Source organism: Enterobacter sp. Cy-643 (genome assembly GCF_011752815.1).
Classification (GTDB): domain Bacteria; phylum Pseudomonadota; class Gammaproteobacteria; order Enterobacterales; family Enterobacteriaceae; genus Cedecea.
In genome coordinates this window covers 114417-169953 of record NZ_VWWV01000005.1, presented here as the reverse complement: position 1 = coordinate 169953, position 55537 = coordinate 114417, and the positions used below count along the sequence as shown (strand labels likewise).

Annotated in this window: 57 protein-coding genes (2 of these 57 only partly in view); 21 read left to right on the top strand and 36 right to left on the bottom strand. The window is 55.4% G+C overall.

Annotation, left to right across the window (positions count from 1 at the left end; genetic code table 11):
- The 4 genes from pncC to F3J29_RS18695 form a co-directional block, all read right to left on the bottom strand.
- Window positions 1-440 carry the 5' portion of a nicotinamide-nucleotide amidase gene (pncC, locus tag F3J29_RS18710; protein ID WP_166868356.1) on the bottom strand. 70 nt of this gene lie to the left of the window's left edge, so 440 of the gene's 510 nt are visible here — the first part of the coding sequence; its start codon is at window positions 438-440; the stop codon falls past the left edge of the window.
- Between the two features lie 131 nt (window positions 441-571).
- Entirely contained in the window at window positions 572-1450 is an 879-nt protein-coding gene (locus tag F3J29_RS18705; RefSeq protein ID WP_166868354.1) for a metal ABC transporter substrate-binding protein, read from the bottom strand.
- On the bottom strand, window positions 1447-2331 hold the full coding sequence (locus F3J29_RS18700) for a metal ABC transporter permease (protein ID WP_008458268.1): 885 nt from the start codon (window positions 2329-2331) through the stop codon (window positions 1447-1449). The genes F3J29_RS18705 and F3J29_RS18700 overlap by 4 nt, the downstream gene beginning before the upstream one ends.
- Window positions 2328-3023: a metal ABC transporter ATP-binding protein gene (locus tag F3J29_RS18695; RefSeq protein ID WP_166868352.1), complete on the bottom strand. Its 696-nt coding sequence runs from the start codon at window positions 3021-3023 to the stop codon at window positions 2328-2330. Before F3J29_RS18695 ends, F3J29_RS18700 begins: the two co-directional genes overlap by 4 nt.
- 401 nt (window positions 3024-3424) lie before the next feature.
- Here F3J29_RS18695 and srlA point away from each other — a divergent pair, with 401 nt between their 5' ends.
- The 7 genes from srlA (at window position 3425) to gutQ (ending at window position 8348) form a co-directional block, all read left to right on the top strand.
- Window positions 3425-3973 (top strand): PTS glucitol/sorbitol transporter subunit IIC, encoded by a 549-nt coding sequence (gene srlA, locus F3J29_RS18690; RefSeq protein ID WP_166868351.1) that lies wholly within the window; start codon window positions 3425-3427, stop codon window positions 3971-3973.
- 9 nt (window positions 3974-3982) lie between these two features.
- Complete coding sequence (gene srlE / locus F3J29_RS18685) at window positions 3983-4951, top strand: PTS glucitol/sorbitol transporter subunit IIB (RefSeq protein ID WP_166868349.1); 969 nt, start codon at window positions 3983-3985, stop codon at window positions 4949-4951.
- An 11-nt stretch (window positions 4952-4962) separates the two neighbouring features.
- The gene (srlB, locus tag F3J29_RS18680; protein ID WP_166868347.1) at window positions 4963-5325 is read left to right on the top strand and encodes a PTS glucitol/sorbitol transporter subunit IIA; all 363 of its coding nucleotides are present in this window, start codon (window positions 4963-4965) and stop codon (window positions 5323-5325) included.
- Between the two features lie 29 nt (window positions 5326-5354).
- Window positions 5355-6134: a sorbitol-6-phosphate dehydrogenase gene (gene srlD, locus F3J29_RS18675; protein ID WP_166868346.1), complete on the top strand. Its 780-nt coding sequence runs from the start codon at window positions 5355-5357 to the stop codon at window positions 6132-6134.
- A gap of 57 nt (window positions 6135-6191) precedes the next feature.
- Window positions 6192-6551: a transcriptional regulator GutM gene (gene gutM, locus F3J29_RS18670; protein WP_166868344.1), complete on the top strand. Its 360-nt coding sequence runs from the start codon at window positions 6192-6194 to the stop codon at window positions 6549-6551.
- A gap of 68 nt (window positions 6552-6619) precedes the next feature.
- Entirely contained in the window at window positions 6620-7405 is a 786-nt protein-coding gene (srlR, locus tag F3J29_RS18665; RefSeq protein ID WP_166868342.1) for a glucitol operon DNA-binding transcriptional repressor SrlR, read from the top strand.
- Complete coding sequence (gene gutQ, locus F3J29_RS18660) at window positions 7386-8348, top strand: arabinose-5-phosphate isomerase GutQ (RefSeq protein ID WP_166868341.1); 963 nt, start codon at window positions 7386-7388, stop codon at window positions 8346-8348. The genes srlR and gutQ overlap by 20 nt, the downstream gene beginning before the upstream one ends.
- A 41-nt stretch (window positions 8349-8389) precedes the next feature.
- Here the strand turns inward: gutQ and mltB are convergent, their stop codons facing one another.
- The gene (mltB, locus tag F3J29_RS18655) at window positions 8390-9466 is read right to left on the bottom strand and encodes a lytic murein transglycosylase B (RefSeq protein ID WP_166868338.1); all 1077 of its coding nucleotides are present in this window, start codon (window positions 9464-9466) and stop codon (window positions 8390-8392) included.
- 258 nt (window positions 9467-9724) lie between these two features.
- On the opposite strand from mltB, the gene F3J29_RS18650 reads away from it, so the two are divergent.
- The 4 genes from F3J29_RS18650 to gloB all read left to right on the top strand — a co-directional run bounded on the left by F3J29_RS18650 (window position 9725) and on the right by gloB (window position 13144).
- Window positions 9725-10663 carry a LysR family transcriptional regulator gene (locus tag F3J29_RS18650; protein WP_166868336.1) on the top strand — a complete coding sequence of 313 codons (939 nt, stop codon included), beginning with the start codon at window positions 9725-9727 and terminating at the stop codon, window positions 10661-10663.
- A gap of 343 nt (window positions 10664-11006) precedes the next feature.
- Window positions 11007-11564, top strand: a complete 558-nt coding sequence (locus F3J29_RS18645; protein WP_286175441.1) for an OsmC family protein — start codon at window positions 11007-11009, stop codon at window positions 11562-11564.
- Window positions 11565-11598: 34 nt separating this feature from the next.
- Window positions 11599-12210 (top strand): glutathione transferase GstA, encoded by a 612-nt coding sequence (gene gstA, locus F3J29_RS18640; protein ID WP_166868335.1) that lies wholly within the window; start codon window positions 11599-11601, stop codon window positions 12208-12210.
- A 136-nt stretch (window positions 12211-12346) separates the two neighbouring features.
- Window positions 12347-13144 carry a hydroxyacylglutathione hydrolase gene (gene gloB, locus F3J29_RS18635; RefSeq protein WP_166868333.1) on the top strand — a complete coding sequence of 266 codons (798 nt, stop codon included), beginning with the start codon at window positions 12347-12349 and terminating at the stop codon, window positions 13142-13144.
- A 197-nt stretch (window positions 13145-13341) separates the two neighbouring features.
- Here the strand turns inward: gloB and F3J29_RS18630 are convergent, their stop codons facing one another.
- A complete protein-coding gene (locus F3J29_RS18630; RefSeq protein ID WP_166868331.1) occupies window positions 13342-13968 on the bottom strand; it encodes a TetR/AcrR family transcriptional regulator in 627 nt (208 codons plus the stop codon).
- Window positions 13969-14027: 59 nt separating this feature from the next.
- On the opposite strand from F3J29_RS18630, the gene F3J29_RS18625 reads away from it, so the two are divergent.
- Window positions 14028-15059, top strand: a complete 1032-nt coding sequence (locus F3J29_RS18625; RefSeq protein WP_166868329.1) for an MDR family NADP-dependent oxidoreductase — start codon at window positions 14028-14030, stop codon at window positions 15057-15059.
- Between the two features lie 214 nt (window positions 15060-15273).
- Here the strand turns inward: F3J29_RS18625 and trpS are convergent, their stop codons facing one another.
- Entirely contained in the window at window positions 15274-16293 is a 1020-nt protein-coding gene (gene trpS / locus F3J29_RS18620) for a tryptophan--tRNA ligase (protein ID WP_166868327.1), read from the bottom strand.
- Between the two features lie 277 nt (window positions 16294-16570).
- Between trpS and F3J29_RS18615 the strand changes: the two genes are divergently transcribed.
- Entirely contained in the window at window positions 16571-17242 is a 672-nt protein-coding gene (locus F3J29_RS18615) for an HAD-IB family hydrolase (RefSeq protein ID WP_166868325.1), read from the top strand.
- Window positions 17243-17288: 46 nt separating this feature from the next.
- Here the strand turns inward: F3J29_RS18615 and F3J29_RS18610 are convergent, their stop codons facing one another.
- The 5 genes from F3J29_RS18610 to F3J29_RS18590 all read right to left on the bottom strand — a co-directional run bounded on the left by F3J29_RS18610 (window position 17289) and on the right by F3J29_RS18590 (window position 21386).
- On the bottom strand, window positions 17289-18329 hold the full coding sequence (locus F3J29_RS18610; RefSeq protein WP_166868322.1) for a TerC/Alx family metal homeostasis membrane protein: 1041 nt from the start codon (window positions 18327-18329) through the stop codon (window positions 17289-17291).
- 128 nt (window positions 18330-18457) lie between these two features.
- Entirely contained in the window at window positions 18458-19228 is a 771-nt protein-coding gene (locus F3J29_RS18605) for an anti-sigma factor family protein (protein ID WP_166868321.1), read from the bottom strand.
- Window positions 19225-19737 (bottom strand): RNA polymerase sigma factor, encoded by a 513-nt coding sequence (locus tag F3J29_RS18600; RefSeq protein ID WP_166868319.1) that lies wholly within the window; start codon window positions 19735-19737, stop codon window positions 19225-19227. Before F3J29_RS18600 ends, F3J29_RS18605 begins: the two co-directional genes overlap by 4 nt.
- Window positions 19738-19758: 21 nt before the next feature.
- Entirely contained in the window at window positions 19759-20301 is a 543-nt protein-coding gene (locus F3J29_RS18595; protein ID WP_166868317.1) for a cytochrome b, read from the bottom strand.
- Window positions 20298-21386, bottom strand: coding sequence for a catalase family peroxidase (locus tag F3J29_RS18590; RefSeq protein WP_205246845.1), 1089 nt, complete (start codon window positions 21384-21386; stop codon window positions 20298-20300). Before F3J29_RS18590 ends, F3J29_RS18595 begins: the two co-directional genes overlap by 4 nt.
- A 575-nt stretch (window positions 21387-21961) precedes the next feature.
- Here F3J29_RS18590 and F3J29_RS18585 point away from each other — a divergent pair.
- Window positions 21962-23527, top strand: coding sequence for a methyl-accepting chemotaxis protein (locus tag F3J29_RS18585; protein ID WP_166868315.1), 1566 nt, complete (start codon window positions 21962-21964; stop codon window positions 23525-23527).
- 37 nt (window positions 23528-23564) lie between these two features.
- Here F3J29_RS18585 and F3J29_RS18580 read toward each other — a convergent pair whose 3' ends face one another.
- Window positions 23565-24281 (bottom strand): Type III secretion system effector HopBA1, encoded by a 717-nt coding sequence (locus F3J29_RS18580; RefSeq protein ID WP_166868313.1) that lies wholly within the window; start codon window positions 24279-24281, stop codon window positions 23565-23567.
- A gap of 131 nt (window positions 24282-24412) precedes the next feature.
- Entirely contained in the window at window positions 24413-24829 is a 417-nt protein-coding gene (locus tag F3J29_RS18575) for a hypothetical protein (protein WP_166868311.1), read from the bottom strand.
- Window positions 24830-25111: 282 nt separating this feature from the next.
- Here F3J29_RS18575 and mutS point away from each other — a divergent pair, with 282 nt between their 5' ends.
- On the top strand, window positions 25112-27673 hold the full coding sequence (gene mutS / locus F3J29_RS18570; RefSeq protein ID WP_166868309.1) for a DNA mismatch repair protein MutS: 2562 nt from the start codon (window positions 25112-25114) through the stop codon (window positions 27671-27673).
- Window positions 27674-27740: 67 nt separating this feature from the next.
- Here mutS and rpoS read toward each other — a convergent pair whose 3' ends face one another.
- From rpoS to cysD, 12 genes are all read right to left on the bottom strand, one after another.
- Window positions 27741-28733 carry an RNA polymerase sigma factor RpoS gene (rpoS, locus tag F3J29_RS18565; RefSeq protein WP_008458325.1) on the bottom strand — a complete coding sequence of 331 codons (993 nt, stop codon included), beginning with the start codon at window positions 28731-28733 and terminating at the stop codon, window positions 27741-27743.
- Window positions 28734-28789: 56 nt separating this feature from the next.
- Entirely contained in the window at window positions 28790-29932 is a 1143-nt protein-coding gene (nlpD, locus tag F3J29_RS18560; protein WP_166868307.1) for a murein hydrolase activator NlpD, read from the bottom strand.
- 130 nt (window positions 29933-30062) lie between these two features.
- Entirely contained in the window at window positions 30063-30689 is a 627-nt protein-coding gene (locus F3J29_RS18555) for a protein-L-isoaspartate(D-aspartate) O-methyltransferase (RefSeq protein ID WP_166868305.1), read from the bottom strand.
- Window positions 30683-31444, bottom strand: coding sequence for a 5'/3'-nucleotidase SurE (gene surE / locus F3J29_RS18550; RefSeq protein ID WP_039287134.1), 762 nt, complete (start codon window positions 31442-31444; stop codon window positions 30683-30685). The genes F3J29_RS18555 and surE overlap by 7 nt, the downstream gene beginning before the upstream one ends.
- Window positions 31425-32471, bottom strand: a complete 1047-nt coding sequence (truD, locus tag F3J29_RS18545) for a tRNA pseudouridine(13) synthase TruD (protein WP_166868304.1) — start codon at window positions 32469-32471, stop codon at window positions 31425-31427. The genes surE and truD overlap by 20 nt, the downstream gene beginning before the upstream one ends.
- A complete protein-coding gene (ispF, locus tag F3J29_RS18540; RefSeq protein WP_166868302.1) occupies window positions 32471-32950 on the bottom strand; it encodes a 2-C-methyl-D-erythritol 2,4-cyclodiphosphate synthase in 480 nt (159 codons plus the stop codon). Before ispF ends, truD begins: the two co-directional genes overlap by 1 nt.
- On the bottom strand, window positions 32950-33660 hold the full coding sequence (gene ispD, locus F3J29_RS18535; protein ID WP_166868300.1) for a 2-C-methyl-D-erythritol 4-phosphate cytidylyltransferase: 711 nt from the start codon (window positions 33658-33660) through the stop codon (window positions 32950-32952). The genes ispF and ispD overlap by 1 nt, the downstream gene beginning before the upstream one ends.
- A gap of 19 nt (window positions 33661-33679) precedes the next feature.
- Window positions 33680-34006: a cell division protein FtsB gene (gene ftsB, locus F3J29_RS18530; protein WP_008458337.1), complete on the bottom strand. Its 327-nt coding sequence runs from the start codon at window positions 34004-34006 to the stop codon at window positions 33680-33682.
- A 185-nt stretch (window positions 34007-34191) separates the two neighbouring features.
- Window positions 34192-34515, bottom strand: a complete 324-nt coding sequence (locus F3J29_RS18525) for a DUF3561 family protein (protein ID WP_166868298.1) — start codon at window positions 34513-34515, stop codon at window positions 34192-34194.
- A 50-nt stretch (window positions 34516-34565) separates the two neighbouring features.
- Complete coding sequence (gene cysC, locus F3J29_RS18520) at window positions 34566-35171, bottom strand: adenylyl-sulfate kinase (RefSeq protein WP_166868296.1); 606 nt, start codon at window positions 35169-35171, stop codon at window positions 34566-34568.
- The gene (gene cysN, locus F3J29_RS18515) at window positions 35171-36598 is read right to left on the bottom strand and encodes a sulfate adenylyltransferase subunit CysN (protein WP_166868294.1); all 1428 of its coding nucleotides are present in this window, start codon (window positions 36596-36598) and stop codon (window positions 35171-35173) included. The genes cysC and cysN overlap by 1 nt, the downstream gene beginning before the upstream one ends.
- A gap of 11 nt (window positions 36599-36609) precedes the next feature.
- The gene (gene cysD, locus F3J29_RS18510; RefSeq protein WP_166868292.1) at window positions 36610-37518 is read right to left on the bottom strand and encodes a sulfate adenylyltransferase subunit CysD; all 909 of its coding nucleotides are present in this window, start codon (window positions 37516-37518) and stop codon (window positions 36610-36612) included.
- Window positions 37519-37797: 279 nt separating this feature from the next.
- On the opposite strand from cysD, the gene F3J29_RS18505 reads away from it, so the two are divergent.
- Window positions 37798-38838, top strand: a complete 1041-nt coding sequence (locus F3J29_RS18505; protein ID WP_166868290.1) for an aminopeptidase — start codon at window positions 37798-37800, stop codon at window positions 38836-38838.
- A gap of 39 nt (window positions 38839-38877) precedes the next feature.
- On the opposite strand, the gene F3J29_RS18500 is transcribed toward F3J29_RS18505, so the two are convergent.
- From F3J29_RS18500 to cysJ, 5 genes are all read right to left on the bottom strand, one after another.
- Entirely contained in the window at window positions 38878-40722 is a 1845-nt protein-coding gene (locus F3J29_RS18500; RefSeq protein WP_166868288.1) for a glycoside hydrolase family 9 protein, read from the bottom strand.
- Between the two features lie 24 nt (window positions 40723-40746).
- Window positions 40747-42138, bottom strand: coding sequence for an OprD family porin (locus tag F3J29_RS18495; RefSeq protein ID WP_166868287.1), 1392 nt, complete (start codon window positions 42136-42138; stop codon window positions 40747-40749).
- 296 nt (window positions 42139-42434) lie between these two features.
- Window positions 42435-43166 carry a phosphoadenosine phosphosulfate reductase gene (gene cysH / locus F3J29_RS18490; protein ID WP_166868285.1) on the bottom strand — a complete coding sequence of 244 codons (732 nt, stop codon included), beginning with the start codon at window positions 43164-43166 and terminating at the stop codon, window positions 42435-42437.
- Window positions 43167-43400: 234 nt separating this feature from the next.
- A complete protein-coding gene (gene cysI / locus F3J29_RS18485; protein WP_166868283.1) occupies window positions 43401-45113 on the bottom strand; it encodes an assimilatory sulfite reductase (NADPH) hemoprotein subunit in 1713 nt (570 codons plus the stop codon).
- Window positions 45113-46912 (bottom strand): NADPH-dependent assimilatory sulfite reductase flavoprotein subunit, encoded by a 1800-nt coding sequence (gene cysJ, locus F3J29_RS18480; RefSeq protein ID WP_166868281.1) that lies wholly within the window; start codon window positions 46910-46912, stop codon window positions 45113-45115. Before cysJ ends, cysI begins: the two co-directional genes overlap by 1 nt.
- A 303-nt stretch (window positions 46913-47215) precedes the next feature.
- Here cysJ and queD point away from each other — a divergent pair, with 303 nt between their 5' ends.
- The 4 genes from queD to F3J29_RS18460 all read left to right on the top strand — a co-directional run bounded on the left by queD (window position 47216) and on the right by F3J29_RS18460 (window position 49825).
- On the top strand, window positions 47216-47581 hold the full coding sequence (gene queD / locus F3J29_RS18475) for a 6-carboxytetrahydropterin synthase QueD (protein ID WP_162473299.1): 366 nt from the start codon (window positions 47216-47218) through the stop codon (window positions 47579-47581).
- 111 nt (window positions 47582-47692) lie between these two features.
- Window positions 47693-48967: an FAD-dependent oxidoreductase gene (locus F3J29_RS18470; RefSeq protein WP_166868279.1), complete on the top strand. Its 1275-nt coding sequence runs from the start codon at window positions 47693-47695 to the stop codon at window positions 48965-48967.
- Complete coding sequence (locus F3J29_RS18465) at window positions 48964-49236, top strand: ferredoxin family protein (protein WP_166868277.1); 273 nt, start codon at window positions 48964-48966, stop codon at window positions 49234-49236. Before F3J29_RS18470 ends, F3J29_RS18465 begins: the two co-directional genes overlap by 4 nt.
- A gap of 13 nt (window positions 49237-49249) precedes the next feature.
- Window positions 49250-49825: a glycerol-3-phosphate responsive antiterminator gene (locus F3J29_RS18460; protein WP_008458359.1), complete on the top strand. Its 576-nt coding sequence runs from the start codon at window positions 49250-49252 to the stop codon at window positions 49823-49825.
- On the opposite strand, the gene F3J29_RS18455 is transcribed toward F3J29_RS18460, so the two are convergent.
- From F3J29_RS18455 to F3J29_RS18435, 5 genes are all read right to left on the bottom strand, one after another.
- Window positions 49809-50675 carry an electron transfer flavoprotein subunit alpha/FixB family protein gene (locus F3J29_RS18455; RefSeq protein ID WP_166868275.1) on the bottom strand — a complete coding sequence of 289 codons (867 nt, stop codon included), beginning with the start codon at window positions 50673-50675 and terminating at the stop codon, window positions 49809-49811. The two genes, F3J29_RS18460 and F3J29_RS18455, sit on opposite strands and share 17 nt — an antisense overlap.
- Window positions 50672-51451 (bottom strand): electron transfer flavoprotein subunit beta/FixA family protein, encoded by a 780-nt coding sequence (locus F3J29_RS18450; RefSeq protein WP_166868273.1) that lies wholly within the window; start codon window positions 51449-51451, stop codon window positions 50672-50674. Before F3J29_RS18450 ends, F3J29_RS18455 begins: the two co-directional genes overlap by 4 nt.
- Complete coding sequence (locus F3J29_RS18445) at window positions 51429-52784, bottom strand: MFS transporter (protein WP_166868271.1); 1356 nt, start codon at window positions 52782-52784, stop codon at window positions 51429-51431. The genes F3J29_RS18450 and F3J29_RS18445 overlap by 23 nt, the downstream gene beginning before the upstream one ends.
- Before the next feature lie 60 nt (window positions 52785-52844).
- Window positions 52845-54299 carry an FAD-binding oxidoreductase gene (locus tag F3J29_RS18440; RefSeq protein ID WP_166868268.1) on the bottom strand — a complete coding sequence of 485 codons (1455 nt, stop codon included), beginning with the start codon at window positions 54297-54299 and terminating at the stop codon, window positions 52845-52847.
- Window positions 54300-54369: 70 nt separating this feature from the next.
- Entirely contained in the window at window positions 54370-55155 is a 786-nt protein-coding gene (locus F3J29_RS18435; protein ID WP_008458368.1) for an SDR family oxidoreductase, read from the bottom strand.
- Between the two features lie 347 nt (window positions 55156-55502).
- On the opposite strand from F3J29_RS18435, the gene F3J29_RS18430 reads away from it, so the two are divergent.
- Window positions 55503-55537, top strand: the 5' end (the start) of a protein-coding gene (locus F3J29_RS18430) for an MFS transporter (protein ID WP_166868266.1). It continues 1264 nt past the right edge of the window; 35 of the gene's 1299 nt are visible here — the first part of the coding sequence; its start codon is at window positions 55503-55505; its stop codon lies beyond the right edge, outside the window.

Genomic DNA, 55537 nt, shown 5'->3' with positions numbered 1-55537 from the left:
CGGCGAACGGCATCGCGGTCGCCGTCAAAGCGCTGCACTTTTGCCAGCGTTCTGCCGTGCTTATCCGCAAACCCAAACCACACTGTACCGACCGGTTTTTCTGGCGTGCCGCCATCTGGACCGGCGATACCGCTGACAGAAACCGCATAATCCGCTTTCGCGGCGGCAAGCGCTCCCTGAGCCATCTCAAGCACCACGCCTTTACTGACGGCGCCATAGGCTTCCAGCGTGGTTTCGTTCACGCCGATCAGCTGATGTTTGGCTTCATTGCTGTAGGTCACAAAGCCCCGCTCAAACCAGGCTGAGCTGCCGGCAACGTCAGTAATCACTTTCGCGATCCAGCCGCCGGTACAAGATTCTGCAGTAGTCACTGTGGCCCCAAGCTGCCCAAGGCCATTCCCTACCCGCTGGCTTAGCTCAAACAATGCGCTGTCTGTCATGCTGGCTCCGATTGTAGACATATCATTAGCCAACACGATAGCACTTTACGGGCGTTGCAGGGGATTACATCGGGATACTCGGGAAGGATTCCAGAAATGGAACGGCCAGCGAAAGCTGGCCGGGAGAAAAGCTACTTCATGCTGTTGGCGATGGTGTTCACGTTGTGCTTGAACGCCTTTTCGTAGGTACTTGCCGGGCCGCCTGGGCCTGAAAGCGCCTCAGGATAAAGCTCACCGCCGGGCTTCGCGCCGGTCGCGCTGGCAATTTGCTTCACCAGACGTGGGTCGGTCTGATTTTCAATGAAGTAGGTGGAGATATGTTCATCTTTCAACTGTTTAATCAGAGAAGCAACGTCGCTGGCGCTGGCCTGTGCTTCAGTGGAAAAGCCCACTGGCGCCAGGAACGTGACGCCGTAAGCCTCGCCAAAGTAGCCAAATGCATCATGGCTGGTCAGTACCTTGCGGTTAGCCTGCGGCACATCCGCAAAGCGTTTTTTCGCCCAGCCGTCTAGCTGCTTCAGGCGGGCAGCGTAGTTATCGCCGCTTTTACGGATAGCCGCTGCATCCTGTGGATCGGCAGCAACCAGCGCCGCAGCGATATTTTCGGCGTAGATGGCCCCGTTTGCCGCGCTGTTCCAGGCATGTGGGTCAGTGATTGATTTACCGTCTTCTTCCATACTGCGGGTGTTAATCCCCTGGGAAGCAACAATAACTTTGCCCTTGTAGCCGGATGCCGTCACCAGGCGATCCATCCACCCTTCCATACCGAGCCCGCTCACAATCACCACATCCGCATTACGCAGCGCAACGCTATCTTTTGGTGAAGGTTCAAAGCTGTGCGGGTCGCCATCCGGCCCCACCAGGCTGGTGACTTTGACGTGCTCGCCGCCAACCTGCTTAGCCATGTCGGCCAGCACGGTAAAACTTGCCACTACATTCAGCGTTTTCGCTGCAGCCATCTGGCTGGAGAGCGCCAGAGCCAGCGCAATACCAATCCCTAAACGTTTCATTTAACCCCCTTTATGATTGCCAATTTCCTACGCAGCAGGCTCCCTGCAAGCACGCTGCGCGGTCCGAAAAGTATTGAGATAAAGAATGCGACGCTCGCGGTAAGCACAATGGCCGGCCCGGCGGGTAACGAGGCGTAGAAAGACCACACCAGCCCTAACCAGGCACAAATCAGGCCACACACCACGGCAAGAGCGATCGAGCCCGGCAATGTCTTAGCCCAGCAGCGCGCGGCAATGGCGGGCAGCATCATGAGGCCAACGGACATTAATGTGCCAAGGATCTGGAAGCCAGCCACCAGGTTAAGCACCAGCAGCGCCAAAAACGTGCCGTGTATCAGCGACGGCAGCAGCCGGTTATTCACCTGTAAAAAGCTGCGGTCAAACGACTCCAGCACCAGGCCGCGATAAAGCAGCGCCAGCGCAATCAGCGTCACGCTAGCAATGAGACCCACAAACTTAATAGCCTCACCATCCACGGCGAGAATTGAGCCAAACAGCAGGTGCAGCAGGTCAACGCTTGAACCGCGCAATGATATCAACGTCACGCCGAGTGCCAGCGACCCAAGGTAGAATCCGGCAAAGCTGGCATCTTCTTTTAACGGCGTCCGGGCGCTAACCCAGCCGGAAAGTAAAGCCACCAGCACACCGGCCACAAACCCACCAATGCCCATCGCCACCAGAGACATACCGGCAACCAGATAGCCCACGGCAACGCCGGGTAAAATGGCGTGAGAAAGCGCGTCACCCACCAGACTCATACGACGAAGCAGAAGAAAAATGCCGAGCGGAACGGTACTCAGGGAAAGCGACAGGCAGGCCACCAGCGCGCGGCGCATAAAGCCGTAAGCCACAAACGGCTCAATAAAAAGGTGATAAATCATGCAGTTTGTACCAGGCGTGGGCGAAAGGAAGCATATTGCGCTAAGGCGTCGTCGGCGTTACCCCACTGGTAACCCTCCGGAGTGAGCAGCAGGACTTCAGGAAAGTGCCTGCGTACCAGCTCGTTGTTATGCAGCACGCTGATAAGCGTCTTGCCATCCCGGTGCATCTGGCACATCAGTTCCATTAAAAATTCACTGGTCTGCGCATCCACACCGGTGAACGGCTCATCGAGCAGGACCAGCGGTGCGTCCTGAACCAGCAGGCGAGCAAACAGCATGCGTTGAAACTGTCCCCCTGAGAGCACATCAATTGGCCGCAGGTAATGCTCACTTAATCCCACGCGTTCAATCGCTTCCAGCACGCGTTCACGGTGCTGGCGACGAAGCCCGGAAAACAGCCCGCGTCCCGGCCAGCTCCCCATACAAACGACGTCATAAACCGTGGCGGGAAATTGCCGATCCATCTCTCCTAACTGCGGCAGCCAGGCTATGCGCGGGCGCATATTGTCCTGAAACTTTACGCTGCCGGAAATTGGGGGCAGTAGCCCGGCCAGGGTTTTTAACAGCGTCGATTTACCGCAGCCGTTAGCCCCAATCACCGCCGTCATGCTGCCGCGCCGAAACTGGCCGCTGAGGGCAGACACAACCACGTTGCCGTAATAGCCCAGCTCGAGATTCTGCAGTTCGATCATGGCAGGATAACCGCCCAATGAATGGCGCCCCACAGGCCGAGGATCAGCAGCGCGACAAGGGCCGCGCGAAGTAGCCCGGAAAGGCTAAACAGTGAAGAAGGAGCTGCAACAGACATACTGGCACCAATATTGTTTCGTTATAACATAACATAATCTACCCAATAGTCCTTGTAAATTCCTGTTTTACACCTCGGCATAAACGAACCCTCAATCAAGCACACTTTCCCTTTCCGTTAATCAGAACGTCATTTTTCCATCTCTTTTACCATTCAACTATCTTTCAAATTGACAGATTTACATTTCACAATGAGATCTAAATAACATATTTAAGCCTTTCAAAATGATTAATATGAGCCACCACCGGGAACAACGGTGAGCAGATAACCCTACAGGAGACAGAAATGATCAACATGATTACCCACGGGGCAGAGTGGTTTATTGGCCTGTTTCAGAAAGGCGGAGAGGTCTTTACCGGTATGGTGACCGGCATTCTCCCCCTGCTGATCAGCCTGCTGGTGATAATGAACGCGCTGATTAACTTTATCGGCCAGCACCGCATTGAACGCATGGCGCAGCGCTGCGCCGGCAACCCCGTTTCGCGTTACCTCTTACTGCCCTGCATCGGCACCTTCGTGTTTTGCAATCCGATGACGCTCAGCCTTGGCCGGTTTATGCCGGAGAAGTACAAGCCGAGCTATTACGCCGCGGCGTCGTATAGCTGCCATTCCATGAACGGCCTGTTCCCCCACATCAATCCTGGCGAACTGTTTGTTTATTTGGGCATTGCCAGCGGATTAACGACGCTGGGTCTGCCGCTGGCTCCCCTCGCGGTGAGTTATTTGCTGGTTGGGCTGGTCACCAACTTCTTCCGCGGCTGGATAACCGATCTCACCACCTCGATTTTCGAGAAAAAAATGGGCATTGAGCTGGAACGCCAGGTTCGTCTCTAAGGAAAAATCATGACTCAAAGCATTCGTATTGAAAAAGGCCAGGGTGGATGGGGCGGGCCGCTGATCGTCCCGGTCGATCCGAGCAAAAAGATCGTTTACATCACGGCGGGTACGCGCCCCGCAATCGTCGATAAGCTGAGTGAAATGACCGGCTGCCAGGCAGTAGACGGCTTTAAAGACGGCGAGCCGCCGGAGGCAGAAATTGCGCTGGCAATCATAGACTGCGGGGGCACGCTACGCTGCGGGCTCTACCCCAAACGCCGCATCCCGACGATCAATATCCACGCCACCGGCAAGTCTGGTCCTCTGGCGCAGTACATCGTTGAAGATATTTACGTTTCAGGCGTCCGGGAAGAAAACATTCGCTGGGCCGATGGCGAACCGCAGGCCGAACGTAAGCATGCGCCAGCGCGGGACTACGACACCAGCAAAAAAATCACCGAACAAAGCGACGGCCTGCTGGCTAAAGTTGGTATGGGAATGGGTTCAGCCGTCGCCGTGCTGTTTCAGGCGGGACGCGACACTATCGACACGGTTCTGAAAACAATTCTGCCTTTTATGGCTTTCGTGTCGGCGCTGATTGGCATCATCATGGCGTCCGGCTTAGGCGACTGGATTGCCCACGGCCTGGCCCCGCTGGCCAACAACCCTCTCGGCCTGATTACGCTCGCTCTCATTTGTTCCTTCCCCCTGCTGTCACCTTTCCTCGGCCCAGGGGCGGTGATTGCGCAGGTCATCGGCGTGCTGATTGGGGTGCAGATCGGCCTCGGACATATCCCTCCTCACCTGGCGCTGCCCGCGCTGTTCGCCATTAACGCCCAGGCCGCCTGCGATTTTATTCCTGTTGGCTTGTCTCTGGCGGAAGCGCGCCAGGAAACGGTGCGCGTCGGCGTGCCTTCTGTGCTGGTCGGGCGTTTTCTAACGGGCGCCCCCACCGTGCTAATCGCCTGGCTGGTGTCCGGCTTCATCTACCAATAAAGGAAAGCCCCATGCAAACCATTTACCAGACCACCATCGTCCAGATTGGAGAGTGCGCGCGAGAGGCGCTGGCAGACAACATGCTCATTACGTTTCGGGAAGGTGCCCCGGCGGATATTCAGGATTACTGCTTTATCCACTGCCACGGTGAGCTAACCGGACAGCTAAAGCCGGGCATCCGCTTTGAACTCAACGGCCAGCATTACGCCGTCACCGCAGTAGGCGACGTGGCCCAGCAAAACTTGCAGGAACTCGGGCACATCACCCTGCGCTTCGACGGTGAAGCCCGGGCGGAATACCCAGGCACCGTACACGTCGCTGGCCCGCTGCCTCAGGGCATTGAACCCGGCTGCACGTTGAAGTTTGTTGCATAAACCTTGTCATTAAATCAAAGGAGAAAAACATGAATCAGGTTGCCGTTGTCATCGGTGGAGGGCAAACGCTCGGGGCGTTTCTCTGCCATGGGCTGGCCCAGGAAGGCTACAAAGTTGCCGTGGTGGATATTCAAAGTGAGAAAGCGGCCCGCGTCGCGCAGGAAATTAACGCCCAGTACGGGCCAGGCTCTGCCTGGGGATTTGGCTCGGACGCCACCAGCGAGCAAAGCGTTACCGCGCTGGCTCACGGCGTGGACGAGATTTTCGGCCAGGTCGATCTGCTGGTTTACAGTGCGGGTATCGCCAAAGCGGCGTTTATTGGTGATTTTGCTCTGGGGGATTTTGACCGCTCGCTGCAGGTAAACCTGGTGGGCTATTTCCTGTGCGCAAGGGAGTTCTCCCGCCTGATGATCCGCGACGGAATTAAAGGCCGCATCATCCAGATTAACTCTAAGTCCGGCAAGGTCGGCAGCAAGCACAACTCCGGCTACAGCGCGGCGAAATTTGGCGGCGTGGGGCTGACGCAGTCTCTCGCCCTCGATCTGGCGGAATACGGCATCACGGTGCATGCGCTCATGTTGGGCAACCTGCTCAAATCCCCGATGTTCCAGTCTCTGCTGCCGCAGTACGCGGAAAAACTCGGTATTCCTGCCGACGAGGTTGAGCAATATTACATCGACAAAGTTCCGTTAAAACGCGGCTGCGACTATCAGGACGTGCTTAACACGCTGCTGTTTTACGCCAGCGATAAAGCCTCTTACTGTACCGGACAGTCAATAAATGTCACCGGCGGGCAGGTCATGTTTTAACGATCAGGTTACCGGTTGCCTCTGGCCCTCAGCCAGAGGCTGCCTAAAGGAGGATCCATGATGAATGCACTGATCGCCCTGGCGGCGATCGCCTGGCTCAGCCAGCTACTGCTCGGCGGCTGGCAAATTCGCCTGTTTAATCGGGCTTTTGACCGACTATGCCAGCAGGGTGCCGTTGGTGTAGGCCGTTCTTCCGGGCGTTTTCGGCCCAGAGTGGTCATTGCCCTCGCCTTTGATGAGAAGCAAAACGTCCGCGACAGCCTGATAATGAAAGGCCTGACTGTTTTTGCTCTCCCACAGCCAGTAATGCAGTTACACGGCATGAATCGGCAGGAATTGCAGCCCGATGTGATCTTTCCCCATGATCGTGATTGTCAGAATGCTCTATCATTAGCGCTTAAACTGAAACAGGGTTAATTTCGTTTCGAATGCTTATTGCTTGCGAAATTACCGAATCGAAATTTATTGCAAGGTAATAAGAGCCTATGAAACCACGTCAGCGGCAGGCGGCGATCCTGGAACATCTGCAAAAGCAGGGAAAATGCTCGGTGGAAGATCTCGCCCGGCATTTTCAAACCACCGGCACCACGATCCGTAAAGATTTGGTGTTGCTTGAAACGGCTGGCACAGTGATTCGCACCTATGGCGGCGTAGTGCTCAGTAAAGACGAACCCGATCCGCCTATTGACCACAAAACGCTGATCAATACTCTGCAAAAACAGCAAATTGCCGAGGCTGCGGTCAAGTACATCCACGATGGCGACTCCATCATTCTGGATGCGGGCAGCACCGTTTTGCAGCTGGTCCCGCTGCTCCAGCACTTCAATAACATTACGGTGATGACCAACAGCCTGCATATCGTCAATGCGCTGTCTGAGCTGGACAACGAACAAACCATCCTGATGCCCGGCGGCACCTTCCGCAAGAAATCAGCCTCGTTTCATGGCCAACTGGCGGAAAACGCCTTCGAACACTTCAGCTTTGACAGGCTCTTTATGGGCACCGATGGCATCGATCTCAACGCCGGGGTCACAACCTACAACGAGGTTTATACCGTCAGCAAAGCGATGTGCAACGCGGCGCGCGAAGTGATCCTGATGGCCGACTCCTCAAAGTTTGGCCGTAAAAGTCCGAATATTGTCTGCGGGCTGGAGAGAGTCGATACCATCATCACCGACAGCGGCATTAGCCACGAATTCCTCACCGCGCTGCAAGAAAAAGGCGTGAAAGTGATTGTCACCGGAGAAGAAGATGCATCAGCGAATGATTAACGCCGCACGAGAAACCCTGCTGCTGGAATTGCAGGAAGCCAGCCGCCTGCCGGACAGACTTGGGGAAGATTTTGTCGCCGCCGCCAACGCCGTGCTCAGCTGCCAGGGGAAGGTCATTGTTTCCGGCATGGGCAAGTCCGGGCATATCGGGAAGAAAATCGCCGCCACCTTTGCCAGCACCGGCACGCCGGCTTTCTTCGTTCACCCCGCCGAAGCGTTACACGGCGATTTGGGGATGATCGAAAGCCGCGACATTCTGCTGTTTATCTCCTATTCCGGCCATGCGAAAGAGCTGGATTTAATTATTCCTCGCCTGCAGGAAAAGGCCGTTAAGCTGATTGCGATTACCGGTAAAGCTGAGTCGCCGCTGGCGAAAGCGGCCTTTGCCACGCTGGATATTTCGGTAGAGCGTGAAGCCTGCCCGATGCGCCTTGCGCCAACATCCAGCGCGGTAAATACGTTAATGATGGGGGACGCACTGGCCATGGCCGTCATGCAAGAGCGTGGCTTTAACGAAGAGGATTTTGCACGTTCACACCCTGCCGGTGCGTTAGGCGCCCGTTTGTTAAACCGGGTTCATCACCTGATGCGCACCGACGAACAGCTTCCGCAGGTGGCGGACAGCGCCTCCGTCATGGATGCCATGCTGGAGCTAAGTCGCACAGGGCTGGGGCTGGTTGCCGTCTGTGACAAAGCACAGCAAGTTATCGGCGTCTTTACCGATGGCGACCTGCGCCGCTGGCTGGTGGGCGGTGGTAAGCTGGAAGCCGGGATCAAAGATGCCATGACGAAGAATGGCACGGTGCTGAATGCCGAAACCCGGGCGATTGATGCCAAAGAGATGCTGATGAAAAAACGCATTAGCGCGGCGCCGGTCGTGGATGAAAACGGCAGGCTGCTGGGGGCAATTAACCTGCATGATTTTCACCAGGCAGGTATTTGAGAACCAACTTTACCGCCCCCAAACGGGGGCGATAATACGCTTTACTGAACGCGAGCCAGCGCCACGGCCTGCCCTAATTGCCACACCGCCATCGCATAATGGGTGCTGTGGTTGTAGCGGGTAATAGCATAGAAGTTTGGCAGCCCGTACCAGTACTGGTAACGATCGCCCATATCGAGGCGCAGCAGGCTTACTTCCTGATGATTGCCCAAAGCGCCCTGCGGGCTCAGGCCGGACTGCCCCAGCGCCGCTACGGAGTATTTGGTGTTAAAGCCGTTAGCCAGCCCCGGCACCTGGCCATTGGCCGGGACGGCAACCATGTCGCCCTTCTCCCAGCCGTGCGCTTTGAAATAGTTCGCCACGCTGCCGATGGCATCTTCCGGATCCCACAGGTTCACGTGCCCGTCGCCGTTGAAGTCCACCGCGTACTCTTTGAATGAGGAAGGCATGAACTGCCCGTAGCCCATTGCTCCGGCGAAGGAGCCTTTCAGCGCCAGCGGATCGTCCCCTTCATTGCGCGCCATCAGCAGGAAGGTTTCCAGCTCGCCCGCAAAGTATTGCGCGCGGCGCGGATAGGCAAAGGCAAGCGTCGCGAGAGCATCCACAATGCGCGTTTTACCCATCACACGACCCCAGCGGGTTTCAACCCCGATGATCCCGACGATGATTTCCGGCGGTACGCCATAAACCTGATAGGCGCGGTTCAGGGCCGATTCATACTGGTTCCAGAACTTAACGCCGTTCTGTACGTTATCCGGCGTGATGAATTTAGCGCGATAGCGTAGCCACGCCCCGTTCGGCCCGGCAGGCGGCGCGGTCGTCGGCGCCTGCTGATCCATCAGGCGCAGCACGTAATCCAGACGTTTGGCCTGGGACAACACTTCATGCAGCTGGCGACGGTCGAAGCCATGCTCATTCACCATTTTGTCGATGAATTTTTCTGCTTCCGGGTTGTAAGCAAAATCACCGGTTTGCATAAAGACATCGTGCTGCGGCTGGAGCAGGAAACCGCCAGACGGCGTGCCGCTGGTTGTCTGCTGATCGGCGGTTTTCGGCTTACTGCTACAGGCAGAGAGTAAAACCAGCATAGGAAGAAGTGCTGCGGCTGAATAACGCATCTGATGGGCTGTCCCTGTGAATGTTCGCGAAAGTTTCGCAATAATGGTAATCCATAATCACTCATCTGAATATGTCTCTCTGGCCCCTCACGTCATACTCGACGGGTCTCTGGTCGTGACTTATTGGCAGCCCGGAGATGAATCTTCCCTCTGCTAAACCGCCGCAATGCGTTACCGGAAGCGTCGGCAGGGCATATCATTTAAAAAAGTGATCTAAATTGATATAACCGTTCAAAATAGCGAACAATAAGCCCTGAGATGAACAATAAATTTCAAGCTATGGAAGTCTTTGTGCAGGTGGTTGACGCCGGCGGATTCAGTCGTGCGGCGGAAGCCATGAAGCTGCCCAAAGTGACGGTGTCGACGCTGATTAAGACGCTGGAGACTACGCTGGGAGTCAGGCTGCTAAACCGTACCACACGTCACTGCAGCGTCACCGCAGACGGTGCCGCCTACTACGAACATTGTTTACGCATTTTGACGGAGATTCGCGTAGCGGAAGAATCGCTCTCAAGCACCAGGCTCAGTCCAAAAGGACGGCTGCGGGTCGATGCCCCCACCGGCCTTGCCAGCGAAGTTCTGGTGCCCGCCCTGCCTGATTTCTTTGCCCGTTTCCCTGACATCAGGCTAGAACTGGGCTGCAGCGATCGCTCGGTCGATCTGATCGAGGAGGGCGTAGATTGTGCCGTGCGGGTCGGCGAGCTACGCAACTCTAGCTTGATTGCACGTCGCGTAGGCGTCATGCACTACATGACCTGCGCGGCCCCGTCCTACCTGAAGTGTCATGGCCGCCCCCTTCACCCGGACGATCTGGTGCATCATCAATGCCTGAATTATTTTTCGCCCCGCACTGGCCAGATTTTTGATTGGCATTTTTCCCGCGAGGGGGAACGTATCAAGCGTTCTCTCACCGGCCCCATCGCACTGAATGACAGTTATGCATATACCGCGGCTGGCTTATCCGGCCTGGGCATCGTGCAAATGGCGGCATTCCTGATGGAACCCATGCTGAAAGATGGCCGTTTCGAGTTGATACTCGACGACTGGAGCAATGATCCGATGCCTATTCATGTGGTGTATCCGCAGAATCGCCATCTATCGACCAAGGTCCGCGTTTTTGTGGAGTGGATTGTCGAGCTTTTTGCGAAGCATCCAGGTATGGCTCCGGCGACAGCCCGTCGTGCCCGTCGCACTTAACTTCTCATGTCATCGCGTTGAGTTGCCACTGGCCCCCACTTCTTCGAAAACGATCCCACCTGCCTTGACCCCGCCCCGCACATCCCAGCTAGCTTGAGGCCGGAGCCATAGCCCTACCCGGGAGAGTAACCCGACCGGGAAACACTCCTGCCGGCTGGACATATCTTGAAGCTCAAGCCCCGAATTGGCTGCCTGTCATTGTTCGCTATTTCGAACAGTCATATCCATTTACATGGCTTTTTCCGACTACAGGCCATGTTTAAGATGGCCGCAAGAAAGCCGCCAAAACGGCAAGGCAATCTGACTTCGACAACCAGCCGCAGAGCGGCTTCTGGAGAATCACATGATGGGCAAAACCGTAAACGGTATCAACGTCGCCGACCTACAACAATTCACCCAGGACGTGCGCGACAACCCGGCCAGGGGCGCAATCCGCTTCAACGTTAAAACGAAATGGCAGGGCCAGACGCGGACGGTAGCGAGCGTCGATCATTACGAACTGGGGGGCGAGAAACACGCCCGCCATTTCGAGATTGCCGCCGACGAACCGGCCCAGCTGCTGGGACAGAACACCGCGCCTAACCCACAGGAACTGCTGATGGCGGCGCTGAACGCCTGCATGTCAGTCGGCTATGCGGCGAATGCGGCCGCCATGGGCATCACCCTCCACAGCCTTGAAATCGAAACTGACGGTGAACTGGACCTGCGAGGTTTCCTGGGCCTGGATGACAGCGTGAATCCCGGCTATGACGAAATCCGGTATGTAGTGCGCCTGCGCACTGATGCCACCCGCGAACGGGTTGAGGAATTACACGCCCAGGCGACAAGAACGTCAGTCAACCTGGCGAACTTCTCCCGGGCGATCCGCATGGTCGAAACGCTGGAAATCCTCGAACCATAACCGCCAACAAGCTCAACATTAAATCTGAGGACTCATGAAACTCTATTACTCCCCTGGCTCTTGCGGGCTTTCCCCGGCCATCGCGCTGCGCGAGGCGTGCCTTGCCTTCGATCTGGTCAAAGTAGACTTCGCCACGAAGACGACTGTCGAGGGCAATTATCTCGATGTGAACCCGAAAGGCTTCATTCCGATTCTGGTGCTCGATAACGGTGACTTGATTACCGAAGGTGCAGTCATCCTGCAGTGGATCGCCGACCAGAACCCCGGCCTTAACCTGCTGCCAGCCTTCGGCACGCAGGAGCGCTATCGTGCGCTGGAATGGCTCAATGTCATCGCGACTGACCTTGCCAAAGGGATGTCGACGATGTTCCAGCCCTTTTTCGACGATGCGGCGAAAAACCGCTACGCCGAAGGATTCCTCAAAGGTCGGTTCGCCTTTGTTGAAGAGCATCTGTCGAACAACGACTATGTGCTCGGCAACGAATTTTCGGCACCTGATGCCTATCTCTATAACGTCCTGAACTGGCCGCCCCGCGTTGGGATCGACATGTCCGTTTACCCGGCCATTGAGCGATTCATGCGGCGCATGGAACAGCGCCCCAGCGTTCAGGCCGCACGCGCGGCAGAAGGTCTGCCCCCGCGCTGAGCAGTAAGTAGATCGCAAGCCGCCGGCCAATACCCGGCGCCGGCGGCAGCGGTTACTCATTCGGGGTTCAACGCCTCAGCGGCGCTCTAATTTCTCATCAAACAGCGCCGCGCTTTATTGTTTCCAGGAGTCCAGGATGATCGTTGAAAAGTGCAATGGGTTATCGGTGCAGATCCTGCCCGTTCTCGAAGATAATTATATTTTCCTTATAGAAGATTTACGGACAGGTGCCCTGGCCGTCGTTGATCCAACCGAGGCCAGTCCGGTACTGGATGTGCTTGAAGGAAGGCGCGTAGATCTGATCCTTAATACGCACCATCATTGGGATCACGTTTCAGGCAACACGGAGATCAAGCGAAAAACAGGGGCCCGCGTCATTGGCCCGGCGGCCGAAGTGGATGATATCCCGGGTATCGATCGGGGCGTGATCGGAGGCGATACGGTAGCATTGGGGGAGCATATTGCCCTGGTTATCGACGTGCCGGGGAATACGAGCGGGCACATCGCCTTTTGGTTCAAGGAGGCTGGGCTTCTCTTTTCCGGCGACACCATCTTTCATCTTGGCTGCGGGCGTGTCCAGGAAGCTATGCCGGCCCAGATGTGGACTTCGATCGATAAAATAAGAAAGCTGCCGCCGGAAACGCTCATCTATTCCTCGCACGAATACGCCGCCGACAATGCCCGCTTCGCGCTCACAATCGAACCAGACAACGCCGCTCTGCTGAAGCAGATCGCGCGGATAGAGGACAAGAGGCAAGCGGGCATGCCGACCGTTCCATCGACACTGGCAACGGAGCTCGCGGCCAATCCGTTTCTACGCGTCGATCGGGCTTCCATACGTTCCCGATTGGGTTGCATGGAGAGCGCCAACTGGGAAGTCTTTGCCAAACTGCGCCGTATGAAAGACGCTTTCCGGGAGCTAAAAAATCTGTGAATGGCTTCGGAAATTTTTAGCTCACGTCGATATCGCGGGCTAAACGAGATAGCTAAAGCTCTGTTACGTCCAAAAGTGGCGTAACAGATGCGTAAGCCGGTTATTAAAAACCGCCATTCGTCGCCCAATGCCCGGCCGGTGAAGTTTCCTGGGAGGGAAGATTCAAAGACACACAGGCGGAAAGTAAAAGCGTGTGTTTATGCTGTCTGCCCTCTTAAGTACCCAAAAAGCAACTGAACTAATTCCCGCTTCAGCGCCGATGAACCGGTCAATCCGCGCAAGGCCGCCTGATGCACAATCCCTTCAATAGCAGCGGATAATGCCCACGCTGCTGTCTGAATATCCTGGGCATTCCGTCGCGCCCCATACCGGGAAACAAGGGCGAGATAGTACTCGTTATACTTTTTTTCAAATTCGGCGTGAGCCGAAATAGCCTCGTCGCTCCGGGGAGCGTCTTCCACCAGGGCCCGATGTAGAGCGGGATGTGCCCCATGCACCGACAGCATGCCTTCGATCAGCAGGTTGAAGCTCTGGTTCACATCCTCGGTGTGTTCACTGGCAGCCTGCAGGACGCTGATAACATCGCTGAAATGCTTCTTTCTAATGGCTTCTACGAGTACGAGCTTGTTGGGAAAATATTGGTAAAGCGACCCGATGCTAACGCCCGCAAACTCAGCCACTTCATTGGTGGTGAAGTATCGCCAGCCTTTTTCACCTAAAACCTGAGTCGCAGCCTCGACGATCGCGCTCACTGTCGCCTGAGAACGCTTCTGCTTTGGGAGCTTCCGCATCCCGTTATCGCGCGTCTGAATGCGAGTAGACATCACTGTGCCTCCAACTCAAAATGTGAACTCCAGGCTCACATTATACAAGGATTGGTCAGGTGCATCCTCTGCCAGCCACAAGCCGTGAACTCCGACTTAAGGTCAGACCCGCCAGCCGCCCAAAGGCTTCTGACTTTGAGATAGTCGAAGTGGCTTTACCCGTTGCACAAAACGATGAGGTTCTGGTCAGGAACCGTTATTCGCGCGTCTCCGCCTCGCTGCGCATGATGATCAGCGAGGGCGCCGAAGCCATTCCTGGCGTACCGTTTCCGGCGCTGAAGCCGGGCGACACTCTGGCGGAGGAAACGCTTGGCGAGGTCCTTTCGGCTCCCCCTGGAAGTGAACTCAGGCCGGGCGATCGGGTTCGGCATTTCATGGGCTGGCGCGAGTATGCCGCCGTCCCGCTCGCGGAGTGCGTCCGTGTTGATAGCCGAGTTTCTCCGGACGTCGCCAGCCTTTCGCATGGCTCGACGGCTTATGCGGCATTGACGCGAGGCGTTGAAATCAGGCCCGGTGATACCGTCCTTATCACCAGCGCGGCAGGCGCAATAGGCTCTATGGCCGGGCAAATCGCCCGACAGCTTGGCGCTGGACGCGTGATTGGCAGCACAAGCTCCAGGCAAAAAGCCGAACGGCTTGTTAAGGGATTAGGTTACGACGCGGCGGTGATTCGGGGCAGCGGCAGCGACGTGGCACAGCTGCGTGAAGTCGCTCCGGAAGGTATTGATGTCGTGCTCGATTGCGTAGGCGGGGAACAACTGCAGTCAGCCATCGTGGCTGCACGCCCAGGTGCCCGAATTGCGATCGTCGGGGCTCTGTCGGGCCAGCTCGCGGATGCAGGAACGGGACGGGAGGCCCCCGTCGAGCTCGATTCAGTCCAGATCCTCCTGAAAAAGATCACGATACGCGGATACAGCGCTGACGACGACCCGGATGCGCACGCGGAATGGGATACGAGATTTGCAGAATGGCTTCAAACAGGGGATATCGTGTTTCCACATGTCATCGTCAATGGGATAGAGCGGGCCCCAGAGGCCATTCAGGCTATTGCGGAGGGCAGATACTTCGGCACCGTGTTTGTCGAGTTTTAGGACTTGTCATCATGTTGCCGTAAGCATACCTGCCTGGATGCCACGTGCTATTTAAGCTTTGTGGTTTTTCAGCCCCGACAGGTACGCTTCACTGCCAGATTCTTCAAAAATTATGAGAGCGCGGGCGGTTGTATTCCACCAGCCCTTGCTCTGTCAGACTTCACCGGCTGGCTGACTAAAGCGTCGATGTTCGCCCTCTCACGCCCTTCTGCCGTTAAAATAGCACCGGCAGCCCCAGCGCACGTTTCACTTCGTCCGCCGTTTGCTGCGTCAGCGCTCGCGCTTTTTCACTCCCGGCTTTCAGCACCTCTTGTAAATAAGGCTTATCGTCAATAAAGCGATTTCGCCGCTCTCTGATCGGCGCCAGCAGGTTTTGCAGGCAGGTTTCCAGCTCGTTTTTACACTGCCGATCCCCCAGCCCACCGCGCTGGTAGTGCTCTTTCATCGCCTCGACGTTCTCTTTGTCTTCATGGAAAGCATCCAGCCAGGTAAACACCACATTGCCTTCAATTTTTCCCGGATCGTTGACGCGCAGATGATCCGGGTCGGTAAACATGGCGCTCACGGCCTGATGAATCTGCTGCTCGCTGGCGGAAAGGGTGAGCGTATTGCCCAGGGATTTTGACATTTTAGCGTTGCCGTCAATGCCCGGCAGACGGCTAACCGGGCTGAGTAACGCTTTGCAGGGGGTTAATATCGGCGTCGGCGTCAGGCTATTCATTTTGTGCACAATTTCATTGGCCTGTTCGATCATCGGTAGCTGATCGTCCCCCACCGGCACCAGGCTGGCTTTAAACGCGGTGATATCCGCGGCCTGGCTCACGGGGTAGACAAGAAAACCAGAAGGCAAAGAGCGAGCAAACCCCTTCTGGGCTATCTCGCTTTTTACCGTCGGGTTTCTTTCCAGCCGGGCGACGGTCACGATGTTCATATACAACATGGTGAGTTCGGCCAGCGCTGGCAGAGAGGATTGCAGGCAGATTGTGGTTTTCTGCGGATCAATGCCAACCGCCAGGTAGTCCGCCATCACCTGCAGAATGTTTTCGGCGACTTTCTCCGGGCGGCTGCCGTTGTCGGTTAGTCCCTGAAGGTCGGCGACCAAAATGTGCTGCCGGTGCTCATCCTGAAGCTGAACGCGTTTACGCAGTGAGCCGACGTAGTGCCCAAGGTGAAGCTGGCCGGTTGGACGGTCGCCGGTAAGAATGGTTTGCTGTAAAGCGTGTGAACTGCTCATAACTGCCTCCTGAGGCTGATAAATCTTGCCGGAGGGCGAACAGTTAAAACGAAATAGCCGCCTTCCGGCGGCTATTAGAAAAGGGTGAACGAATTCCTGCCGCCTCTAAAGAGACAGCCACCAGCGGCTAACGATAAGTGTGGTGTGATTTATGTTCATTCGGCTACCCTATCACATTTCACGGCGGTTTCCGTAGCGGGATTTAAAAGTTTATAATTTCCCCATCGTGCGCAAGATGCCCTCGCGACGAACAGATAAAAAGGAAAGTTGGGAATCTATGGTTGTTATGAATGATCCTTCGCCAGGCGTCCTGTCGGTTTTCGATTTTGACGGCACGCTGACCCATAGCGATAGCTTTGTCCCGTTCCTGCGGTTTGCCTTCGGGCGCAAAACCTTCGCGCGCAAGATGATGCGTATGGTCATTCCGACGCTCAAATGCCTGCGTCGGAAGCTGACCCGCGATGAGTTAAAAGAAGTGCTGATTTCAACCTTCTTAACCGGCGTGAATGAGCAGTGGGTTAAGGAAAAAGCCGAAGTGTATTGCGCGAAAAACTTCGAAAAAATGATGCGCCCGCGTGGGCTGATGGCGGTTGCCGCTGAACTGCGTTCTGGCGCTGAAGTTACGCTGTGCTCCGCCTCGCCGGCCATCGTGCTGCTGCCGTTCGCCGAACGTCTGGGCGTGAAGCTCATCGGCACTCAGCTTGAGGTGGTGGACGGCGTGTTAACCGGCCGCATTAACGGTCATAACTGCCGCTGCGATCAAAAAATTCAGCGTCTGGAACAGATTTATGGCCCGCTCAACCAGCTGCATTTGCGCGCCTGGGGGGATTCACGAGGGGATTATGAATTGCTGACCGCGGCAAGGGATTACCACTGGCGCCACTTCCACCGCGCCAGCTCTCGCCGTCGCTCACCTATCGAAAGATTGCGCCTGGATAAACACCTCTAACCGGGGCCGTCAGGGCGCCCTCAGATAAGGACGCCCTGTCACCTGCTCAGCTCTTACTGTCGCTCGATTCGCCTTTCGCCGGGAACATCACGCTGAGGATGATGCCCACGGCCAGCACGCCCAACACAACGTACAGGCTGGCGGTGGCCGAGATACTGTAACCGTGATGCCAGATGTGTTCGCTGGCGTTAAGCCCAAGCTTAACGGCGATAAAGAACAGCAGCACCACCACCGCTTTTTCCAGGTGAACGAGATACTGTTTTAACGCTTCCAGCACAAAATACAGGGTACGCAAGCCAAGTATCGCAAACATCATTGCGCTGTAGACGATAAGCGGCTCACGACTGACGGCAATAATGGCCGGGACGGAGTCAAAAGCAAACATCACGTCGGAAAGCTCAACCACCGCCACACAAAGCATCAGCGGTGTCGCATACAGCGTGGCTTTTTTTACTCGCCCAACGGTGATAGCCTGGTTTTCTGGCTTCGCCAGCTCGTGGTCAACCTCAGCCTGGTTAAGCAGGAATTTGCGTCCGGCAAGCTTTGGCCAAAGAGGGAAAAAGCGTTTCACCAGCCGATAAGCCAAATGCTGAGAGTAGTCCTCAACTTCATCCTCCCCATCGTTGCCTTTGAGCATCATCACCGCCGTCCACGCCACAATCAGCGCAAACACGATTTCAACATAAGGCCCCAGCGACAGCAGCCCGGTGCCGATAGCCACAAAAACGCCCCTGAAAACAATCGCGCCGATAACGCCCCAGTACAACACCCGGTGCCGGTAGCGATCCGGAATACCAAACCAGGCAAAAATCGCCATCATCACAAACAGGTTATCGACGGAAAGCACCTTTTCAAGGGCATAACCGGTGATAAACAGGCTGGCCACTTCCGCCCCGTGATGAAGATATAAAAAACCGGCAAAAAGCATTGCCACTACAACCCAGAATACCGACCACAATGCGGCGCTTTTCAGCGAGATAGGCTCGTCTTTGCGGTGCATAAAGAGGTCGATGAAAATGGCCCCTACCGAGAGCGCGAGAAATACCGCTACCGTTTCGGTCGGGAAACCAATATGTGTAGATACCATGTTTTATCCTTCAGGAATGACGGAGGCGGTTTCGGGGATTTTAGTGCCGCCTCACTCCATTCAGGATAAGACCTTCAGGCAAAAATGGTATATTTTTTCTGACATTGGCGAATAAAACGGCGCCTGCATTAAATCGCTCGCGCATCCCCCGCGTACTGCGCTACCGCCTGTTGTAACCTCACCGTCTGGCTGTCATTGGCCGGGCTTATCATCGCGTAGTTATAGCGGCAATCGCTCCAGTATTGCGCCGTCAGGTTATCAGCCTGTCGCTCCCCTTTCCCCAGCGTGAACATGCCGGAAGGCCGAATGTAATACGCCACCCGCGTACCCTGAGCATCCTGGTAGACCACCAGCGCCGCAGGGCCCTGCTCAGTTACCATTAAACGCCCGCCCACCAGCGTAAAACCGTAATTGTCGAGGTCGGGTGCCAGCGCCCCGTTAATGAAATAGCGGCTCATCCAGTTGTTCACCTCCGCGCGATCGCTGGCCACGACGTCCAACGCTTTCACGCTGCCGCTGTTCACCAGACGATAGGCCTGCACGGCATCTTCCATCGGTAGAATTTGCCGCAGAACTTCGCTGGCATGCAGCTGCCACCCGGCCACGCCGCCCATGCCGACGGAGAATAGCAGGCTAAAAGCAACGGCTAAACGCCACCGGCGAGCGCGCTGGATTTGCTGCCGCGCCCGCTGTACTTCCTGGGCAGGAACAGAAACCTGCGGCACAAATTCGTCCAGCGAAAGGCGTAAACGCCGGGCATCGGCCTGCCATTTTTTGACCTGTGCGGCCCGCTCGGGGTGCTGCTGCAAATAGTGCTCAACCCACTTTTTGCGCTCTTCATCCAGCTGCCCGTCAACCCAGGCATGGAGATCCTGCTCATCAGGTATGCGCGATTTCATTTCAATCTCCTTAATGCCGGGGTAGATGACGTGCCTTCATCCCATTTTTGCAGCTGTTTTCTGGCACGGGACAAGCGCGACATCACGGTACCCAACGGAATACCCAGCGACTCAGCCGCCTCTTTATAACTCAGCCCTTCCACGCTGATAAGCAGCAGTAACGCGCGCTGCTCTACGGGGAGCTGGCTGAACATCACCAGCATATCGTCGTTAATCAACATCTCTTCCGTTGACGCTGCCACCGGGTGTTCATCCCCGGTAAACAGCGACAAAATACGCTGATAGCGTCTTTTTCGGCGCTCGCCGTCAATAAATTGCCGGTAAAGAATAGAGAACAGCCAGCTGCGAAGGCTCTCCCTCGCCGCCAGATCCCTTTTTCGGGTAAAAGCTTTCTCAAGGCAGGACTGCACCAAATCCTCCGCGGCGTGAGGATTGCGCGTGAGCCATAGGGCGAAACGCTGCAGATGCGGCAGCATTTCCCGTATTTCCTGTTCGCTCAGTTTTGACATGATTTACTCCACTGCGCGAGGTTAGTCCCGGCCTTTGTAGCCCGTCATGCTGCTGAACACGCCGTCTCGCAATAACAGCGCATGGAATAGAGCGGCGGTCAGGTGCAAAATCACGGTAACGAATAACAACAGTGCAAGCCAGGTATGTAATGGCCGAAGCACGGCATAAAGCTCAATATTTTTCGCCACCAGCGCTGGAAGCGTGATCCCGCACCCCAGCGTCACCGGGTAGCCCGCGGCAGAGAGCATGGCCCAGCCTACCAATGGCTGAGCCACCATCAGAAGATAGAGCAACCCTTGGGATAAATGCGCCAGCGCCACCTGAAAACCAGGCAAATGCGCCGGAAGCGAGGGCGTTTTATAGCGAAAGCGAAGATACACCCGCAGAATAACCAGCAGCAGAATGGCGACGCCGAGTGGTTTATGCAGCGAGTATAAAAAAGCATGCAGTTCCGACACCGTGGACACCATGCCCACGCCGATAAACAACATCGCCACGATCATCAGCGCCATCGTCCAGTGAACGACGCGCAATAGAGGGTGAAAATACGTCACTTTGCTCATAACCCGGCCCCTTTATTTACCTGAGCTTCTTCGTGCGTGCGCCGATTGAAGGATGACGAATAAGCCGCAGAGCGCGCGCTAAGCAGCGGATCGTCTGAACCCGAAATACCCTCTGGCAGGATCAGCGGATCGTAATTGATGTCCCGGCAGCTGCCGTCGGCCTGATCTTGTGCGGAAGTCAGCACCAGCGTGCCTGCGTTAAGTTTTTGGTGGCTGTCTGGCCAGGCTTTTGTCGCATCGTTAGTCGCGTCGCCTTTTTCAGCCACGCTGATAATCAAATCCCATTTTAGCGGCCCCTGCTGCAGGCGCTGCTTGATGTCCTGCTGAAGGAATAAAGGATTCGCCTTGTCCTGCGCCGTCACCGGTACGCCGGGAGTCTGCGCCTGCATGCTCCAGCGCACGCCGTGAACCTCCCCTGCTTTATTGGTAAACAAGAACGCATTCAGGCTGTTGTAGCTGTCGCTGGCCCAGCTCGACGTCGGCACATAGCTCTTCACCCAGGCAAAAAACGGTTTTGCCTCCGGGTGAGCGCTGATAAAAGCGTTCATTTTGGCCGGATCGGGCTTGCCCGTTTTAGGATCGGGAATACCCGCCATTTGCTGATCGTAGAAACCTTGAGGAGTAGCAACGCTAAAGAACGGCAGCGCGTTCATCCCCGTGCGCCACTCCTGGCCATCGCGGGTGATAAACTGCAGCGCCATGCTGCGCACCGGAACGGCACCATCGGGCGCGTTGGGGTTCCCCCCGGCAATCGCCAGACGGCCAATAACCGGCGTATTGCCCGGCGAAAACACCGTTGCTTTTGACAGGGCGCTGGCGCTGCCGTTGGAGTCAAAATACCCCACCACGCAGACGCCCTTCGCATGATTGCGGCGATAACCGGGGTGCTCTCCTCCCGTTTTTTCTAACGAATTAACCAGCTTGTCGGGGGATAAACGTCCCGGCGTCAGGGCTCCCCACGCCCAGGCAAACAGCAGGCAAAGGGCTAACGGAATGGTGACTATCACGGCACCACGCAGCAAAAATTGCTGCGGGTAGCGCAAATTTTTAAGTATCGCGCAGAAAGACGGGCGGGGTTCTCGCATAGGTTCGGCTCACAGTGATGAACGACATTTAACTTTTGAGCACATAGGACGAACGAAATGAACGTTTATTCCCAGGGATTAAATATTTTTTACTGCCTGTATTCCACCATCAAAAACAGGGAGATTACTGTAATTAATATTCATATTTTCCGTGTCGATGGATTTTAAAAATATTGGTCCTGCCTTTTGCATTAACAGGTAAAAACTTAAATCTTAAATAAATAATAAATTTTTGTTAGCAGACGTAACTAACTCGCCAGAATAATAACTTCAAGTTCGCGGACTCAGGTTTAAAGCATAAACGCAAAGTGAAATCACATATTAAAAACAAAGTAATTTAACTTAGAGAGAGAAAAAACAAACGCTATTGTTATTTATAGAATAAAGCATTCCCCCCTCGACAACACCGTTTACATCGGTGTAAACCCGCCCTATTGACAACTTTTTCCCTGCAGATTAATTTTCTTCCCAACCTGATAACCGGCAAGACACCTTACCCTCCTGTATTCGCTACGGGAAAATACTCTAACAACACCATTAACATCACGCTCAATATTAATTAAAAGAGAGTAATTATGTTTAAAAATCTTTCCGTAGGCTCGCGAATAAGCGGCAGCTTTATCATTATTTTATTGACGCTGGTAGTGCTAACGCTGGTGGCAATTATGCAGGTGAATAAAATAAACAACGCGCTGATCGCCATCAACGATGTCAATAACGTTAAACAACGCTACGCCGTGAATTTCCGGGGCAGCGTGCATGACCGTTCGATTGCCATCCGCGACGTGACGTTAGTGCCGGCAGGCGAGCTTCAGGGCGTTGTCGAACACATCCGCAAGCTGGAGCAGGATTACCAGGCCTCCGTCCAGCCGATGGAAGGCATCTTTACTCAGGGCAACGATGTCACCGCTGAAGAACGCACGCAATATGAAAAGATAAAAGAGGCCGAGCAGCAAACGCTGCCGCTGGTGAATGAAATTATCACCCTGCAGCAAAAAGGTGACGTGGAAGGGGCACGCCAGATAATCCTGAATCAGGCCCGCCCTGCATTTGTTAACTGGCTGGCCACCATTAACGGTTTCATCGATATGGAAACGCAGCTTAACGACGCGCTCGCGAATACGGCGCGCGGAATTGCCCGCACATTCCACCTTCTGATGCTCACCCTGGCGCTAGCTGCCGTGGTCATTGGCCTGCTAATCACCTGGTCAACCACGCGTAAAATCACGCTTTCCCTCGGTGGTGAGCCGGTTGATTTACTGCATATGACCAACGCCATCGCCGCCGGAGATCTGACACAATCGCCTGCACTGCGAAAACGCGATACCACCAGTATTTTGGCCTCACTCAGCCATATGCAAAATGCGCTGCGCCAGCTCGTGCTGGAAGTACGCCAGAACGCCGAAGGCGTAGCGAGCGCCAGTGCGGAAATTGCCAAAGGAAGTAGCTCGCTTTCTGCAAGAACGGAGAACCAGGCTGCGGCGCTGCAGCAAACTTCAGCGGCGATGGATCAGGTGGCGAGCACGGTGCGGAACAATGCGGAAAGCGCGCAGTACGCCAGTAAGCTTGCCAGCTCAGCCGCCACCGAAGTCGCCCAGGGGAGTGAAATGGTGCAGGGGATCGTCAGCACGATGGACGAGATCACTCAGGAATCCGTGCGTATTGCGGACATTACCTCCGTGATCGAGGGGATCGCTTTCCAGACCAACATTTTGGCGCTGAACGCCGCCGTTGAGGCCGCCCGGGCGGGTGAACAAGGCCGGGGTTTTGCGGTTGTCGCCACTGAGGTTCGTGCTCTTGCCCAACGCTCTTCCACCGCGGCGAAAGAAATTAAAGGCCTGATTACCGGCTCAGTACAGCGGGTAAACAGCGGTGCGCAGGAGATAGATCGGGCGGCGGAAACCATGAGCAAAATTTTAACCACCGTCAGCCAGGTGAACAGTATCGTGAACGAAATTGCGCATAATTCTGCCGAACAGGCGACCGGCGTTAATGAGGTTGCCCAGGCCGTTGCACAGATGGATAAAAATCTGCAGCAGAACGTCGCACTGGTCGAGGTGACGTCTTCAACGGCAACCTCTCTCGATACGCAATCTCGCGTTCTGCGGGAAACCGTGAGCGTTTTTCAGGTCGCGTCCTGAATTGAAAAAGTACGGGGAATCGTCATTCCCCGCGAGTTTATTTCGGGAAATTAATCACCAGGTGGCTGTTGTCGTCCTTCTCATTCAGCGAGCAGCCCGGGGCTGTATCGCTCGCGCTGAAGGAAACCACGGGGCCGGGACGCATATCTTTAGGCCCCTGCTCGCGGCTATGATGAAAATGACCGCCGCCGCCCCAAACCAGCGTTTTACGAGCGCCAATGGCGCGCTCTTCCTTTTCTGCCGCGGCGTTCCAGGCAATATTGAGCGCCAGCCGTTTGTTCATGTATTTGATGGCTTCCATCGGCGTTTTTGGCGCCGCGCCGGGAATATGGCGATCAATGCCTGCAACGGAAATACCGGCTTTGTGTGCTTCATAAAGCGCCCCGGCAACCTTATCCACCCAGGCCTCGCCGTGCTTTGACCAGGCGTTCATGATGAAGTTTTTTGTCGCCTCTTTTCCATGAGCCAGCGCTTCGCGGAACAAGGCGTTATCGCTGTACTTCACAAACTCTACCGCCAGCAGATCCACGCCAGCCTTTTTCAACTCGGGAATGGCATGCCCGACAAATTCAGGGATTGCAAGCTGACCATGTACATCACCCAGATAGGCAAGCTTGTTATCACGGAACAGGTGAGCCAGGGCCTGAACGGGATCGTTTACCGGTGGCTTAATTTTAATCTCTGGATGGATCCTTCCACTGGCGTTAAGAGCGGCGGACTGAACGCGATTTGACTGACCGACTGCAGAAAACATGGCTATCTCCGATGTTGGGATGTTTTCTGGTAAGTGGGTCACTGAAAATTGAGTTCCTGAAAGCGGAGCGAAAAAAATGTGTCTAAACGCAACATCCGGCAACTCAAATACGTTGCCGGATCGGGCGGGATCTATCTTTTATAGTAATTATTAAGGCTTTTAATGTAGTTCATGCAGCCCATCACGCTGGGATCGGTACTGTTGTATTTATAGTCTTTGATGATGCCTTTGCTGTCGGTAGAGATCTGAATTTTGCAGCTGTAGTTAACCGGCACAAACGTGGTTTGTGTTGTCGTGGCCTCAAACGGTTTACCGTTGACCGTACCGGTGGTCGTTTGCGGCGAAATATAAGGCTCGGCTCCCGTACTGTTCGTTACCCACGTATAAACTTTTGTGTCGTCAAACGTTTGCTGATTATCGGGGTAACCTAATATTTTAAATGCGACGGTTTTATCCTGGCCCACGAGGCCACGTAACCCCTCATCAAGCTGTTGAAAAGAAACACACCCCGTCACTGCCAGTACGCCCGCCAGTACCCACTTTCTCATAGACACCCTGGAATTTAACCGTTTAAACAGAATGAAGGCGAAAACGTTCGCCAAACTGCGGTATTACAGCCAGCCGCCGCTAGAACATATCAGAACGGCAACGCGTTGCGAGGCTTTCAGCAATGTCGTTTAACCGCTGTTTTCCTGGCTTTGATACTCCGTTATCATGGACTCTCTGCGGGTCGATGCCCGCGCACAGTTTACGCCGGATTAGTGAGCGACAATGAGAACCAAAAACATCACTAATCCATTAAAATTCAACGAAATGGATATCATCACTCCATGAGTACTAGCGAAACCTTTGACGCCCACACCCCAATGATGCAGCAGTATCTGCGTCTTAAATCCGAGCACCGTGACATCCTGCTGTTTTACCGCATGGGTGACTTCTACGAGCTGTTCTATGACGATGCGAAACGCGCTTCACAGCTGCTGGATATCTCCCTGACCAAGCGTGGGGCTTCTGCGGGCGAACCCATTCCAATGGCCGGCGTGCCTCATCACGCGGTGGAAAACTACCTGGCCAAGCTGGTGAATCTCGGCGAATCCGTGGCTATCTGCGAACAAGTTGGTGACCCGGCGACCACCAAAGGACCGGTTGAGCGCAAAGTCGTTCGCATCGTCACGCCGGGTACCATCAGCGACGAAGCCCTGTTGCAGGAGCGCCAGGATAACCTGCTGGCGGCTATCTGGCAGGACAGCAAAGGCTTTGGCTATGCGACGCTCGACATCAGCTCCGGGCGCTTCCGCCTGACCGAGCCTGAAGACCGTGAAACCATGGCCGCCGAGCTTCAGCGCACCAATCCGGCGGAGCTGCTGTATGCGGAAGACTTCGCAGAGATGAGCCTGATTGATGGCCGTCGTGGCCTGCGCCGCCGTCCACTTTGGGAGTTCGAGATTGAAACCGCACGCCAGCAGCTAAATCTACAGTTTTCCACTCGAGACCTGACCGGTTTTGGCGTCGAGAACGCCCACCATGCGCTTTGCGCCGCTGGCTGCCTGCTGCAGTATGTTAAAGATACCCAGCGTACGTCTCTGCCGCATATTCGTTCCGTGACCATGGACCGGCAGCAGGACAGCATCATTATGGATGCCGCCACCCGGCGTAACCTGGAGATCACCCAGAACCTTTCCGGCGGCGTGGAAAATACGCTAGCCTCGGTGCTGGACTGCACCGTGACGCCGATGGGCAGCCGTATGCTCAAACGCTGGCTGCATATGCCGGTGCGTAACGTTGATGTGCTCATCAAGCGGCAGCAGACTATTGCGGCTCTGCAGGAGCGCACCGCCGATATTCAGCCTACGCTGCGCCAGGTAGGCGACCTGGAACGTATTCTTGCCCGTCTGGCGCTGCGTACCGCTCGCCCACGCGATCTGGCCCGTATGCGTTATGCCTTCCAGCAACTGCCTGCCCTGCGGGAAACCCTGTCGGACGTAAGCACCGACTATGTGCAAACCCTGCGCGAGCAGATGGGCGAGTTTGCAGAACTGCGCGAATTACTTGAGCAGGCGGTTATCGAATCTCCGCCGGTGCTGGTGCGCGACGGCGGCGTTATCGCCCCCGGCTATAACGAAGAGCTGGACGAGTGGCGAGCCCTGGCCGACGGCGCAACTGACTACCTGGATCGCCTGGAAATCCGCGAGCGCGAACGCCTGGGCCTGGATACGCTGAAGGTTGGATTTAACGCCGTGCACGGCTACTACATCCAGGTCAGCCGCGGGCAAAGCCATCTGGTGCCGATCAACTATGTTCGCCGCCAGACGCTGAAAAATGCCGAGCGCTACATTATTCCTGAGCTGAAAGAGTACGAAGATAAGGTCCTGACCTCTAAAGGCAAAGCGCTGGCGCTGGAGAAACAGCTTTACGATCGGCTGTTTGATTTGCTGCTGCCGCACCTGGAAGCGCTGCAAAAAAGCGCCACCGCGCTGGCAGAGCTGGACGTACTGGTCAACCTGGCCGAGCGCGCTTATACCCTGAACTACACCTGCCCGACGCTGACGGACAAGCCCGGCATTAAGCTGGTCGGCGGCCGCCACCCGGTGGTGGAACAAGTGCTCAGCGAACCGTTTATCGCTAACCCGCTCAATCTTTCACCTCAACGCAGAATGCTGATCATTACCGGCCCGAATATGGGCGGTAAAAGTACCTACATGCGCCAGACGGCGCTAATTGCCCTGCTGGCCTATATCGGCAGTTTTGTGCCGGCTCAGCAGGCAGAAATCGGCCCGATTGACCGCATATTTACCCGCGTGGGCGCTGCCGATGACCTGGCTTCCGGTCGCTCAACCTTCATGGTGGAGATGACAGAAACCGCCAACATTCTGCACAACGCTACCGAACACAGCCTGGTGCTGATGGATGAGATTGGCCGCGGCACGTCAACCTATGATGGCCTGTCGCTAGCCTGGGCCTGCGCCGAAAGCCTGGCCAACCGCATCAAGTCGCTGACGCTGTTCGCTACCCACTATTTTGAGCTGACCACGCTGCCGGAGAAAATGGAAGGCGTAGCGAACGTCCATCTGGATGCCGTGGAGCATGGGGATACTATCGCCTTTATGCACAGCGTACAGGACGGCGCGGCAAGCAAGAGTTACGGCCTGGCCGTAGCCGCGCTGGCGGGTGTGCCTAAAGACGTGATCAAACGCGCGCGTCAGAAGCTGCGCGAGCTGGAGAGCATTTCCGGCAATGCGGCCGCAAGCCAGGTGGATGGGACGCAAATGTCGCTGCTGACGCCGGCGGAAGAGACATCCCCTGCCGTAGAAGCACTGGAAAACCTGGATCCGGATTCACTTTCTCCGCGTCAGGCGCTGGAATGGATTTACCGGCTGAAGAGTTTGGTGTAGCAGTTACCGAACAACAGGCATAAAAAAAGCGGTGATTTGCATCACCGCTTTTTATTTGAAGAGTCGATTATTCGCGGAACAGCGCTTCGAGGTTCAGCCCCTGTGCCTGCAGGATTTCACGCAGACGACGCAGGCCTTCAACCTGAATCTGACGAACGCGTTCACGAGTCAGGCCGATTTCACGACCCACATCTTCCAGCGTCGCAGCTTCATAACCCAGCAGACCAAAACGACGGGCCAGCACTTCACGCTGCTTAGCGTTCAGTTCGAACAGCCACTTCACGATGCTTTGCTTCATGTCATCGTCTTGCGTGGTGTCTTCCGGGCCGTTGTCTTTCTCGTCCGCAAGGATATCCAGCAGCGCTTTCTCAGAGTCACCGCCCAACGGCGTGTCTACCGAGGTAATGCGCTCGTTGAGACGCAGCATACGGCTAACGTCATCAACCGGTTTATCCAGCTGCTCGGCAATCTCTTCGGCACTTGGCTCATGGTCGAGCTTGTGGGAGAGTTCGCGAGCGGTACGCAGGTAAACGTTCAGCTCTTTCACGATATGAATCGGCAGGCGAATCGTACGGGTTTGGTTCATGATTGCCCGTTCGATGGTCTGACGAATCCACCATGTAGCGTACGTTGAGAAACGGAACCCACGTTCCGGATCGAACTTCTCAACCGCACGAATCAGCCCCAAATTGCCCTCTTCAATCAGATCCAGCAGCGCCAGACCACGATTGCTGTAGCGACGGGCAATTTTCACCACCAGACGCAGGTTACTTTCGATCATGCGTCGGCGGGAGGCTACATCCCCGCGCAGCGCGCGGCGAGCAAAGTAAACTTCTTCTTCGGCTGTTAATAATGGAGAGTAACCGATCTCTCCAAGATAAAGCTGAGTCGCATCCAGTACACGCTGTGTTGCACCCTGTGACAGCAGCTCTTCTTCTGCAAGGTCGTTATCACTGGGTTCCTCTTCTACAAGCGCTTTTTCGTCAAAAGCCTCAACTCCGTTCTCATCATATTCCGCGTCTTCGTTTAACTCGTTAACTTTCAGCGTATTCTGACTCATAAGGTGGCTCCTACCCGTGATCCCTGGGCAATACACTCAATGAATGTTTTGCCGGTTTATCGCTGCGGTAAATAACGCAGCGGGTTTACGGATTTCCCCTTGTAACGAATTTCAAAATGCAATCGTGTAGAACTGGTTCCGGTGCTACCCATGGTAGCGATTTTTTGCCCCGCCTTAACTTCTTCTTGTTCCCGGACCAGCATTGTATCGTTATGGGCGTAGGCACTCAGATAATCATCGTTGTGTTTGATGATGATTAGATTACCGTAACCGCGCAGCGCGTTACCGGCATATACCACGCGCCCTGCGGCGGTCGCGATAATGGCCTGTCCTTTACTGCCAGCGATATCGATGCCTTTGTTGCCCCCTTCGGTTGCCGCAAAGTTTTCGATAATCTTACCGTCGGTCGGCCAGCGCCAGGTTGAAATTGGCGAGCTGTTAGACGTACTGCTGACGGTCGGTTCGGTAGAGCTAACCACAGGTGCCGTTACCGGTGCTGTGACGACAGTCGCAGCTGGCTTATTGCCTGGTAACATTTTAGTAGCACTCTGTTCACCTGAATCCTCAGAATACGTAATTGTCGGTTTAGAAGCAACTACCCTGGTTGAGTTTTGTTCAACCGGCGTCGCGATGCCCTGCGCGCGGGCATCTGCGGCGGTTACCGCGTTCCCACCGGTGATTGGCGTGCCGGAGGCGTTGCCGACCTGAAGCGTTTGCCCAACTTCCAGGCCGTACGGCGCCGGTACGTTGTTGCGCTGCGCCAGGTCACGGAAGTCGTTCCCGGTAATCCACGCAATGTAGAACAGGGTGTCGCCGCGTTTAACGGTGTAGGTGCTGCCGCCGGCGTAGCTTCCTTTAGGGATGTTGCCGTACTGACGGTTGTAAACGATACGGCCATTTTCAGTCTGCACAGGCTCTGACGCTACGGGCTGGGCCTGAGGCTGACGAACCGGCTGAATTTGCGGCTGCTGAACGCGCTGCACGGGTTGGATCTGAGGTTGCTGAATCGGCGCGGACATTGTCGGTGGCTTCGTCACCAGCAGGCTGCCGGTTGAAGAGCCTGAAGGATTGCCATTGCCGCCAACGGAACTGATCGGCGCCTGGGTATTATTGTTGCTTGTACAGCCTGCCAGCCAGAGGCTGGTTAGCGTCAACATCGCCGCCCGGCGTAAAGTGAAAGTTGGGCTTCCCGCGCTCATTTATCCCCCAAAATGATAACAACCAGATATGCATAAAACACTGTAGAAAAGCGGCGTAAACCACGCCAGCTTTTGCTGAATTCGGCTACGTTACGCCGAATCGGCAGCAAGAAAACCGGATATTTCCGGGTTATGCTAATTCGCCACGCACTAAGGGCACAAAGCGAACAGCTTCTACCGTGTCGATTAAAAATTCATCTCCGTGGCGCCGCACGCGCTTCAAAAACTGCCGGTCGTCACCCACGGGTAAAACAAGAATGCCACCTTCATCCAGCTGCGACAGCAGCGCAGTGGGAATTTCCGGCGGTGCCGCTGTCACAATAATAGCGTCGAACGGCGCTTTAGCCTGCCAGCCCTGCCAGCCATCGCCGTGACGGGTCGAAATATTGTGTAAATCCAGCTGCTTCAGGCGACGCCTGGCGTGCCATTGCAGCCCTTTGATACGCTCCACGGAGCAAACATGCCCTACCAGATGCGCCAGAATCGCGGTCTGGTAGCCAGACCCGGTACCAATTTCCAGCACTTTTGACTGCGGCGTCAGCTCCAGCAGCTCCGTCATCCTCGCTACCATATACGGCTGAGAGATAGTCTGGCCAGACCCAATAGGTAACGCGGTGTTTTCCCAGGCTTTGTGTTCAAACGCTTCGTCGACAAACTTCTCACGCGGCACCTGCGCGATAGCCTCAAGAACCTGTTCATTCTTGATGCCCTGGGCACGTAATTGATCGAGAAGAGCCTGTACGCGTTTGCTTACCATTGCGCCTCAACTCCGGCTTTTTCAAGCCAGTGGCCAACGACTTCATGGGCGCTATGTGCGGTTAAATCGACATGCAGCGGCGTCACCGACACATAGCCTTCGTCGACGGCGGCAAAGTCGGTGTCCGGTGCAACATCCAGCTTTTCCCCCGGTGGGCCAATCCAGTACACCGTGTTGCCACGCGGATCTTCCTGCCGAATCACCTGGTCTGCCGGATGACGGCTGCCGCAGCGCGTGACGCGAATGCCTTTGATTTGGTCCAGCGGTAAATCTGGAACGTTGATATTCAGAATGCGCCCGGTGCGCAGTGGCTCCCGAGCCAGCGCCCGGAGAATAGAGCAGGTGACCGCCGCAGCGGTCTCATAATGCTGATGGCCATCCAGCGAGACGGCCAGGGCCGGAAGCCCCAAATGCCGCCCTTCCGTCGCCGCCGCGACGGTGCCTGAATAAATCACGTCGTCGCCGAGGTTTGGCCCGGCGTTGATGCCCGACACCACAATGTCCGGGCGCGGATGCATCAGAGCATTTACGCCCAGATAGACACAGTCCGTCGGCGTTCCCATTTGAACGGAGATATCCCCGTTGGCGAGGGTAAAGGTTCTTAGCGATGACTCCAGCGTCAGCGAGTTTGATGCGCCGCTGCGGTTTCTGTCCGGCGCCACTACCTGCACCTCGGCAAATTCACGCAACGCCTTCGCCAGCACCTGAATACCAGGCGCGTGGACTCCGTCATCGTTACTCAGCAATATTCGCATAATCACCCGCTGTGTTCATGAGTTCCCTGACAACGCTGGTGGCAAAACTTCCCGCCGGTAACCAGAAGTTCAGCTCGACGGTGACATCATCCCACCAGTCCCAGCTCAGCCCTTTCGGCTGAACCAGCATCGCACGGCGCGCCGCCTCCACCCGCTCACGCTTCAACAACCCCAGCAGAATCTCTTCTTCCGCCACGGATTGCTGCTCAAAAGCCAGCGCTGCGTTTTGCGTTCCCCACTCGCCGTCGCCCGGCAACGAAGCGGTGATCAGCAATTCGCTGTCATTCACTCGCTGTTGCAGGCCTGGAAGTTCTTCCGGGGTGGCGACAAACCAGCTGCCGCGGCCTGCCAATTGTAGCGCATCGCCATCAACAACTTGATTAAAGTCTGTTTTTTTCAGGCGCTGGCTAACAATCTGATTAAACAACGCGCTGCGTGCCGCCGACAACCAAAAACTTCGTTTATTTCTGTCGCGCAGCGGCGCATTGCTTTCTGCCCAGCGCTTCGCCTGATGCAGGTTGTTCCCGCCGATGCCAAAACGCTGGCTGCCGAAGTAGTTAGGCACGCCCAAATCAGCAACGGCCTGCAGGCGCTGTTCCATTTCGTTACGATCGCTAACTTCACGTAGCACGAGGGTAAAACGGTTTCCTTTCAGCGCCCCTAAGCGAAGCTTACGGCGGTGGCGAGCAAATTCCAGCACCTGGCATCCCTCAAGGGTAAAGGCGCTCATGTCCGGCATCTCTTTGCCCGGCAGGCGAACGCAGAACCATTGTTCGGTCACCGCATGTTTATCTTTTTGCCCGGCAAAGCTCACTTCGCGGGCATGAACCTTGAGAAATTTTGCCAGCGCATCGGCCACGAAACGCGTATTGCAGCCGCTTTTCAAAATTCGCAGTAGTAGATGCTCGCCGTCACCGTCCGGGCCAAAACCCAGATCCTCAATGACCACGAAATCTTCCGGGCTGGCCTTGATGACGCCGCTGCCCTGAGGCTTGCCGTGCAGCCAGGTCAGGTTTTGCATGTCCATTACTTGCTGACCTTATGCAGCAGCGCGACGGCTTCACAGGCAATGCCTTCGCCGCGGCCGGTAAAGCCAAGTTTCTCGGTGGTGGTTGCTTTGACGTTGACGTCATCCATATGGCAGCCGAGATCTTCGGCAATGAACACCCGCATCTGCGGGATGTGCGGCGCCATTTTCGGTGCCTGGGCGATAATCGTCACATCCACGTTCCCGAGGGTAAAACCTTTGGCCTGAATACGGCGCCAGGCTTCACGCAGCAGTTCACGGCTGTCCGCACCTTTGAAGGCGGGATCGGTGTCCGGGAACAGTTTGCCAATATCCCCCAGCGCGGCGGCACCCAGCAGAGCATCGGTCAGGGCATGCAGAGCAACGTCACCGTCGGAATGAGCCAGCAGCCCTTTTTCGAACGGAACACGAACGCCGCCAATAATAATCGGGCCTTCGCCGCCAAAAGCATGAACATCAAAACCATGTCCGATACGCATTATAAATTCTCCGTTTGGGTTAACCGCGTAAGATAGAAAGCCGCCAGCGCCAGATCTTCAGGGCGAGTCACTTTGATATTATCAGCGCGGGCGCTAATCAGTTCTGGATGGAAGCCACAATATTCAAGGGCTGAGGCTTCATCGGTAATGGTGGCACCTTCATCCAGCGCGCGCAGCAGGCAGCTGCGCAAAAGTTCGAGAGGGAAAAGCTGCGGCGTCAGGGCATGCCAAAGATCTTCCCGATCAACCGTATGGGCAATCAGCCCTTTGCCCGGCTCGCCCCGCTTCATCGTATCGCGAACCGGAGCCGCCAGAATGCCGCCGATTTTACTGGTGGCGGTTATTGCCAGCAGCTTATCCAGATCGTCCCGATGCAGGCATGGACGCGCGGCATCATGCACCAGCACCCATTCCGCATTGCCCGCGGCCTGCAGACCAGCCAGCACGGAATCTGCACGCTGCTTGCCGCCAGTTACCGCGGTGACGCGAGGATGGGTTGCCAGCGGCAAAGAGGAAAAATAGGTGTCGTCGGGGCTGAGAGCTACGATCGTCTGGCCCACACGCGGATGCGCCATCAGGCTGGCCACCGCGTGTTCGAGAATCGTTTTGTCGCCGATGTGTAGGTACTGCTTAGGACATTCCGTTTGCATACGGCTGCCGATACCGGCGGCCGGTACCACGGCAATTACGTCCGGGAAGGAGTCTGCCATGCCTTTCACTTATGCTGAGTTATCGATTATTTTGCCCGGCGTTGGAGGTATTACCGTTGGCTGCGCGTTTGGAGGCATCCGGCACCAGGCGGTAGAAAGTCTCCCCTGGCTTGGTCATGCTGAGTTCGTTACGAGCGCGCTCTTCAATCGCTTCCTGGCCGCCGTTGAGGTCGTCAATTTCGGCAAAAAGCTGATCGTTGCGAGATTTTAGTTTGGCATTGGTTGCCTGCTGCGCAGCGACATCTTCGCTGACACGCGTGTAATCGTGTACGCCGTTTTTTCCGAACCACAGCGAATACTGAAGCCAGACCAGCAAGGCCAGCAACAGCAGCGTTAGTTTACCCATCCTGCCCCCTGAAAAACGGCACAATCATCCCACAACTTTTTCATCGACTCCACTGCGGCAAGCACGCCTGACCGCCAAATCGCGCCAGAATTTACCACATAACGCGCATTCATGCGCGATTGCAGCAAGTTTAGCTTAACGTTGCTCATAAATAGTCTGTTACGGTTTGACGCAGTTCGGCACGGCTAGCCCATTAGCCACATAAAAAGCACGCCGAACATCAGCGCCACGGAGAGCAGCGTAGCCACGCAGCTGAACAACAGCTTGCCACGCAAAATGGAGTGCAAAGCAATACCCACCACCACCGCAACCGGCATCAGCGCCAGAAAGAATGGCCAGGTGTAGAGGAAGAAAAAGAGCGTGTTGGGGCCATAGACCAAAAAGGGAATACCTAGCGCCAGCAGCCACGACAAAAAGCCGATAAACGCCCCGGGCAGTGACCAGGTTGTTTCCTCGACCGTCGGGCTGGATTCAGCCTGAGATATAACGATATTCGTGCTGTTGCGCATAACTGATTTCATAACCCTGATGGCCGGAAGCGTTGTGCTTCCGGGCGTCTTCAGCAATTGATGATATCGTCGCGACGCAGCAGGTCTAATATTTGGGCCACTAAATTTGTTACTAATTGTTCGCCGTCTAAGTGAATTTCAGCCCGTAATGGCGGCTCATACGCCGAATCAATCCCGGTAAAATTCTTCAATTCTCCGGCCCTGGCTTTCTTGTAAAGCCCTTTTGGATCGCGCGTTTCGCAAATGGCTAACGGCGTGTCCACAAACACTTCGTAGAAGCGCCCTTCTCCGGCTCGTTCACGTACCATTTGCCTTTCGGCTCGGTGCGGCGAGATAAAAGCGCTGAGCACGACCAGGCCCGCATCCACCATAAGGCCTGCCACTTCGCCAACCCGCCGAATGTTCTCTTTACGGTCAGCATCGCTGAAGCCCAGGTCGCTGCACAAGCCGTGGCGCACGTTATCACCATCAAGCAAATACGTGCTTACGCCAAGTTTGTGCAGCTCTTGCTCGAGGGCACCGGCTACGGTTGATTTCCCGGAGCCGGACAAGCCGGTAAACCACAGCACCGCGCCGCGATGCTTGTGCAAGGCTTCACGCTGCTCGCGCGTCACCGGATGAGCATGCCAGACCACGTTTTCATCATGGTCGGCCATTATTTGCCTCCCACCAGGTCACGCGCGCCCCAATGTGGGAAGTGGCGACGCACCAGGGCGTTAAGCTCAAGCTCAAACGCGCTGTACGCCGAAGGTTCCTGATAAACCTCGGCCTGCGGCTCACGCACCATGCCTGCACCGACGGTCACGTTACTCAGACGGTCGATGAAAATCAGCCCGCCGGTCACCGGGTTGCTCTGGTATTTGTCGAGCACCAGCGGCTCGTCGAAGGTGAGATCCACCAGCCCAATGCCGTTCAACGGCAGGCTTTCCACCACGCGCTGAGTCAGCGAGTTAATCTCGACCTGATACTGAATGTTATCGACGCGCGCGCGGGTTTTCTTCCCGGCAATTTTGATATCAAAGCTCTGGCCCGGCACCAGCGGTTGCTCCGCCATCCACACCACATCGACTTTCGCGCTCTGTACCGCAGCCAGCGATTCGGTTGCCTCCACCAGCAGGTCGCCTCGACTGATGTCGATTTCGTCTTTCAGTACCAGAGTGATCGCTTCCCCCGCGCCGGCTTGTTGCAAATCTCCATCAAAAGTCACGATTCGGGCGATGCTGGATTCCACACCAGACGGCAGCACTTTGACGCGCTGGCCTACTTTCACGGTGCCGGAAGCGAGCGTCCCCGCATAGCCGCGGAAATCAAGATTAGGGCGGTTCACGTACTGCACCGGGAAGCGCATTGGCTGCTGCTCCACGCCGCGAATAATTTCTACCGTTTCCAGTACTTCGAGCAGCGTCGGGCCGCTGTACCACGGCATTTGGGCGCTGGCGCTGGCGACGTTGTCCCCTTCCAGCGCGGAGAGCGGCACAAAGCGAATATCCAAATCCGCCGGCAACTGCTGAGCGAAGGTCAGGTAATCCTGTTTGATCTGCTCGAAGGTCTGCTCGCTGAACGCCACCAGATCCATTTTGTTGATCGCCACGACCAGGTGTTTGATCCCCAGCAGCGTGGAGATAAAGCTGTGGCGACGGGTTTGATCCAACACACCTTTGCGGGCGTCGATCAGTAAGATCGCCAGGTCGCAGGTCGATGCTCCTGTCGCCATATTGCGGGTGTACTGTTCGTGCCCCGGCGTGTCGGCAATAATAAATTTGCGCTTCTCGGTGGAGAAATAGCGGTAGGCCACGTCAATGGTAATGCCCTGCTCGCGCTCGGCCTGCAGGCCATCCACCAGCAACGCTAAGTCGAGCTTCTCGCCCTGCGTGCCGTGACGTTTGCTGTCGGTATGCAGCGACGAAAGCTGATCTTCATAAATCTGGCGCGTGTCGTGCAGCAGGCGGCCAATCAGGGTGCTTTTGCCGTCATCGACGCTGCCGCAGGTCAAAAAGCGCAGCAGGCTTTTGTGCTGCTGGGCGTGCAGGTAGGCTTCGACGCCGCCTTCATCAGCGATTTGTTGTGCAATAGTGGTGTTCATCTGGCGGCTCCTTAGAAATAACCCTGGCGTTTTTTCAGCTCCATCGAGCCGGCCTGGTCGCGGTCAATCATGCGTCCCTGGCGTTCACTGGTAGTGGAAACCAGCATCTCTTCGATGATCTCCGGCAGCGTCTGCGCGGTTGACTCCACCGCGCCGGTCAGCGGCCAGCAGCCCAGGGTACGGAAGCGCACCATACGTTGTTCAATCACTTCTCCTGGCTGCAGATCGATACGATCGTCGTCAATCATCATCAGCATACCGTCGCGTTCCAGCACGGGACGCGGTGCCGCCAGATACAGTGGAACGATATCAATATTTTCCAGGTAGATGTACTGCCAGATATCCAGTTCTGTCCAGTTAGACAGCGGGAACACGCGAATGCTTTCGCCTTTGTTAATCTGGCCGTTGTAGTTATGCCACAGCTCAGGCCGCTGGTTTTTGGGGTCCCAGCGGTGGAAGCGATCGCGGAAAGAGTAAATACGCTCTTTGGCACGGGATTTCTCTTCGTCGCGGCGCGCGCCGCCAAAGGCTGCATCAAAACCGTATTTATTCAGCGCCTGCTTCAGCCCTTCGGTTTTCATGATGTCGGTATGTTTTGCGCTGCCGTGCACGAACGGGTTAATGCCCATCGCCACGCCTTCAGGATTGCGGTGCACAATAAGATCGCAGCCGTAGGTTTTCGCGGTGCGGTCACGGAACTCGTACATTTCGCGGAATTTCCAGCCGGTATCAACGTGCAGCAGCGGGAACGGCAGCGTACCTGGGTAGAAAGCTTTACGGGCCAAATGCAGCATGACCGAAGAATCTTTCCCAATGGAATACATCATCACCGGATTAGAAAATTCGGCAGCGACCTCACGGATAATATGGATGCTTTCAGCCTCCAGTTGCCGTAAGTGAGTGAGTCGTTTTTGGTCCATAACCTTCCCTTTAAGCAGATGCGCCGCGGCCGTTCATCGCAGCCGCTTGAGATTTAATCTAAGGGGACTATAAGTCTTGGGCTTATTTGTTATGAAATTACGAATTGGAATGACTAGTTCCCGAAAAGAATAACGCCGCGGCAAAGCTAACGACAAAATGTGCTTAACCAGCCGTTTTTTCGCGGATTTAAGAGCAAATGAAATTGTTTAACCTGGCTCACAGTTTCATACTAACGACGCTTAAAATTTCCGACTAATAAAGATGAATAAGGACGTACTATGTTTTCCGCATTGCGCCGCTCGGTGATTTGCCTGGCGCTGGGCGCGTGCTTTAGCTTTCCCGCAGTGGCAAAGGTCACGCAGCAAGGTGACCTTGCCGACCAGCAAATCCGCCATATCGCAACCTATTTTCCGGGTCGAATGACCGGCAGTCCTGCCGAAATGCTGGCCGCAGACTATATTCAGCAGCAGTTTAAAAGCTGGGGATATCAGAGCGATATTCGCCAGTTTAATACTCGCTATATCTACACCACGAAAGCGGGACATCAGACCTGGCATAACGTCACCACCAGCAGCGTGATTGCCGCCCGGGAAGGTAAACAGCCACAGCAAATTATTATCATGGCGCATCTGGACACCTATACGCCGCTTAATGATAAAGACGTGGATAATAATCTCGGCGGCCTCACGCTTCAGGGCGTGGACGATAATGCTTCCGGCCTTGGGGTGATGCTGGAGCTGGCCGAGCGCCTGAAAGATATTCCTACCCGCTACGGCATCCGCTTTATTGCCACCAGCGGAGAAGAAATTGGTTCCCTGGGCGCGAAAAACGTTCTGGCACGCATGAGCAAAGAGGAGCAGGCCAACACGCTGCTGGTGATCAATCTGGACAGCCTGATCGTTGGCGATAAGCTCTATTTCAATAGCGGAACATCAACGCCTGCGGCCGTACGCAAGCTAACCCGCGACCGGGCGCTCACCCTTGCTCATCAAGCAGGGATTCAAGCCACCAGCAACCCGGGACTCAATGCGAAATACCCGAAAGGCACCGGCTGCTGCAGCGATGGCGAACCGTTCGATAAAGCCGGGATCCCAGTGCTTTATGTCGAAGCAACCAACTGGGCGCTGGGGGCGAAAGACGGCTATCAGCAGCGCGGTAAAAATAAGGCATTTCCAGACGGCATCAGCTGGCATAACGCCACGCTCGACAACCTTGAACATCTGGATAAAGCGCTGCCGGGCAGAATTAAGCGTCGCAGCCATGATACGGTGCGCATTCTGCTGCCGCTGGTGAAAGAGTTGGCGAAGGCCGGAAAGTGATCGGGCAGGAGCGGCTAAAGCGCCGCTCCATCCCGTTTATTACTGTTGTACCGGCAGGCTCACCGCATACAGATACCATGCAGAATGAGGCAGCCAGCCCTCAGCCCAGCGCCAGTCATCATCTTTCCCGGTGACGGCATAGCCCTGGTCGAAGGCGATGCCATCCACGTTCTGCTGCGGATCGGCGGTAATGCCGTTCACAATCCCGCCAGGCAAGGTCGTATAGCGCCAGGAATTAAAGAACATATAGCTAATGTGACGGTAACCGCTGCCGGTCAACATGCTGACATCAAATGGGTTTCTGCCGAGGATCCAGTCCAGCTGGTTCCAGGCATAGGCGTTGAGGCGTTGGGTAAAATTGGCATCGTCTGCAAACAGCGGCATTGCCTGGCGAGCCGCCGCCGCAAGCGAGGCTATACGGGCGTTCTCCCCCTGCCACCACGGTGCGGCTTCCGTATCATGCGGGAAGAAGAAGCTGGTGCGCCTGCTCCCATCTTTCAGCTGAATCAGCTGGCGAGCATAGCCAAACGGGTTATTCACATCGGCGGTGGTTGTCAGTTCAAAGTCGAGCGCCTGTTTTACCGTGGAGAGGATTGCCGCCCGCTGATTCTCAGGGGCAACGGCGTGAAACTCCAGCAAAGCGATAACCGGTAAACCTGCATCTGAAGGATGGAAATAAGGCCGGCTGGCATCATCTGCGCGCCAGTAATGCTTCCATTGGCCTTCTGAAATTTGACGATTCATCAGGCTTTTTGCCCGCAGGGAAGCCACCTCAAGGTAATGCGAGTTCTCGGTCGCTTTATACAGCTCAGTCGCGGCCAGCAGGACGTTATAGTCATCGACGATGTTTTCTTTACCGTCGTTCACCATCTTCAGGTTATTTTTTTCCAGGAAGGCAAAAGCCTCTTCCGCAGTCTGAAGATACCGGGCGCGCGTATACTGGCCGTCCTCATCCTGAGTGCTGGCGAGCGCCAGCGCAGCAATCGACATCCCGGCGCCTGAACGGAAGCTCGCCTGATAAGCCAGGCGCCCAACCGCCGACTCTTCGACAATGGTCGAATCAGACTCTTTTTCTTTGATTTGCGTGCGCCAGTTAGGGTTCGCTACCACGCGATCCTGCGCCAGTTTGTCTTTACCCGGCGATGATATTGCCTGCAGGAAAGATTCTCCCGGCTGCTTCATGCGCACCAGAAAATCGGCGCCATAAAGACCTTCATCGAGCATGCGGCGGCGATACTCGGAGAAATTAACGTCATTACGCGCCCCGAGACGCTGGTAGCTTTGCAGCAGGCTCCATGCCACTAAAGGCGCTTGTTGAGGATTAAACCAGGAGGTTAAGTTCTGATGGGAAAGATGAACGCCATAGTCACCGGTTGCATCATACCAGCCGCCGTGGACATCCACCGAACCTTTCTCGCCCCACGGTTTCGGCAGCTTGCGGTCCGCTTTGTCAAAAAGCCCCGTTACGCGCTGGCTTTTGAAATAGGCAATCACATCAGAGAGCGTATAGCGTTCAAGTAAATCTTTATTGATGATAAACGGCCCCGAACGCACATCGCCATCGCTGCTGACCACCTTAACCACATAACGCCCGGCTTTATGCCAGCCGCTAAAATCCGCCTGATAAAAAGTACGATTCTCCCAGCTCGGAACGCTTCCCTGCCCGACGAGTTCACCGCTGTACACCACCTTGTTACTTTCGCTGTCCAGCAGCTCAAACTTGTCCCCGGCATTAACTTTCGCGCCATCGCTCAATTGAATAACGGCGGATTTTGGTCCATTGAGGTCGTAGCCAACCTGGTTAATTAAAACATGCGTTTGTGCATGGACGAAAAGCGCGCAGCACGAAAGCGCCAGCCCGAGGCCTGCCTGTCGAATCAACATTATTTTTCCTTAGCGTGGGTCGCATTAGAGAATTGAGAAAGGAGCAATCATCATGAATTTGATATCCTTTTCATCCTGGAAAACGTTGGCATAGCCGCCGCCCCAGTCAGGATTGTCGGAATGGTTGTTGTAGCGGGTGTAATGCAGCTTAAACATCACATCTTTGGCCCAGCCCTGCTGGACTTGCCAGACGAGATCCAGGTTCCAGGCGCTTTCCGTCAGACGCTGCCTGGCCGACCAGTCTCCTCCCCGGGCCGGCTTGCCATCCCAGCCCCAGGCCAGAGATGCTCCGGCGCTGATGCCCGGATAAATGACGTCGCCTAAATCGACCATCGTGCCGAAAAACACGGCTTTTTCGCCATCGGCGTTGTAGTCAGAGCGGGCATCCCACCACATATCGATGCGCCCCGCCGAGTTAGGGTAAATGGGCGTTGCGCTGACGGTGTAATATCCCTGCTTGCCCGGAGCATGAACCAGGCTCCCCTCTAACCGGAACTGCCACCGTCCGCGCTGGTATTCAGCAGTCAGGCCCTGCTGCCAGGCAAACTCGTCGTAGACGTCATGGCGCCCCGTCGCATCATGCGAACCGTAGAACTGCCAGCTGGTTCTTAGCTCGTTGTCCGCCTCACCGAACCGCCAGCCTAGTTTGGTAAAATACTTATCCAGGTAGCCCTGGGATTGTCCAAAGGCAAGCTCCCAAATCACACCATTTTTAAAATCAAACTTCCCACCCAGCGAGTGCAAATAAGGAATTTTCGTTTTCTTGTCTATTTCCTTAAAGTCATACATTTCCCGATACCACGGCGCTTTATATTTATTGGCCCAGAAATAAGAAAGTGAAAACGTGCCGTACTCCCCTAAATCGTAAGCTGCACCAATTTCAGCCCCCTGGTAAGTTCCGGGTAAAAATCCCCATTGAGTGCCTAATAAACCCTGCCCAACGGGTTGAATATAACCGGCCCTGAGCCAGTAATTTTCCTTTTGGAACTTGAGCGCGGCCAGATAAAGATCCGCTGCGTTTGCCTCTCCGGTTCCCCGGTCTCGCCACATAGACTTCCCGCCGCTAAAGCTTATTTCGTTGGGATGTGCAGTGCCGCCCTCGAATAAATCAACGGTGGCAAATGCGCCTAAATCAATTCCGACAGTATCGTCATAAAAACCAGAGCTGTAGTCCAGGCGGGCCGTGGCAGTACCGTGATGCAGGTTGGTCTGGTATTGCCCATAATGCGGGCTGCCGGGGTTCATATCTTTGCGTTCACGGTGGCGCTGCCAGTAATAAAGCGCTCCGGTGACCAGGCTGTCATCAACAAATCCAGCCGCTATCGCAGAGGGCACCGGCATCACTGAAATCAGACCTGACAGAAGCAGGATGCCTTTTATGCCATTCTTTTTTATACGAAGAGGTAAAACGGACATTATTCATTCCCTTTAGCTAAACCCTTCCCTGAAAATAAAACCGCACGTCCTGCGGTCTTTTTTCACCTACTCGATCAATTATTATTTTTTGTTGAGCAATAAAACCTGAAAACGTTTTCAGGTTTTATGAAATTATCCCCTTAAAGAAAAAATGGTCAATATCCGATCGCCTATTTCTTTGTGATGAATAGCCCATTTTCGGAAGTAAACGTGATAACAGGCTTTATAGAAACAGGGCTGCAGAAAAGAAAATGCGGGCACTTGTCCCGCATTTTGAAAGAGGTGATAAAAGAAATTTATTCGTGCAAACCGCACTCGCGTTTCAGGCCAAAGAAGCGCGTCTCTTCTTCTGCCATTCCCGGCTCCCACTTACGAGTGGTGTGGGTATCGCCGACGGATAAATAGCCCTGATCCCAAAGAGGATGGTATTTCAGCCCGTGCTCGGTCAGGTACTGGTAAACCGTGCGGTTATCCCAGTCGATGATCGGCAGAATTTTAAAAACTTCACGCTGTACCGCCAGCACCGGCAAATTGGCGCGGCTACCGGATTGTTCACGACGCAGACCGGCAAACCAGGTTTGCGCCTGCAGCGTTTTCAGGGCGCGGTTCATCGGCTCAACTTTGTTGATGTCGTTGTAGCGCTCAATCCCCTCGACGCCCTGCTCCCACAGTTTACCGTAACGCGCTTCCTGCCAGGCCGGGCTTTCGGTCGCGCGGAACACCTGCAGGTTCAGCTTCAGCTTGTCGGTGAGCTCGTCGATAAACTGGTAGGTTTCCGGGAACAGATAGCCGGTATCGGTCAGGATCACCGGGATATCGGGTTGCTGCTGCGTGACCAGATGCAGACACACGGCGGCCTGAATGCCGAAGCTGGACGAGAGCACAAATTCGCCTGGCAGATTTTCCAGCGCCCAGGTCACGCGCTGCTGCGCGCTAAGTTTTTCCAGCTGAGCGTTAACTTCGGCGAGCGCCATGATGCGTTCGACTTTAGGAAGGGCGTTCAGTTCGTTTAAATCAAGTACGGACATACGTGCCTCACTTAGTAATCAATGACCCTCACCCCGGCCCTCTCCCTGAAAGGGAGAGGAGGAAATCGAATTATTCCCTTATCTCTGCCTTCTCCCTGGAAGGCAGAGGGGAAACCGAATTATTCTTTCATCCCAACCTTCTTCTGGCAGGGAGAAGGGAAAGTCAGATTCGGTATTCCTGGTATCTTAATCCCCTCTCCCCTTTGGGGAGAGGGTTAGGGTGAGGGGAAAAAACTAGTCCCACAAATCCCTGGCCGGATCGAGCACCGGGCGAATAATGCCTGCGCGCACGGTGAAATCACCAAAGCCTTCGTCGGCCTCACGCTCTTTCGCCCAGCGGCCCACCAGCTCATCAATCGAGCTGAGGATCTCCGGCTCGGTGATATTTTCGCGATACATGCGCGGAATACGCGTCCCGATACGGTTCCCACCGATGTGCAGGTTATAGCGCCCGGGCGCTTTCCCCACGAGGCCAATTTCGGCCAACATCGCGCGGCCACAGCCGTTCGGGCAGCCGGTCACGCGCATCACAATGTGCTCATCCGGCACCTTGTGCTTATCCATTACCTGCTCAACTTTGGTGACAAACTCCGGCAAGAAACGCTCCGCTTCCGCCATTGCCAGCGGGCAGGTCGGGAACGCCACGCAGGCCATTGAGTTCTCACGCTGCGGTGTGACCGCCTTCATTAAGCCGTGATCGGTCGCCAGCTTCTCAATTTTAGCCTTTTCACTTTCCGGCACGCCGGCGACGATCAGGTTCTGGTTTGCCGTCAGGCGGAAATCACCTTTGTGGATCCTGGCTATCTCCAACAGACCGGTTTTCAGCGGACGCTCAGGATAATCCAGAATACGACCGTTCTCGATAAACAGCGTCAGGTGCCATTTGTCGTCGATACCCTTTACCCAGCCAATACGGTCGCCGCGGCCGGTAAATTCGTAGGCGCGAGTGGGCGCAAACTTGATGCCAGCGCGGCGCTCAACTTCCGCCTTGAATACGTCTACGCCGACGCGCTCAAGGGTATATTTGGTTTTGGCATTTTTACGGTCGGTACGGTTACCCCAGTCGCGCTGGGTCGTCACCACCGCTTCCGCTACCGCCAGAGTATGCTCCAGCGGAATGTAGCCGAATTCACTTGCCGTGCGGGCATAGGTATTTTTATTCCCGTGCTCGATGGACAGACCACCGCCAACCAGCAGGTTGAAGCCAACCAGTTTGCCGTTTTCCGCTATCGCAATAAAGTTCATGTCATTGGCATGCAGATCCACGTCGTTCTGCGGCGGGATCACCACCGTGGTTTTAAACTTACGCGGCAGATAAGTCGGCCCCAGAATCGGCTCTTCGTCAGTGGTGGCGACTTTTTCTTTGTCCCACCAAATCTCGGCGTAGGCGCGGGTGCGCGGCAGCAGGTGCTCGGAAAGCTTTTTTGCCCATTCATAGGCTTCCTGATGCAGCTCAGACTCCACCGGGTTAGAGGTACACAGCACGTTGCGGTTTACGTCGTTGGCGGTCGCCAGCGCGTCCAGGCCAACTTCGTGCAGCATTTCATGCGCAGGCTTGACGTTCTTCTTCAGAATGCCGTGGAACTGGAACGTCTGGCGGTTGGTCAGGCGAATACTGCCGTAAATAGTCTTATCTTCGGCAAACTTATCAATAGCCTGCCACTGCTGGGTGGTGATAATTCCCCCCGGCAGACGGCAGCGGAGCATCATCGCGTGACGCGGCTCCAGCTTTTGCTCAGCGCGTTCGGCGCGAATATCGCGGTCATCCTGCTGATACATGCCGTGGAAGCGGATCAGCAGGAAGTTGTCGCCGTTGAAACCGCCGGTCAGGCCATCCTGCAGATCTTCTTTAATGGTGCCGCGCAGAAAATCGCTGTCGCGCTTCAGTCGTTCGGCGTCGACCAGTTTGCCTTCGACCACCAGAGGGCCAGGGTGTTTTTCGCTCATTAGTAGACATCTCGCTGATAACGGCGCTCAACGCGCAGCTCACTTAAAAATTCATCTGCCGCTTCGGTGTCCATGCCACCGTGGACGGCAACCACTTCCAGTAACGCCTGCTCAACGTCCTTCGCCATACGGTTGGCGTCGCCGCAGACGTAAATGTGGGCACCTGCCTGAATCCAGCGCCACAGTTCCGCGCCTTTCTCGCGCAGTTTGTCTTGTACGTATATTTTATGCTGCTGGTCGCGGGACCAGGCTAAATCGATGTTGGTCAGCAGGCCGTCTTTGACGTAGCGCTGCCATTCAACCTGATATAGAAAATCTTCGGTAAAGTGCGGGTTGCCGAAGAACAGCCAGTTTTTACCGCTCGCACCGTCGTTGTCGCGCTGCTGAATAAAGGCGCGGAACGGGGCAATACCGGTGCCAGGGCCAATCATAATGACCGGGGTTTCCGGGTTTGTCGGTAGGCGGAAGTTATCGTTATGTTCAATGAACACGCGCACCTCGCCATCTTCCTCAAGGCGGTCGGCCAGGAAGCCAGACGCCCCGCCCGAACGGGCACGGCCTTCGATGTCATAGCGCACCGCACCCACGGTTATGTGGACTTCGGTTTCAGCTTCTGCCTGTGAAGAAGCAATGGAGTAAAGGCGCGGCGTGAGCGGGCGCAGCAGCCCCGTCAGCTGTTCAGCCGTCAGCTCTGCCGGGGCGTAGCGCGCCATGTCCACAATCGGCGTGGTTTGCGCGTAGTGCTGTAATTTTGCTTTATCGCCCACCAGCTCCAGCAGCGCCGTGTTGCGGGTCAGCTGGGCGTAGTTTTCAACGATATTGCCGGTGTTGACCGTCAGCTCGAAGTGCCACTGTAGCGCTTCGCTTAACGGCAGCGTTTTGCCATCGACGGTGACGCTTTCATCGCCTTTCAGCCATAGCAGATCCGTCAGCTCTTTCACCAGCGCCGGATCGTTCTGGTACCAGACGCCAAGCGCATCGCCCGGCTGGTAGCGCAGGCCGGAGTCACCAAGATCGATTTCGATGTGGCGCACGTCTTTATCGGAGTCGCGGCCGGTAATTTTCTGGTTCACCGCAAGCGTGGCGGTTAACGGTGACTCTTTGCTGTAAGGGCTGGTGAAGATTTCGTTGCTCACGCCCGTGGCCGTCGCAGCAGCCTGAGCCGGGGTTTCAGCCGGTACACGGGATTTCAGCAGTTCAACGATTTTGCTGCGCCATGCCTGGGCCGCAGCCTGGTACTCCACGTCGGTATCTACGCGATCCAACAGCCGCTCGCCGCCTAATTCAGCCAGTTTGCTGTCAAAGTCTTTGCCGGACTGGCAGAAGAATTCATACGAGCTGTCGCCGAGACCAAAGACGGCAAACGCGGTACCGTCCAACTTCGGTGCTTTTTTCGAGAACAGGAATTTATGCAGAGCCACGGCCTCTTCAGGCGGCTCCCCTTCCCCTTGCGTGGAACTGACAACAATCAGCAGTTTTTCCTGGGCTATTTGCTTGAATTTATAGTCGCCCGCGTTCACCAGGTTGACGTTCAGCTTCGCCGCTAGCAGGTCGTCCCGCAGCTGCTCGCTCACGCGGCGCGCGTTGCCGGTTTGTGAAGCGGAGATTAGCGTGATCGTCGACGCTTCGGCCGCAGGAGCCACCGCGCCCGCACCTGGCTGCTGGTTAATCATTCCCCAGAAATAGCCGGATAACCAGGCCAGCTGAGTGGTTGAAAAATCAGTGGTCGCCGCCTGAAGGCGTGCCAGCTGGTCCGGCGTTAGCGGCAGCAAAGCGCTCGGTGGAACCTGAGAAGTCATACGTATTTAGCTTCCAGTAGCAAAGGGCAAAAAAAGGGCTTACAGACTGTAATGAGTCAAGGTTAACCAGCAGGTTATCAACAATTAAAGAAGGGATGGAAATAATAAATAACTAAAACGACTAATCGTTTTTTCAGGTAAATCATAGTGTTAAAAGTGATTACCTAACTATATGAAGAATATAAGATTTCAGCGCATTCACCGCTGTTTACACCATACTGCAGGGCAATGCGCCGTTTAGTTAATGCGAAAAATAGTCCATTCCGCTATCATGCGGCGGTTTTTTGAATTCCAGAGAGTCGAATGATGTCCACCACCCTGTTTAAAGATTTTACCTTTGAAGCCGCCCACCGCCTGCCGCACGTCCCGGAAGGTCACAAATGCGGTCGCCTGCATGGCCACTCCTTTATGGTGCGCCTGGAAATCACCGGCGAGGTAGATCCTTATACCGGCTGGATCATGGACTTCTCCGAGCTGAAAGCCGCGTTTAAGCCAACCTACGATCGCCTCGATCACTATTATCTGAACGATATCCCAGGGCTGGAAAACCCCACCAGCGAAGTGCTGGCGAAATGGATTTGGGATCAGATGAAACCTGTTGTGCCGCTGCTGAGCGCGGTGATGATCAAAGAAACCTGCACCGCAGGCTGCGTCTACCGCGGCGAATAAGCTAAAAAAAGTCCGGAAATCACCCCGGACTTTTCCTCTCTGCGCCCCCCATCAAGCTAATTTTCATCCCGCTTTGGTAAGCTGGCCCGTCGCAACTAAAAGGTGCACGGGATGGCCACTACAGATTTCGATATTATCGTCGTTGGCGCAGGGATCGCAGGCTCCTGCTGCGCCGTAGAGTGCGCGCGCGCCGGGCTGAACGTCCTGCTTGTTGAGAGAGCCAGTCAGCCTGGCAGCAAAAACCTGTCGGGCGGCAGGCTCTATACTGCCGCATTTGAGGCTCTCTTTCCTGATTTTTCCCGCTCCGCCCCACTCGAACGCTGTATCACCCATGAAAAACTCTCCGCGCTGACGGCAGAGACTTCAACCACGCTCAGTTTTCAACATCCTTCGGCGGCTTCATACAGCGTGCTGCGTGCCCGGCTGGATCCGTGGCTGTTCCAGCAGGCTGAACAAGCGGGCGCGCAGTGCCTGACGGCGACTCAGGTCGATAGCCTGCATGTTGAAAGCGGCGCGGTGAGCGGCGTGGTGATCGAAGGCGAAGTGCTGAGCGCCAAAGCCGTGGTTATCGCCGAAGGGGCCAATACCCTGCTGGCGGAACAGCACAAGCTGTTGCACAAGTTACCCGAGCACAGCGTTGCCGTGGGCGTGAAAGAAGTGCTGGCGCTGCCGAAAGAAGATCTCGAGAATCGCTTCGCGCTTGAAGGTAGCGAAGGTGCTGCCTGGCTGTTCACCGGCGGCATCTGCGGCGAACAGCCTGCGGGCGGGTTCCTCTATACCAATCTCGATTCGCTGTCTGTCGGCATTGTCTGCCCGCTCTCTTCAATTCGGGCTGCCTCTGCTTCACTTCCCGATCTGCTGGGAAACTTCAAGCAGCACCCGACGCTGCGCCCACTTCTGCGCCGTGCCGAGCTGGTGGAATACGGCGCGCATCTGATTCCTGAATGTGGCCTGAACGGGCTTCCCGAGCACCTGGCCGGCCCCGGCTATCTGCTGGTGGGCGACAGCGCCCGTTTTTGTATTAATACCGGTTTCACCGTACGCGGCATGGATTTGGCTGCGCTTTCGGCAAAAGCGGCGGCGCAGACCCTGATTCAAACGTTACTGGAGAATACCAGAGACGATCTTCATCAGGCGTACCGTCAGCAGCTGGAGCGCACTTCGCTGTGGGCGGTGCTGGAACGCTATCGCAAGATGCCTGATTTTTTACAAACGCCGGGGCTGTTTCAGGACTATCCGCACCTGCTGGCTGAGCTGCAGCGTGATATCTTTGATCCCCAGTATTCACCGCCGCCACGACTCAGCAGCCTGCTGTGGAAACATGCGCGCAAAACGGGTATTTCCAGACTGGTTAAAGACATTTTTCGCGGAGGACGCAACCTGTGAACCTGCATGAGAAACTGGCCAGGAATGCCTGGCAGCCGGCGGAAAAACCGCACATTGTCCCCGCAGACAATCCCGATATTGAGCAACTTACCCTGCTGGTACGCGCCTGCCCCGCCGGGCTATACCGACAGAAAGAAGACGGCAGCCTGCACATTGATACAACCGGTTGCCTGGAGTGCGGCACCTGCCGCCTGCTGTGCGACGAACAAACCCTCAGCCGCTGGCGCTACCCGCCCGCAGGCTGCGGGATCCAATTACGCTTTGGTTAATGGAGTCCAAGCCGTGTCCCTGATGTCCCTACTCAAGCAACACCCGCTGATTGCAGCGGTAAAAGATAACCAGAGCCTGCAGCTGGCGCTGGAATCCGACTGCCAGGTGATTTCCGTGCTGTACGGCAATATCTGCACCATTACCGGCATCGTGCAGCAAATTAAGAAGGCGAATAAATACGCGCTGGTGCACGTCGATTTACTGGAAGGGACATCGAATAAAGAGATTGTGATTAACTTTCTGAAACTGGTGACCCAGGCCGACGGCGTGATCAGCACCAAAGCGCCAATGGTGAAAGCGGCCAGGGCGCAGGGGTTCTTTGCTATTCACCGGCTGTTTATCGTCGATTCCATCTCTTACCACAACATCGATAAACAGGTGGCCCAGTCGAACCCGGACTGCATCGAAATCCTGCCGGGATGTATGCCGAAAGTGATGAAATGGGTCACAGAAAAAATCGACCTGCCGGTGATTGCCGGTGGCCTGGTGTGCGACGCGGAGGATGCCAACAACGCACTCAGCGCCGGGGCGTTGGCGATTTCCACCACCAATACCGGCGTCTGGCAGCTGGCTAAATATCTTCCCTGACGCAGGTTTGCAGCTCGGTTAGCACCGGCAGCAAATCATCCACGATCCCCACATCGGCATGGCGGAATATCGCCGCCTGCGGATCGTTATTGATGGCAACAATGAACCGGCTGTGGGCAATGCCGCTGATAAAGGCCGGCGCGCCAGAAACGCCGGCCGCGATACAAACGTCTGCGGCAACCTGGGTACCGGACATTCCCAACAGCTTGTCCATGCTGCACCAGGCGTGCATCACCGCTTCGCGACTGGCGCCGGTTTCCATGCCCAACCCGCAGGCAATCTTCTCCACCTGCGCCATGGCTTGCGGGCTGCCAACTCCCCGTCCCACCGCCAGCACAAGCCTGGCGTCAGCCAGGCCGTATTCGGCTTCATCGGCAATTGCCGCAGACTCAACCAGCCAGACGGGCTTCTGTGCTGCCACGGGAATCGGTACATACTCGATCTCTGGCTGCCAGGTTTTGGCTCCCGGCGCGGCGGCTACGCTCAGGCACCAGGGCTTATTGTGCAGTTGAAGCTCAGCCACCAGCGCGCCGCCATAGGCGTTTTTGCGCACCACCTGCCGGGCAAAATCCGCGTCGTTAATCGCGCTCCACGCCTCCCCTTGCAGCCGGTGAGCCAGCCGGGTGGCAAGCTCTGCGCCCTGCCAGCCAGAAGGAAATAACAGCATGTCTACTGGAGCAGGCACGAAGTGGGTATACAGCCCCTCCAGCAGCGGCTCGCTGCATTCATTCTCCGGCAGCAGCCAGGCTTCGACATGTTCTGGTGCCATTTCACTGCACGCAATGAAATGCCCTATCTCATTGAGCGCCGACGCTTGCCTCGCTTCAGGCAGAACCAGGGCAATTTTCATGATTTCATCCTTTTACCTAGCCAGTCGCGGTAAAGGCTGCGGACCTTTTCTCGCACATCGCTACCCTGAATAATTAAGCCGCCGCGCTGCCGCTGAGGGTGTACCAGTCCTCTCAGAGGAGAAACTGCCGCCTCATTATCCAGGGCTTTGGCAGGCAAGACCTCAACGTCCGACGCTTTCACCGCCAGCTTTTGCCGCAAGCCAGGCGTTCTCAGGCAGTAATCGCCAGCGCTTTCAATCATCAGCACCGCAGGCAGCCGCACGGTCAGGCTGCGTTTCCCTGCGCCATGCCGCTGTTTCAGGCAAACCTGCTGCCGTTCAGCGTCGAGCTTGAAATCATAGACCCGGCTGAAGCACGGCCAGCCCAGCTGTTCAGCGAGGTAAAACCCCGTCTGCCCACTGTTGCCTTCGGCGCTGCGTGAGCCCATGACCACCAGAGATTGAGAATGTTGCTGCTGCCATGCGGCAAGTAAAGCAGCCACTGAGGCGGGAGAAAAAGTCAGCTCGTCATCCGGCTGCAGCCGCACGGCCCGTTGGAACCCCAGCGCTTTGAACTGGCGAAGAAAGTTGTCCGCTCGCTCGTGACCAATGCTTAAGGCGGTAAGGCTCAGGCCTTCAGCCTGACGCAGTAATATCTCACCGGCAGCAGACTCATCTTCCCCCAGGCAAGGACGCGTTATCGCCGTATTAAGGCTGCCCTGCCCGGCGGCCAGCCAGTCTTTTTCCGCCAGCATGGCGAGGTCTGGCTCGGCCTTAAAGGCTAACAGAATGTTCATGATTCACTCCCGGCGGCTGCTCTTTATTTCCGGACGCGGCCACAAGGCTCATGTTTCGCGTTTCCGGCGCCCAGAAGACGGAAACCAGCAGGCCCAGCATCAGAACCGCGCTCAGCAACAGCATGGTGTTTTGCACCCCGAAGGAGACCAGCGCCACCGGCAGCAGTCCGGTGCTAATTGCCGAACCCAGGCGGCTCATCGACGTCGCAAACCCTACGCCCAGCGAGCGAATATCCGTCGGGAAACTCTCAGCGGGGAGAACGCCGACCAGGTTGCTGACCGCCGAAATGGTCAGCGTAAAAACAAAGAACAGCAGCAGGATGAGGGTGCCGTGTTGTTCCGGCACCAGCGCCAGCGCGGTAAGGCTGAAGAACAGCACCAGAAAACCGCCGATCAGGAAGCCGCGTCTTGAACAGCGATGGGTCAGCACAAGGCCTGCAATTGCCCCTATCACCAACACCATATTCAGCAGCAGGCTGGCGGTCAGACCATCCTTCATGCCCAGCAGCCCCGTAATGGACGGCAGCCAGGTGTAAATTGCAAACCACGGGATCACCAGGCAAACAAAGAACAGGCTATTGAAGGCGGTACGTCGCCAGTATTGTTCGGAAAACAACGTGCGGAGATGGCGGGAGGTAGGCACCGCAATCTCATCGCTAATAACAACATGTTCGCCAAAGCAGCGGCGCACAATCTGATGCGCCTCGGACACGCGCCCCTGGCGTAGCAGCCAGCGAGGAGATTCCGGGGTGCCCCAGCGCAAGAAAGTGATTAATAACGCAGGCAATGCGGCAGAAGCCAGCAGCCAGCGCCAGGCATCCGGCCCGCTTTCCACCATCAGATGGCCAATCAGGCTCGCCAGCACATAGCCCAGCGTCCAGACCACGCTAAACGCACCGAGCAGCACGCCGCGATGTTTGCGTGGGGAAAATTCGGCCAGCATGGTGTGGCCCACGGAGTAGTCACCGCCGAGTCCGATGCCAATCAGCACTCGCAGCAGAATCAGCTGCTCTACGTTGCTGACGAAAAATTGTAAAAAAGAGGCCAGCGTGATGAGCACAAAGCTGAAGTTGAAAATTTTCTGGCGGCCAATGTGATCGGAGATCCAGCCCAATACCAGGCTGCCAAGAAAAAGCCCAAACAGCGCCGAGCCGCCCACTAACCCTTCCTGAAGCGGCGTCAGGCTCATTTGCGGCGTAATCATCACCAGCGCAAAGCCAATCACGCCCAGCACGTAGCCGTCAGTCAGGTGAGCGCCAAAGGTCAGCCCGGCAATGCGTAAATGAAAGCGATTGAGCGGCAGGTCATCCATACGAACCGGTTCGGCGAGCATACTGATTCCTTTGTCGATCCGTAAATGAAGAGGTCGGCTCCTGAGAGCCGACCTGTACGGTTATTTTTCAATCGGCCAAATCGTGCCTGTGTTCATGATGCCGTTCGGATCGTACTGATCTTTCAGGCCCTGCATGATTGGCCAGGCGGTACCGTGCTCCAGCTTAGACCAGTGCACGCGGTGTTTACCGATCCCGTGGTGGTGCACCATCGAGCCACCGAGACGAATCGTCTCTTCCACGATAATTTTGTTCAGCGGGTTGTGGTACTTGTCGATCTCCTCTTCCGGCTTGCAGTCCACTACGTTGTAGTCGTACACAAAGTACATGTTGGTGCCGTTGATGTAGCTGTGGGAAGAGTGGCCGCCCAGCATAGTGATATCACCTGCATGTGGGAACTCATTGCGAATGCGCTCAATCACATTGTGATAAATCTCATCAATGCAGCTCCAACTGCCGGAAACTTCCGTGGTAAAGCCCATATTGCCGGTTTTCAGGATCTGCACGCGCTCGGCAGCCACTTTCTCCGGCCCCCAGTTCAGGTTGTTGAACCAGGTTTCAATCAGCTTGCTGTCCACCTTCTTACATTCCGGATAGCGGGCAACAATTTCTTCGATACCCGCGCCGGTCGCTTCAGCCAGGCGCTTAGAGCCTTCTGCCATAAAGATCAGCACGCATTTGCCGTCGGCAAAATGGGTGAAGTGCTGGGTGCCATCTTCGGCGTCATACAGGCGGGCAATCGACGGACGGTAGCCTTCCACCATCACTTCACGCAGGATGTTGAAGCCCGTTTTCATGTTGTCGAGGATGTAGCCGTAGAACAGGTTGTTTTCCGGCATATATTTGAAGATTTTTACCGTCACTTCGGTGATGTAGCAAAGCGCCCCTTCGTTGCCGATGATCACGTGGCGAATGTCCGGGCCAGCGGCACGGCGCGGCACGTTTTTAATGCGCGTGATGCTGCCGTCCGGGAACACGGCCTCCAGGCCAACCACCATGTCTTCAATCGCCCCGTACAGGGTTGAGAACTGCCCGATACTGCGGGTTGCCACAAGGCCCCCCATTTGTGCCAGCGGTTTTGACTGTGGGGAGTGGCCGGTCGTGTAGCCTTTTGCCCGCAGGGCATCTTCCAGCACTTCCAGCGGCACGCCGCACTGGGCGGTGGCCTGCATGTTTTCAATATCGATATCGACAATCTTGTTCAGCCCGGAGCCGTCCAGCACCACGGAGTTTTTCACCACCGCTTCCAGGCCGCCTTCCGTTGCGGAAGCGCCGGTACGCGGAATACAGGTGATGTGATTGCTGTTCAGAAACGCCAGCACGCTGGAGACTTGCTCAGTGCTTTGCAGCTTCACCACCGCGGCCGGCAGCGGCTGAGTGTACACGCCATGAATATCCGCATATTTTCTGAAGCGGTCGATACTGTTTTTCTGCAATACTTTTTCATCGGTAATAACCTGCTGCGGACCAACAATTTCTTTCAATTGATCCACAATTGCTTCGCGAGATAAAGACATGACAACTCCTTCCTGACAAATAAGGGAATACGGATATAAATAAGAGAAAGCAGGAACCACCCTGCAAGAATTACCTGACTAAATAACCACCATCAACGACTAACAAATGACCATTAACATAATCTGAAGCACGGCTGGATAAATAAACCATTGCCCCCATAAGATCCTGAGTTTCACCCCAGCGGTTGGCTGGAATATGATCAAGTACGCGTTTATTGGTTTCCGGGTTTTTACGCGTTTCGGTAGTAATATCGGTAGCATAATAACCAGGTGCAATACCGTTCACCTGAATATTATATTGACCTAATTCATCACAATACGCTTTCGTTAAACCGGCCAGCGCATGTTTTGTGGCGGAATAAGCCGGAGACCACTGGCCGCCAAGATAAGAAAATAACGAACAGATATTAATGATTTTTCCGTGCTTTTGCGGGATCATCACTTTGGCCGCTTCGTGGCTTAATTCGAACGCCGCGGTAAGGTTTATATTTATCATCGGATCCCAGTCGGCGCGGCCGAAGTCCAGCACCTTGTTGAGCTTACAGATCCCGGCGTTGTTGACCAGAATATCCACCGAACCAAAGGTTTCCAGGCACTGGGCGATGACCTGAGCCGGGGCACCTTTCTCCGTGATATCCACGGTCATAAACGCGACTTTTACGCCTTGTTGTTCAATAAGTTGGCGCGTTTCGCCTTTCTCTTCCACCACCGTTGGAATAAACACATTTGCCCCGGCCTTAGCCAGCGCCATGGCGAACGCCTGGCCCAGCCCGCTGTTACCGCCGGTGACAATCGCCGTCTTCCCTTTGAGCGAGAAGAAGTCCAGTGAGAATTCGTTGAGTGCGCTGAGCGACATGATGAACTCCTTAAATTTTTTAAACGCAAAAAAAATGAGAAAAGCAAGCTCCCCCCGAAAGGGAAGTTACTTTTCTCATCGTCTCTAGTAACTGGCTAAAATAAGTATCACAGCAACGTGGCATGTTATGTGATCAATCTCACAACTTATTAACAGGAAGGTTTTATCGCTAAATAATTCACCACTAAAACCAATATCGTGATATTTCTCACACTAAAAAATCACTCTGCATGTTAATAATCTCCGCAATTACTAGAGCCCATGAGAAAAGTAATCAGCCCTTAAAAAGGGATTGGTTACTTTTCTCTTTTTTTGTCTTTAACAATCCTGATTACTGAGAGCACACCATGCGTGATTCAAATTTTCGTCGCTGGCTAACGCT

What these genes read in the sequence shown, in the direction of transcription:
- F3J29_RS18705 (WP_166868354.1), bottom strand. Translation starts at nt 1,450, where the DNA reads ATGAAACGTTTAGGGATTGGTATTGCGCTGGCTCTGGCGCTCTCCAGC.
- F3J29_RS18700 (WP_008458268.1), bottom strand. Translation starts at nt 2,331, where the DNA reads ATGATTTATCACCTTTTTATTGAGCCGTTTGTGGCTTACGGCTTTATG.
- F3J29_RS18695 (WP_166868352.1), bottom strand. Translation starts at nt 3,023, where the DNA reads ATGATCGAACTGCAGAATCTCGAGCTGGGCTATTACGGCAACGTGGTT.
- srlA (WP_166868351.1), top strand. Translation starts at nt 3,425, where the DNA reads ATGATCAACATGATTACCCACGGGGCAGAGTGGTTTATTGGCCTGTTT.
- srlE (WP_166868349.1), top strand. Translation starts at nt 3,983, where the DNA reads ATGACTCAAAGCATTCGTATTGAAAAAGGCCAGGGTGGATGGGGCGGG.
- srlB (WP_166868347.1), top strand. Translation starts at nt 4,963, where the DNA reads ATGCAAACCATTTACCAGACCACCATCGTCCAGATTGGAGAGTGCGCG.
- srlD (WP_166868346.1), top strand. Translation starts at nt 5,355, where the DNA reads ATGAATCAGGTTGCCGTTGTCATCGGTGGAGGGCAAACGCTCGGGGCG.
- gutM (WP_166868344.1), top strand. Translation starts at nt 6,192, where the DNA reads ATGATGAATGCACTGATCGCCCTGGCGGCGATCGCCTGGCTCAGCCAG.
- srlR (WP_166868342.1), top strand. Translation starts at nt 6,620, where the DNA reads ATGAAACCACGTCAGCGGCAGGCGGCGATCCTGGAACATCTGCAAAAG.
- gutQ (WP_166868341.1), top strand. Translation starts at nt 7,386, where the DNA reads ATGCATCAGCGAATGATTAACGCCGCACGAGAAACCCTGCTGCTGGAA.
- mltB (WP_166868338.1), bottom strand. Translation starts at nt 9,466, where the DNA reads ATGCGTTATTCAGCCGCAGCACTTCTTCCTATGCTGGTTTTACTCTCT.
- F3J29_RS18650 (WP_166868336.1), top strand. Translation starts at nt 9,725, where the DNA reads ATGAACAATAAATTTCAAGCTATGGAAGTCTTTGTGCAGGTGGTTGAC.
- F3J29_RS18645 (WP_286175441.1), top strand. Translation starts at nt 11,007, where the DNA reads ATGATGGGCAAAACCGTAAACGGTATCAACGTCGCCGACCTACAACAA.
- gstA (WP_166868335.1), top strand. Translation starts at nt 11,599, where the DNA reads ATGAAACTCTATTACTCCCCTGGCTCTTGCGGGCTTTCCCCGGCCATC.
- gloB (WP_166868333.1), top strand. Translation starts at nt 12,347, where the DNA reads ATGATCGTTGAAAAGTGCAATGGGTTATCGGTGCAGATCCTGCCCGTT.
- F3J29_RS18630 (WP_166868331.1), bottom strand. Translation starts at nt 13,968, where the DNA reads ATGTCTACTCGCATTCAGACGCGCGATAACGGGATGCGGAAGCTCCCA.
- trpS (WP_166868327.1), bottom strand. Translation starts at nt 16,293, where the DNA reads ATGAGCAGTTCACACGCTTTACAGCAAACCATTCTTACCGGCGACCGT.
- F3J29_RS18615 (WP_166868325.1), top strand. Translation starts at nt 16,571, where the DNA reads ATGGTTGTTATGAATGATCCTTCGCCAGGCGTCCTGTCGGTTTTCGAT.
- F3J29_RS18610 (WP_166868322.1), bottom strand. Translation starts at nt 18,329, where the DNA reads ATGGTATCTACACATATTGGTTTCCCGACCGAAACGGTAGCGGTATTT.
- F3J29_RS18605 (WP_166868321.1), bottom strand. Translation starts at nt 19,228, where the DNA reads ATGAAATCGCGCATACCTGATGAGCAGGATCTCCATGCCTGGGTTGAC.
- F3J29_RS18600 (WP_166868319.1), bottom strand. Translation starts at nt 19,737, where the DNA reads ATGTCAAAACTGAGCGAACAGGAAATACGGGAAATGCTGCCGCATCTG.
- F3J29_RS18595 (WP_166868317.1), bottom strand. Translation starts at nt 20,301, where the DNA reads ATGAGCAAAGTGACGTATTTTCACCCTCTATTGCGCGTCGTTCACTGG.
- F3J29_RS18590 (WP_205246845.1), bottom strand. Translation starts at nt 21,386, where the DNA reads ATGCGAGAACCCCGCCCGTCTTTCTGCGCGATACTTAAAAATTTGCGC.
- F3J29_RS18585 (WP_166868315.1), top strand. Translation starts at nt 21,962, where the DNA reads ATGTTTAAAAATCTTTCCGTAGGCTCGCGAATAAGCGGCAGCTTTATC.
- F3J29_RS18580 (WP_166868313.1), bottom strand. Translation starts at nt 24,281, where the DNA reads ATGTTTTCTGCAGTCGGTCAGTCAAATCGCGTTCAGTCCGCCGCTCTT.
- F3J29_RS18575 (WP_166868311.1), bottom strand. Translation starts at nt 24,829, where the DNA reads ATGAGAAAGTGGGTACTGGCGGGCGTACTGGCAGTGACGGGGTGTGTT.
- mutS (WP_166868309.1), top strand. Translation starts at nt 25,112, where the DNA reads ATGAGTACTAGCGAAACCTTTGACGCCCACACCCCAATGATGCAGCAG.
- rpoS (WP_008458325.1), bottom strand. Translation starts at nt 28,733, where the DNA reads ATGAGTCAGAATACGCTGAAAGTTAACGAGTTAAACGAAGACGCGGAA.
- nlpD (WP_166868307.1), bottom strand. Translation starts at nt 29,932, where the DNA reads ATGAGCGCGGGAAGCCCAACTTTCACTTTACGCCGGGCGGCGATGTTG.
- F3J29_RS18555 (WP_166868305.1), bottom strand. Translation starts at nt 30,689, where the DNA reads ATGGTAAGCAAACGCGTACAGGCTCTTCTCGATCAATTACGTGCCCAG.
- surE (WP_039287134.1), bottom strand. Translation starts at nt 31,444, where the DNA reads ATGCGAATATTGCTGAGTAACGATGACGGAGTCCACGCGCCTGGTATT.
- truD (WP_166868304.1), bottom strand. Translation starts at nt 32,471, where the DNA reads ATGGACATGCAAAACCTGACCTGGCTGCACGGCAAGCCTCAGGGCAGC.
- ispF (WP_166868302.1), bottom strand. Translation starts at nt 32,950, where the DNA reads ATGCGTATCGGACATGGTTTTGATGTTCATGCTTTTGGCGGCGAAGGC.
- ispD (WP_166868300.1), bottom strand. Translation starts at nt 33,660, where the DNA reads ATGGCAGACTCCTTCCCGGACGTAATTGCCGTGGTACCGGCCGCCGGT.
- ftsB (WP_008458337.1), bottom strand. Translation starts at nt 34,006, where the DNA reads ATGGGTAAACTAACGCTGCTGTTGCTGGCCTTGCTGGTCTGGCTTCAG.
- F3J29_RS18525 (WP_166868298.1), bottom strand. Translation starts at nt 34,515, where the DNA reads ATGCGCAACAGCACGAATATCGTTATATCTCAGGCTGAATCCAGCCCG.
- cysC (WP_166868296.1), bottom strand. Translation starts at nt 35,171, where the DNA reads ATGGCCGACCATGATGAAAACGTGGTCTGGCATGCTCATCCGGTGACG.
- cysN (WP_166868294.1), bottom strand. Translation starts at nt 36,598, where the DNA reads ATGAACACCACTATTGCACAACAAATCGCTGATGAAGGCGGCGTCGAA.
- cysD (WP_166868292.1), bottom strand. Translation starts at nt 37,518, where the DNA reads ATGGACCAAAAACGACTCACTCACTTACGGCAACTGGAGGCTGAAAGC.
- F3J29_RS18505 (WP_166868290.1), top strand. Translation starts at nt 37,798, where the DNA reads ATGTTTTCCGCATTGCGCCGCTCGGTGATTTGCCTGGCGCTGGGCGCG.
- F3J29_RS18500 (WP_166868288.1), bottom strand. Translation starts at nt 40,722, where the DNA reads ATGTTGATTCGACAGGCAGGCCTCGGGCTGGCGCTTTCGTGCTGCGCG.
- F3J29_RS18495 (WP_166868287.1), bottom strand. Translation starts at nt 42,138, where the DNA reads ATGTCCGTTTTACCTCTTCGTATAAAAAAGAATGGCATAAAAGGCATC.
- cysH (WP_166868285.1), bottom strand. Translation starts at nt 43,166, where the DNA reads ATGTCCGTACTTGATTTAAACGAACTGAACGCCCTTCCTAAAGTCGAA.
- cysI (WP_166868283.1), bottom strand. Translation starts at nt 45,113, where the DNA reads ATGAGCGAAAAACACCCTGGCCCTCTGGTGGTCGAAGGCAAACTGGTC.
- cysJ (WP_166868281.1), bottom strand. Translation starts at nt 46,912, where the DNA reads ATGACTTCTCAGGTTCCACCGAGCGCTTTGCTGCCGCTAACGCCGGAC.
- queD (WP_162473299.1), top strand. Translation starts at nt 47,216, where the DNA reads ATGATGTCCACCACCCTGTTTAAAGATTTTACCTTTGAAGCCGCCCAC.
- F3J29_RS18470 (WP_166868279.1), top strand. Translation starts at nt 47,693, where the DNA reads ATGGCCACTACAGATTTCGATATTATCGTCGTTGGCGCAGGGATCGCA.
- F3J29_RS18455 (WP_166868275.1), bottom strand. Translation starts at nt 50,675, where the DNA reads ATGAAAATTGCCCTGGTTCTGCCTGAAGCGAGGCAAGCGTCGGCGCTC.
- F3J29_RS18450 (WP_166868273.1), bottom strand. Translation starts at nt 51,451, where the DNA reads ATGAACATTCTGTTAGCCTTTAAGGCCGAGCCAGACCTCGCCATGCTG.
- F3J29_RS18445 (WP_166868271.1), bottom strand. Translation starts at nt 52,784, where the DNA reads ATGCTCGCCGAACCGGTTCGTATGGATGACCTGCCGCTCAATCGCTTT.
- F3J29_RS18440 (WP_166868268.1), bottom strand. Translation starts at nt 54,299, where the DNA reads ATGTCTTTATCTCGCGAAGCAATTGTGGATCAATTGAAAGAAATTGTT.
- F3J29_RS18435 (WP_008458368.1), bottom strand. Translation starts at nt 55,155, where the DNA reads ATGTCGCTCAGCGCACTCAACGAATTCTCACTGGACTTCTTCTCGCTC.